Here is a 56,941-nt window from a genome sequence, read left to right as displayed (position 1 = left end):
TCCTTCCGATTGTGTCGCAGTGCCGACCCGGAAGCCTGGGGTTCCGAGTTTGGTTAGCTTTTTGCTTGTCTCGGCCATCCGCCTTCTGCCGCCGATTTCTTGACTGGAGCAGAGGCTAACCAGTAAGAGGTCTCAAGATGACGGGCTCACCCGCCAATGTGTTCTGTAATGCTGATACCGATTCGGGTGAGGTGCCTACGGCGGCTGAGGTTGATCGGAGCCATGCGCAGTGGCTGGCTGATCGGCGCTCCAGCGCGACGCGCCTTGAAATCTATCGCCAGGCACTGATCCAAAATGCTCAGCTGCATTTCTTGGTAGTGATCGTCGGCAGTCCTACGGAAGCCAGCTCCACCCTGGCATCGCTGGCTGAGCAGCATTATCCCAACTTCAGTACCGCACTGGTGGTGGCTTCGGCCAACGAGCTGTCGGACTGGCAGGAAGCGCTGGCGAGCAGTGAGGCGCACTGGTTGCTGAAGCTTCCGGCGGGTAGCCACCTAGAGCCCGAAACATTGTTGCGTTTGGCTGAGCGTATCCTTGTCTCCGGTGGCATACATGCTTGCTATTGCGACGAAGATCATCTTGCCGATAGTGGTCTCGAGTGTCCGATCTTCAGACCTGGCTTCAATCTCGATCTGCTACGCAGCTATCCCTACACCGGCTCTCTGCTGGCCATGAGTCGCGAGGCGTTGCTGGCGTCCTCATCCAGCGTCACCGCGCCTGGCGTGGCACTGGTCCAAGACGTGTTGCTGCAGGTGGTCGAGCGCCAGGGTGTCACGGCCATCGCCCATCTACCCGAAGTATTCCACCACTCGCGACAGACCTTTCCCGACTGGCTGCAACAGTGCGAGCCGGCGGCGACCCATGGCATCGTCCGCGCGCACTTGGCGCGCCTGGGTGTGCAGGCGGAGATCAGCGCTGGTGCTCTTCCATGTGTCAGCCGTATTCACTACCAGAGCGATCACCAACCGCTGGTTTCCATTTTGATTGAAGCCAGGGGTTCGCTGGAAGAGCTGGGTCGCTGCCTGGAGTCTGTCTTGGGAGGCACCGCCTATCCACGTTACGAGATCCTTGTCGGGCGGCCTTCGAACGTCGCGGTCGATACCGGCTGCTGGCTAGACGAGCTGGTGACGCTGGGCTTGGAGCATTTGCGGGTCATCCCCGCTGACGGAGCTCAGGCTCTGGCTCGGGCTGCCAAGGGCGAATACCTGCTCTGGCTCAGTGCAGGTTGTCTCAGCATCAAGGCCTCTTGGCTGGATGAGCTGGTCAATCAGGCGCGACGCCCGGAGGTCGGGGTGGTAGGCGCCAAGCTTCTGGATCGTGAGGGCAAAGTAGCCATGGCCGGGCTGGTACTCGGACTGCGTGGTCCTGCCAGCAGCCTCTTCCTGGGTGAACCCGATGACCGCGCAGGCTATCTCTACCGGCAGCAGGTGGTGCAAAACTTCAGTGCCGTGAGCGGTCGTTGTCTATTGGTGCGGGCGGAGATATTTCATGCCATCCCTGATTGCGGTTCCTTCGCCACCCAGCCGTTCGCCGATGTCGAGTTCTGTCTCAAGGTTGGTCAGGCCGGCTATCTTGTGGTCTGGACGCCCCACGCCCGTCTCGGTTGGGAGTCGGAGCAGAGCCCAGAGGTGTCGGCGTGGACGCGAGCCGAGTCGAGACTCTACGAGCAGTGGCTACCCGTCCTGGCCAATGATCCCGCCTATAACCCAAGTCTAGCTCTGGACAAGGCGGACTTCGCAGTGGAAGTCGAACCCGAAAACTTATGGCGACCACTGTCCTGGCGTCCGCTGCCGGTAATCCAGGTCATGCCCGGCGATCGCTGGGGCTGCGGTCACTACCGGTTGATCCAGCCGCAGCGAGCGATGGAAGCCACCCTGCAGATCGATTCCAACGTGCAGTTCCGCTACTTGCACGCAGCCAACCAGGGACGCATTCAGGCAGACAGCATCATCGTACAGCGCCAGCTCTCCGAGCCGCAGATCGAGGAAATGCAGGCTATCAAGCGCTATACCTCGTCCTTTCTCGTGTACGACCTGGACGATCTACTGGGTAACCTCCCGCTCAAAAGCATACATCGTGAGTCTTTTCAGCCTTCCCAGGTCGCGAGAGCCTTGCGTAACGGATTATCCATCGCGGATCGAGTGACGGTCTCCACGGAACCCCTGGCAGAGGCGATGCGCGGATTCAATGCGGACATTCGCGTTGTTCCCAATCGATTGCCTGTCCCTTGGTGGGGAGAACTACAAGGCAAGCGGCGGAAAGGTCGCCCAAGGATCGGTTGGGCAGGCGGCACCAGCCATACAGGAGATCTGCAGATCGTGGTGGATGTCATGAAGGCCTTGGCCAACGAGGTGGAGTGGGTGTTTCTTGGTATGAGCCCACCGGGTGCGCCACCCCATGAATTCCATTATGGAGTCGAAATCGAGGACTTTCCCGCGAAGCTCGCCAGTCTCGATTTGGATCTGGCCATCGCCCCGCTCGAAATCAACGCCTTCAATGAGTGCAAGAGCAATTTGCGGCTGTTGGAGCTTGGCGCCTGTGGTTTCCCGGTTGTAGCTACTGATATAGAGCCCTATAGGTGCGGTCTCCCCGTGACCCTGGTACGCAATAAATATAAAGACTGGCTAGGTGCTATTCGTGACCATCTGGCCGATATCGAGGGAGCCCACGCATTGGGAGCCAGCCTTCGCCAGCACATTCATCGTGACTGGATGCTTGAGGGAAGAAATCTCGAGTCATGGCGAGCGGCGTGGTTACCTGACTAACTGGGCGCGGCCTCATACGAGCGGGTTGCCGCTACCAAGAAGCTGTGAGGCGTGCGTGCGTAGGCGGATGCGTCCCTTGTAACCCGATCCGCTAGAGTGAACGTCGCGAAGGGGCTAAATAAATTACGGGTTCGGTCGATAACCAGTATGCACGAATCGGTATGTCACCACCTGTCAAGCTTCTGCTGAAGAAAATCGCGGAAAAATCCTAAAGGTTTGACGGAAAGTACCGATAAATATCTTGAATGCGAAACACAGGGGCGTCTGAGCAAGCAGGTCCCATTCGCATGCTCAGGCACACAAGGTTCAACTGGAGACGCCACCATGGCACTTACCGTCAATACCAACATCCCTTCCCTGAACACCCAGCGCAACCTGCAGAACGCGTCCAGCTCGCTGGCCACTTCCATGCAGCGCCTGTCCACTGGTAGCCGTATCAACAGCGCCAAGGACGATGCCGCCGGTCTGCAGATCTCCAACCGTCTGACCAATCAGATCAACGGTTTGAACCAGGCCACTCGCAACGCCAACGACGGTATCTCCCTGTCGCAGACCGCTGAAGGCGCCATGCAGCAGTCCACCAACATCCTGCAGCGTATCCGCGACCTGGCCGTGCAGTCCGCCAACGGCTCCAACAGCGACGCCGACCGCTCTGCTCTGCAGAAGGAAGTGACCGCGCAGCAGAACGAACTGACCCGTATCGCTCAGACCACTACCTTCGGCGGCCGCAAGCTGCTGGACGGTTCCTTCGGCACTACCAGCTTCCAGATCGGCGCCAACGCCTACGAAACCATCGACGTCACCCTGAAGGACACCTCGGCTACTGCGCTGGGTTCGAACCAGGTCGGCTCCGGTGCCAGCACCTCCGCAGGTAGTGCCGTTGCTGGTAGCGGCAATGCGCTGGCTTCCGGTGGCACCGTCACCTTGGTGGGTGGTGGCAAGAGCCAGGACGTAGTCTACGCCGCAGGCGACACTGCCAAGACCATCGCTGGCAAAATGAACGGCCAGATCCCCGGCCTGGCTGCCTCGGCGCGTACCGTGCTGACCGTCACTGACAGCATCTCCAGTGGTGCGGCCAACATGACCATGAACGTTGGCAGCAACTCGCTGAACCTGGTCGGCGTGGCTAGTACCAAGGACATGGCTGACCAGATCAATGCGAACGCCGCCAAGCTGGGCGTCACCGCCAACTACGATGATCAGGCTAAGAAACTGACGATTACCTCTGCCACTGGTGAAAACGTAACCTTTGGCAAGGATACCGGTAATGCTGCGGGCGCCATCAGTGTCTCCTCGCAGAAGTCCGACGGCAGCTTCAGCGGCCCTGTGGATGTCCGTGCCAATGGCGGTCAAGCGATGGGCTACATCAAGCTGGACTCGCCAACGACCTTCGCGATGACTGGTGATACCGCCCAGTTGTTCGGGGCCACCAAGTCTCAGCTCAGTCAGGTTTCCACCGTCGACATCTCCACCGCCGACGGCGCCCAGAAGGCCCTGTCCGTGATCGATCAGGCTCTGGCCAACATCGATTCCCAGCGCGCTGACCTCGGTGCGGTGCAGAACCGCTTTGACAACACCATCAGCAACCTGACCAACATCTCGGAGAACGCCACCTCCGCCCGTAGCCGCATCAAGGACACCGACTACGCCGCGGAAACCGCGAACCTGTCGAAGAACCAGGTGCTGCAACAGGCTGGTACCGCGATCCTGGCCCAGGCCAAGCAGCTGCCACAGTCGGTTCTCAGCCTGCTCCAGTAAGGGCAGAGATCGGTCTAGGCAGGGAGAAGGGGGACGCCCCTTCTCCCTTTCATGCGTTGTGAGGACATTACAATGGACATCGTCAAGACAACGGGTTTTTCAGCGGTAAGGCCCTATGGCGCTCACTCGAGCCCTGCGGCCGCCACTTCCTTCAGCGCTGCGGCGCCCACGGCGGATTCCACGGTCAAGCCGGTTTCCCAGGCCAGCAAGGCGGATGGGGACAAGGCCGAAAAGCCGGAAGACGGCAACGTGGATGGCGCCTTGTCCAAGCTGAAGTCCAAATTCCAGGAAGATCACCGCAACCTGGACTTCAGTATCGACGACTCCACCGGCGAGGTGGTGGTCAAGGTGCTGGACGGCGAATCCGGCAAGCTCATCCGGCAGATGCCCAGCGAGGAAGTGCTCAAGCTGGCCAAGCAGCTGGACGACATGCGCAGCCTGATGTTCAAGGCCGAAGCCTAGTTGGCGCGGAACTTGAATCAGACTGACTGAACGCAGGGGCGACGACGTAACGTTGGCAGGGGGATAGTGACATGGCAGGTATCAGCGGGATTGGCGGATCGGGACTGGACATCGATTCCATCGTCACCAAGATGGTGGCCGCCGAAAAGGCACCGAAGATGGATCAGTTGAACGCGACGCAAACCAAGGCGACCGCGCAACTGACCGCGATCGGTTCCCTGAAGGGCGCCATCAGCGAATTCCAGACCGCGCTGACCACGCTCAATAGCCCCACCAGCTTCCAGGCGCGGGCCGTCACCCTGTCGAAAAGCGACTATCTCACGGCAACGGCCAGTACCAGCGCCAGCGTCGGGAGCTATCAGGTCGCGGTCACGCAATTGGCGGGCAGCAGCAAGGTGGCCCTTGCGTCCGTACCAGCCACCTCCAACACGACTGCGAGCGATGGCACCAAATCTTCTTCTCCTACCACCTTCGGCAAGGGCACGCTGAGCATCAAGATCGGCGATACCAAGTTGTCGGATATCCAGGTCGATGCCACCAACAATACCCTGAGTGGCATCCGTGATGCCATCAACAAGGCCGGACAGAGCCAGGGTATCAGTGCCAGTGTCGTCAATGACGACACGGGTTCACGACTGGTATTGAGCAGCACCAAGACCGGCGACGGTAACGACATCTCGGTAGCGGTAAGCGGTGACGACGGTTCGGGCAAGCAGAGTCTGACCAAGCTGGCCTATACGCCGAGCGACACTGACTCCACTGATCCTGCGGCCGCCCACTCGCTTTCCAAAGCCAAGAGCGCCCAGATGACCATCGATGGTCTGAAGGTCACCAGTGCCTCGAACACGGTGAGCAATGCGGTCGATGGTCTGAGTTTCACCCTCAAGGCCACCACCCCGGCGGACAGTCCTATGACCGTCGGCGTCAGCCAGGACGAGTCGGGGGTCAAGGGCAACATCAAGGGCTTTGTGGATGCCTATAACAAGCTCATGGGCGTGATCAAGACCCAGACCTCGGTGACGAAGGTTGGGGACAACAGTTCGCCCATCGCGGCTGCGCTGGTGGGGGATGCGACTGCCCGCGGCCTCACGACCACCATCCGCAGCGAGCTGGGCACCATGCAGGGCACAGGTGCGGTCAAGGCGCTGGCCGACTTGGGTATCACCACCCAGAAGGATGGCACCCTGGCCATCGACGACACCAAGCTGGGCAATATGGTTAGCTCCAACTTCAGCGACCTAACCAGCTTCTTCACCGGCGACCAGGGCATAGCGGCGCGGCTCAAGGGCAAGCTCGATCCCTATACCATGACCAATGGCATTCTCGAGCAGCGTTCGAATTCCCTGAGCACCACCTTGAAGAACGTGGATGCCCAGACAGCCACGCTCAATACTCGGATGACGGCACTCTCGGACCGCCTCTACAAACAGTACAACGCCATGGACCAGCTCTACTCGTCGTTGTCGAGCACCGCGTCCTCGCTCTCCCAACAGCTGGCGGCCATGCCCTTCGCCAACAAGAGTTGAGTGGGCAGATTCGGCCAATCCGGTCGATAAAGGGGTCAAGTTTTTCGCGTCATGACCGATAAAGTACGTATCGGAAACACACAGAGGTCGTGACATGAACGCAATGACAGCCATGCGCCAGTACCAGCAGGTCGGCCTGCAGGCGCAGGTGTTCGAAGCCAGTCCCCATCAGCTGATCCAGATGCTCATGCAGGGCGCCCTGGATCGTCTGGCCAAGGCACAAGGTGCCCTGGAGCGCGGTTGGCTGCCCGAGAAGGGCGAGCTGATCGGCAAGGCGGTATCCATCATCGCCGGTCTCAAGGACGTCCTGGATTTCGAGCAGGGTGGCGAGCTGGCCACCAACCTGGATCGCTTGTATGACTACATGATCCGCCGGCTCAGCGAAGCCAACCGCAACAATGATCCTGTTATTCTTGAAGAAGTATCCGGCCTGATCCGTGAGATCAAATCCGGCTGGGATGCCATAGCCCCCTGATCTGGAGTCGACCGATGAACGTCGCCATGCAAAAGACCCCGGTGGAACGCGTCGAGCTCGTCTATGAGCAGATGGCTGCTGCGCTCAAAGCCGGAGACTGGACGCGGATCGCCGAGCTGGATCTGGATTGCCGGCTGTTCGTCGACGAAGCTATCTATGCCACAGGCGACGAGGCCGTAGCCCTGCGTGCCAGTCTCGAGCGCCTGCTGGCGCTCTATGCCTCCCTGCTGCAGGGTTGCAAGGCAGAGCGGGACGCTACTGCCCAAGAGCTGACCAAGCTCAACAAGTCGAACCAGGCCGCCAAGGTCTATCAGCTGTTCGGTTGACTGTCATCCGTTGGACGGTAATTCAAAGTTTAGATATTTCGCCGCCATAAAATTGACCCCGCATCACAATTTGTCTTAACTTGCGCAAGATGCCGACCAGTTGGCACTTGGATGCAGGCGACACCTGCGCGTAGCGAACCGACAAGCCGAATTGGGGCAGGGACATGTGGCGTGAAACCAAGATCCTTCTGATCGACGATGAAGCCGAGCGGCGCAAGGCGTTATCGGTCATTCTCGATTTTCTCGGCGAAGATCACCTCGCCTGCACCAGTTCCGATTGGCAAGCCTCCCTCGAAGCGCTCGACAGCAGTCGGCAGGTCAGCTGTGTGCTGGTCGGCCGCGTCGACAGCCGGGGCAACAGCGTCGAGCTGCTCAAGCAGGTGGTGGCCTGGGACGAGATGGTCCCGCTGCTGCTGCTCGGCGAAGCGGCGCAGCCGGAGTGGCCGGATGACGTTCGCCGCCGCGTGCTGGTCTCTCTCCAATATCCGCTGGCCTACAACAAGCTGCTGGATTCCCTGCACCGCGCCCAGGTCTATCGCGAGATGTATGACCAGGCCCGGGATCGCGGGCGCCAGCGCGAGCCCGAGTTGTTCCGTAGCCTGGTGGGGACCAGCCGCGCCATTCAGGGCGTGCGCAAGATGATGCAGCAGGTGGCCGATACCGAGGCCACGGTGCTCATCCTCGGCGAATCCGGCACCGGCAAGGAAGTGGTGGCGCGCAATCTGCATTTCCACTCCAAGCGTCGCGAGGCACCCTTCGTGCCGGTCAATTGCGGCGCCATTCCCGCCGAGTTGCTGGAAAGCGAGCTGTTCGGCCATGAGAAGGGCGCCTTCACCGGCGCCATCACCAGCCGCGCCGGTCGCTTCGAACTGGCCAACACCGGCACCCTGTTCCTTGACGAGATCGGCGACATGCCGCTGCCCATGCAGGTGAAGCTGCTGCGGGTGCTGCAGGAACGGACCTACGAGCGAGTGGGCAGCAACAAGACCCAGAGCGTGGACGTGCGCATCATCGCGGCGACCCACAAGAACCTGGAGCAGATGATCGCCGCGGGCACCTTCCGCGAAGACCTCTACTACCGTCTCAATGTCTTCCCCATCGACATGGCGCCCCTGCGCGAGCGCGGTGAAGACATCCCCCTGCTGATCAACGAACTGATCGCCCGGATGGAGCACGAGAAGCGTGGCTCCATCCGCTTCAACTCGGCCGCCATCATGTCGCTGTGCCGCCACGAGTGGCCGGGTAACGTCCGTGAACTGGCCAACCTGGTGGAACGCATGGCGATCATGCATCCCTATGGCGTCATCGGCGTGGCCGAGTTGCCGCTCAAGTTCCGCTATGTGGAAGACGAAGCCGATCCCATGGTCGAATCCCTGCGCGAGGAATTGCAGGAGCGCGAGGCCATGGCCGGGATCGGGACCCTCGAGGTGTCTTCTTCGGCACTGCTGCCCAGCGAAGGGCTGGATCTCAAGGACTACCTGGCCAACCTGGAAAAGAGCTTTATCCAGCAGGCGCTGGACGATGCCGGTGGCGTCGTGGCGCGGGCCGCCGAGCGTCTGCGCATCCGCCGGACCACCCTGGTCGAGAAGATGCGCAAGTACGGCATGGGGCGCCGCGACGACGAGTTCGACGAAGAGATCTAGTGCACCTTCAGCGATGCTGAGCGTATCGAGGTAGGGTGGATGACGGCGCAGCCTCATCCACCTTCTACTTTGTAATGCTGCAAGTGGGTGGAAAAGGCTGCGCCGTTTTCCACCCTACGGCGCTTTGGCGCCAGGGCGGCATGGGTCTTGCTCCAGCCCGGACAATGTCAATTGTCCGTCGTGAGCCCCAGCCGATGCCTGCGCAAGCCCTTTCTTCCGCTGTCCCTGCCGACGCTGTCGTGGAGGCCTCCGCCTCGGCGCAGGCCCGCGAAGCCCTGGGGCAGATGTCGCGCCAGCTGAGCGAATCCTTCCAGTTGCTCGAAGCCCGGATGAATTCGCTGCAGGGCGAACTGGAGTGGGTGTCCGCCCAGCGCCTGCAGGAGCTGGCGGAAAAGGAACGCCTGGCCAGCCGGCTGCAGAATCTGCTCGATGTGCTGCCCGCCGGCATCGTGGTGCTGGACGGCGCCGGACGCGTGCGCGACGCCAACCCGGTGGCGGAGGCCCTGCTCGGCGAACCCCTGGCCGGCGAGCTGTGGCGTACGGTGATCGCGCGGGCCTTTGCGCCGCGCCATGACGATGGCCACGAGGTGTCCCTGCGCGACGGCCGACGCCTGTCCATCGCCATCCGCTCCCTGGATGGCGAGCCGGGGCAACTGGTGCTGCTCAACGACCTTACCGAAACCCGCCACCTGCAAGGCGAGCTGGCGCGGCATGAGCGGCTTTCGGCACTGGGACGGACCATGGCCTCGCTCGCCCATCAGATCCGTACCCCGCTGACCGCGGCGCTGCTCTATGCCAGCCATCTGGAGGAGGGTGGTCTGGCGCTGGCGCAACAGCAGCGTTTCGCCAGCCGGCTCAAGGAGCGGCTGCACGAACTGGAGAACCAGGTCCGCGACATGCTGGTATTCGCCCGGGGCGAACTGCCGCTGGCGGATCGGCTGACGCCCGCCGCGCTGTTCGCTGCCCTGCGCGAGGCCGCGAACCCGCATCTCGGTGACTGCCCCGTGCGCTGGCAACTCGATGCCCAGGGTGGGCTGCTCACCTGCAACCGCGACATGCTGGTGGGCGCCGCCTTGAACCTCATCCACAACGCCCTGCAGGCCATGGCCGGCAGTGGCCGCCCGGGACGACTCAAGGTGCATCTCCATCGTCGTGACGGGGAGTTGCGCCTGGCGATCAGCGACAGCGGTCCCGGCATCCCGCAGGCGGTCCAGCAGCGTCTGGGCGAACCCTTTCTCAGCACCAAGACCACCGGCACCGGTCTCGGCCTGCCGGTCGCCCTGGCGATGGCCAAGGCCCATGGCGGGCGGCTTACCGTGCGCTCCCGATTGGGGCGCGGCACGCTGGTGACCTTCATCCTGCCGCTGCTGGCGGGCGAGGAGATCCCGGCATGACCCTGCCCATCCTGCTGGTGGAAGACGATCGCGCCCTGCGCGAAGCCCTGGCCGACACCCTGGAGCTCGGCGGCTATCGCTATCGCGCCGTGGACAGCGGCGAGGCGGCGTTGCTGGCGCTGGCCGAGGAACCCTTCGGCCTGGTGATCAGCGACGTCAACATGCCGGGTATCGATGGGCATCAATTGCTGGCCAGTATCCGCGTGCGCGATCCGGCGCTACCGGTGCTGCTGATGACCGCGTTCGGCAGCATCGAGCGCGCCGTCGAGGCCATGCGCAGCGGGGCGACGGATTATCTGGTCAAGCCCTTCGAGCCGCGCCTGTTGCTGGAGACCCTGGCGCGCTGCTGCCCACAGGGACGGCGCATGCCCGGTTCTCGCCAGCCGGTGGCGGCCGATCCCCAGAGTCGGCAACTGCTGGAGCTGGCCAGCCGGGTCGCCCGGAGCGAGGCCACGGTGCTCATCACCGGCGAGTCGGGCACCGGCAAGGAGGTGCTGGCGCGCTTCATCCACGATCAATCGGCGCGGGCGGATGGCCCCTTCGTGGCGGTCAATTGCGCGGCCATTCCTGATCACCTGCTCGAGGCCATCCTCTTCGGGCACGAGAAGGGCGCCTTCACCGGCGCCATCGCCGCCCAGCCCGGCAAGTTCGAGCTGGCCCAGGGCGGCACCCTGCTGCTGGACGAGATTTCCGAGCTGCCGCTGGGCCTGCAGGCCAAGCTGCTGCGAGTCCTGCAGGAGCGCGAGGTGGAGCGGGTCGGCGCGCGCAAGCCGTTGGCGCTGGACATCCGCGTGGTGGCCACCAGCAACCGCAAGCTGGCGGAGGAGGTGGCCGCCGGGCGCTTCCGCGAAGACCTCTTCTATCGTCTGTCGGTGTTTCCGCTGGCCTGGCTGCCGCTGCGCCAGCGACCGGCCGATATCGTGCCCCTGGCCGAACGACTGCTGGCGGTCCAGGCCGCGCGGATGAATCGTCCGGCACCGGTCCTGAGCCCTGCCGCGCGCCAGGCGTTGGCCGAGCATCCCTGGCCGGGCAACGTGCGCGAACTGGACAATGCCGTGCAGCGGGCGCTGATCCTGCAACCGGGCCACCAGCTGCAGGCCGAGGACTTCGGGCTGCACTGGTTGGCGACCGGGGTATCCCTGAAGCCTGCCGCCGCGCCTGTGCCAGCGACCGGCGTTGGTGATGACGTACGTCCCCTGGACGCCGATCTGCGCGATCGGGAATTCCAGGTGATCCTCGATACCCTCAGGGCCGAACGCGGCCGCCGCAAGGAGACCGCCGAGCGCCTCGGCATCAGTGCGCGTACCCTCAGGTACAAGCTGGCGCAGATGCGCGACGCCGGCGTGGATGTCGAGCTGGCCCTCGCCGGCGACTACTGAGCGGGCAAGTCGATAGCCGGCTATCTACCCGTGCGGAACCAACCCTCTGGCGTGCTGTTCTAGAGAAAGGATCGCGACTGCGACGTGGGGTCGCAGAGGATGCATGCCCCCGCCGCCCCGGACCCTGTCCGGCCGCTTTGCTTTCTTCTCTTAGGCGCCGCCTTTGCTGAAAACGGTTTCACGGACGGTGTTTGCCGTTTTCGCCGCGGGTGGCGCGCCTGCCAGCACGAGGACGCTTGCCATGGGTTCCACCGCACCTTCCAGCTCCAACGCCGACCAGCTTGTCATCAATACCATCCGTACCCTGTCCATGGACGCGGTGCAGAAGGCCAACTCCGGCCACCCTGGTACGCCGATGGCCCTGGCCCCGGTCGGGCACACGCTGTGGAGCCGCTTCCTCCGCTATCACCCCGAGCATCCGGACTGGCCCAACCGCGACCGCTTCGTGCTGTCGGTCGGCCATGCCTCCATGCTGCTCTATTCGCTGCTGCACCTGGCGGGCGTCAAGGAAATCGACGAGCACGGCACCGCCACCGGCAAGGAAGCAGTCAGCCTCGACGACATCAAGCAGTTCCGCCAGCTGGATTCCAAGACCCCGGGCCATCCCGAGTACCGCATGACCACCGGCATCGAGACCACCACCGGTCCGCTGGGGCAGGGCTGCGGCAACAGCGTGGGCATGGCGCTGGCGCAGAAGTGGCTGGCCGCACGCTTCAACCAGCCGGGCGTGACCCTGTTCGACTATGACGTCTACGTGCTCTGCGGCGATGGCGACATGATGGAAGGCGTCACCGGCGAGGCGGCCTCCATGGCCGGTCACCTGGGTCTGGATAACCTCTGCTGGATCTACGACAACAACACCATCAGCATCGAAGGCCACACCGAGCTGGCTTTCAGTGAAGACGTGGCCGAACGCTTCCGTGGCTATGGCTGGCACACCCTGCACGTCAAGGATGCCAATGACGCCGAGGCCCTGGCCGCTGCCCTGCATCGCTTCAAGGGCAACACCGGCAAACCGACCCTGATCGTGGTCGACAGCCTGATCGGCTACGGCGCGCCCAACAAGCAGAACACCGCGGCGGCCCACGGCGAGCCCCTGGGGGCGGACGAGATCAAGCTGGCGAAGAAGGCTTATGGCTGGCCCGAGGATGCCGACTTCCTGGTGCCCGACGACGCCCGTCACCACCTGCGCGATGCCCTGTTGGAGCGGGCCAGCGGTCTTTACGAAGACTGGAACCGTGCCTTCGATCGCCTGCGTCAGGACGATCCGACCCGCGCCGATGAACTCCAGCGCATGCGCGCCGGTGAGATGCCGGAAGGGTGGGACGCCAAGCTGCCCAGCTTTGATACCGATGCCAAGGGCGTGGCCTCCCGCGAGTCCGGTGGCAAGGCGCTCAATGCCTTTGCCCAGAATATTCCCTGGCTGGTCGGCGGCGCGGCGGACCTGGCGCCGTCCACCAAGACCAATCTCAAGTTCGATGGCGCGGGCAGCTTCTCCGCCCGTGAGCCGTCCGGGCGCAACATGCACTTCGGCATTCGCGAGCACGCCATGGGCTCCATCGCCAATGGCATGGCGCTCTGCTACCTGCGTAGCTTCACCGCCACCTTCCTGGTGTTCAGCGACTACATGAAGCCGCCGATCCGCCTGGCTTCGATCATGGAGCTGCCGGTGGTGTTCGTCTTCACTCACGACTCCATCGGTGTGGGCGAAGACGGCCCCACTCACCAGCCCATCGAGCAGCTGGCGCAGCTGCGTGCCACGCCGGGCCTGCTGACCCTGCGTCCGGGCGATGCCAACGAAGCGGTGCAGGCCTGGAAGATCGCCCTGCAGCAGACCAATCGGCCTTCGTGCATGGTGCTGTCGCGCCAGCCGCTGCCGACCCTGGATCGCAGCAAGTACGCCAGCGCCGAAGGCGTGGCCCAGGGTGCCTACGTAGTCGCCGATAGTGGTGGTGATACGCCCCAGGTGATTCTCATGGCCACCGGCAGCGAGCTGGGCCTGGCGGTCCAGGCTTATGAGCAGCTCACGAGCGAGGGTATTAAGGCGCGGGTCGTCTCTATGCCGAGCTGGGAGCTGTTCGAGGAGCAGGACGAGGCCTACAAGCAATCCGTACTACCCGACGCGGTTCTCGGCCGGGTCGCTATCGAACAGGGTGGCTCCATGGGCTGGCACCGCTTCATCGGTCGCAAGGGCGCCTCGGTCACCATGAGCACCTTTGGTGCCTCAGCGCCCATCGGCAAGCTGCAGGCGAAATATGGCTACACCGTGGAAAACGTGGTCAAGCTGGCCAAGGAACAGGCGCAACGTAAAGGGAGCGCCACATGAGCAATCCACTCAAACAGCTGACGGAGCAGGGCCAGGCGGTCTGGCTCGACTTCGTCAGCCGCGAATTCCTCGCCAAGGGTGAGCTGCAAAAGCTGATCGAGCGTGACGGCCTCACCGGTGTCACCTCCAACCCTTCGATCTTCGAGAAGGCCATGGGCCACGGCAGTGACTACGATGCCAGCCTCGAGGCCTTTCTGAAAAAGGCCGATGCCGAGCCGGTGGATGTCTATGAGCATCTGGCGATCGAGGACATCCAGCAGGCCGCCGACATCCTGCGGCCGGTCTACGATCGCCTCGAAGGCCGCGATGGCTACGTGAGCCTGGAGGTCTCGCCCTATCTGGCGCTGGATACCCGTGCCACCCTGGAAGAGGCGCGCCGCCTCTGGCAGGCGGTGGACCGGCCCAATCTCATGGTCAAGGTGCCGGGTACGCCCGAGGGTGCCGTGGCCATCCGCAAACTGATCGAAGAGGGGATCAACGTCAATGTGACCCTGCTGTTTGATCGCAACGCCTATATGGCGGTGGCGGAGGCCTATATCGCCGGTCTGGAAGCCCGCCTGCATCGCGGTGAAGACATTTCCCGTCTCGCCAGCGTGGCGAGCTTCTTTATCAGCCGGGTCGATGGCGTGCTGGACAAGCTGATCGACGAGCGCAAGGGCGAGGACGCCGAGCTGGGCGGGCTGCGTGGCAAGATCGCCATCGCCAACGCCAAGCTGGCCTATCAAGACTATCTACGGTTGATTCAGTCGCCGCGCTGGAAGGTGCTGGAAGCCAAGGGCGCTCATCCGCAGCGACTGCTATGGGCGTCTACCGGCTCCAAGAATCCCGCCTATCCCGATACGCTGTATGTCGATCAGCTGATCGGTCCCGATACCGTCAACACCATGCCGCCCAAGACCATGGACGCCTTCCGCGACCATGGCACGGCAGCCCCCATGCTGAGCACCGACATCGAAGCCGCGCAGCGTGTCGTGGATGCCACTGTCCGTTTCGGCCTGGATCTCGATGGCGTGGCCAGGCGGCTGGTCAAGGACGGCGCCCGGCAATTCGAAGATGCCGCCGATGCGCTTCTGGGTGCGGTTGGCCAGAAGCGCCTCGATTTTCTCGGCGAACGCCTGAATGCCGCGGACTATCGTCTGCCACAGGATCTGCATGAAGCCGTCGAGGCCCGGCTGGAAGAGGCGCGGCGTGAAGGCTGGTCGCGCCGGCTCTGGCAGGGCGACGCCTCGCTCTGGACCGGTCGTGACGAAGACCAGTGGGTCGGTTGGCTGGCCGCGGCCCAGGGTCGTCAGGCTGATCCCCAGGCGCTGGAAGCCCTGGCTGAAGCGGCGCGCCAAGAGGGCCTGGATACCGTGGTGCTGCTGGGCATGGGCGGTTCGAGCCTGGGTCCGGAAGTCCTGTCCAACACTCTGGGTACCGCCAAAGGCGGACTTACGCTCAAGGTACTGGATTCCACCGATCCGGCGCAGATCGCTGCACTGGAGGAACAACTGGACCTGCACAGGACGCTGTTCCTGGTATCGAGCAAATCCGGCTCGACCCTGGAGCCGGAAATCCTGCGGGCCTACTTCCACAAGGCCGTCGAGCAGGCGCTGGGTGCGGAAGAGGCCCGGCGGCGCTTCGTCGCCATCACCGATCCGGGTTCCAAGCTCGAAGCCAGTGCCACGGCTGAGGGCTATCGCGCCATCTTCCAGGGCGACCCCCATATCGGTGGGCGCTACTCAGTGCTGTCAGTGTTCGGCATGGTGCCCCTGGCGTTGCTTGGCCATTCGGTGGCCGACTTCTTCCAGGTGACCCAGCCCATGGTGCTGGCCTGCAGCCCCAGTGCGCCGCCGGCCATCAATCCCGGCATCCGCCTGGGCGTGGTCCTGGGCGAGGCGGTGCGTGCCGGACGCGACAAGGTCACGCTGATCGCGTCACCAGGTGTCGCCAGTCTGGGCGCCTGGCTGGAGCAGCTGCTCGCCGAGAGCACCGGCAAGCAGGGCAAGGGCATCATCCCGGTAGACCTTGAGCCCCTCGGAGAGCCAGCCGTCTACGGTAGGGACCGGGTGTTCGTCAGCCTGGTGCTGGCCGGCGAGGAAGACGCCGAGCGCGATAGTCGCCTGCAGGCGCTGGCCGCGGCCGGGCATCCGGTGGTGGACATCCGCCTCGCCCGTGCCCAACTGATCGGCCAGGAATTCTTCCGCTGGGAGGTGGCGACCGAGGTGGCCGGTGCCGTCATCGGCATCAATCCCTTTGATCAGCCCGACGTGGAAGCCAGCAAGATCAAGACCCGTGCCCTTACCGATGGCTACGAGCGCGAGGGTCGTCTGGCCGGCGACGAGCCGCTGCTGGAGGAGGGCACGCTGACGCTGTTCGGCGATGCCGACCTGCAGGGGCAGGACACCGCCCGCGCGGCGATCAAGGCGCACCTGGCACGCCTGCAGCCTGGCGACTATCTCGCCGTGCTGGCCTATCTCGAGCGCAACGCCGTGCACGAGGAGGCCTTGGGCGCCATGCGTGATAGCATTCGCGACAGCAAGCGCGTAGCGACCGTCGGCGGCTTCGGCCCCCGTTTCCTGCACTCCACCGGACAGGCCTACAAGGGTGGTCCCAACTCGGGTGTGTTCATCCAGATTACCGCCGATGCCCAGAACGACCTGCAGATTCCAGGGCGGAGTCTGAGCTTTGGTGTCGTCGAGGCCGCCCAGGCCAAAGGCGACCTCGAGGTGCTGGCCGAACGGGGACGGCGCTATCTGCGCGTGCATATCAAGGGCGGCGACATCGACGCCGGCCTGCAACAAATCGTCGAACTGGTCGAGGCGGCGGTCGCCTGACCTCAAGGAGTCATCAGCATGCAATTGGGAATCATCGGACTGGGCCGCATGGGCGGCAACATCGCACGGCGTTTGATGAAGCATGGGCATGAAGTCGCGGTCTACGACCGCAGTGCCGAAACCGTAGCCGGCCTCGGCAAGGAAGGCGCCATTACCGCTGACAGCCTGGATGGCGTCATTGCCGCCCTGGCACAGCCGCGGGCCATCTGGGTCATGCTGCCGGCGGGTGCGCCGACCGAACAGACCATCGCCGAGCTGGCCGACCGCCTGGCTCCCGGTGACGTCATCATCGATGGCGGCAACACCTACTACAAGGACGACATCCGTCGCGCCAAGACCCTGGCCGAGAAGGGCATCGACTATGTCGACGTCGGCACCTCCGGCGGTGTCTGGGGCCTGGAGCGTGGCTACTGCATGATGATCGGCGGCAAGTCCGAGGCCGTGGAGCGCCTGGAGCCCATCTTCGAAGCCCTGGCCCCCGGCTACGGCAGCATCGAGCGTACCCGCGGCCGCAATGCCCCGGACGAACGTGCCGAGCGTGGCTTTATCTTCACCGGTCCGGCCGGCTCGGGTCATTTCGTCAAGATGGTGCACAACGGCATCGAGTACGGCCTGATGCAGGCCTACGCCGAAGGCTTCGACATCCTCAAGATGAAGAACAGCGACAAGCTGCCGGAAGACGAGCGCTTCGACCTGGACCTGGCCGACATCGCCGAAGTCTGGCGCCGTGGCAGCGTGGTGTCTTCCTGGCTGCTGGACCTGACCGCCCAGGCCCTGGCCGGCGACGTTGAACTGGAGAAGTTCTCCGGTTCGGTAGCCGACAGCGGCGAAGGCCGCTGGACCATCGAGGCGGCCATCGAGGAAGCGGTGCCGGTCAATGTCCTGTCCGCCGCCCTCTATGCGCGCTTCCGTTCCCGCCAGCAAGCCACCTACGCCGACAAGCTGCTGTCGGCCATGCGCTTCGGCTTTGGCGGCCACGTCGAAATCCCGCAATAAAACCCCGGCCGTTCCCCTGTGGAGCGGCCACGGGCCGCGTCCCGGGGGACGGCATCAGCCGCCCTCGTGGATAAGGCCCTGTCATGACCGATTCTCCTGCCGTTACTCCCAGCACCGCCGCCCAGGAGCGCCGCTCCTGCACCAAGGCGCCCACCGCGCCGCCAGCCACGCTCTTTCTGTTCGGCGCCAATGGCGATCTGGTCAAACGACTGCTGATCCCCTCGCTGTACAACCTCCTGCGTGACGGTCTGCTCGACGACCGTACCCAGATCATCGGTGTCGACCACAACCCCAACACCGACGAAGGTTTCGCCGACCGGCTGGAAGCCTTCATCCGCGATCAGGCCGAAGCCAAGGGCAAGTCCCGGGACGAGGCGCTGGATGCCGATCTGTGGGGCCAGCTGCGCGGGCGCATCCACTATCTGCAGGGTGACTTCCTCGAAGACGCCACCTATCAGGCGGTAAGCGAGCGCATCGCCCAGGCCGACACCGACAACGCGGTCTTCTACCTGGCCACCGCCGCCCGCTTCTTTGGCGACGTGGCCGAGCGCCTCGGCAAGGCCGGGCTGCTGGAGGAGCGTGAAGACGCCTATCGCCGACTGGTGGTGGAAAAGCCCTTTGGTGCCGACCTGGCCAGTGCCCAGGCGCTCAACCAGCGCCTGCTGGCGAACATGGAAGAAAAGCAGATCTATCGGATCGACCACTACCTGGGCAAGGAGACGGTGCAGAACATCCTGGTCAGCCGTTTTTCCAATGCGCTGTTCGAGTCGTTCTGGAACAATCACTACATCGACCATGTGCAGATCACCGCGGCCGAGACCGTGGGCGTGGAGTCGCGCGGCGATTTCTACGAGAAGACCGGCACCCTGAGGGACATGGTGCCCAACCACCTGTTCCAGCTGCTGGCCATGGTCGCCATGGAGCCGCCGGCATCCTTCAATGCCACCTCGGTGCGTGACGAGAAGGCCAAGGTGGTCGGCGCCATCCGTCCCCAGACCCCCGAAGAGGCCCTGGCCAATTCGGTACGTGGCCAGTACACCGCCGGGACGATGAACGACAAGCCCGTCAAAGGCTATCGCGAGGAAGAGCGGGTCGATCCGCAGAGCCAGACCGAGACCTATGTGGCACTCAAGCTGTTCGTCGACAACTGGCGCTGGGCCGGGGTGCCCTTCTACCTGCGCACCGGCAAGCGCCTGACCGCGCGCGATACCGAGATCGCCATCTGCTTCAAGCACGCGCCCTATGCGCAATTCCGCGATACCAAGATCGACCGGATGCGGCCCAATTACCTGATCATCCAGATCCAGCCCGACGAAGGCATGTGGTTCGACTTCCACGCCAAGCGCCCGGGACCGCTGGTGGAGCTGGAGAACATCCGCATGGGCTTCGCCTACAGCGACTTCTTCGAGATGCAGCCCTCCACCGGCTACGAAACCCTGATCTACGATTCCCTGATCGGCGACCAGACCCTGTTCCAGCGCGCCGACAACATCGAGAACGGCTGGCGCGCCGTGCAACCCATCCTCGACGCCTGGCAACAGGGCGGCGCGGTGGAAAGCTACGCCGCGGGCAGTGCCGGTCCCGCCGGTGCCGATGAACTCCTGCAGAAGGACGGCCGCTCATGGCATCCGCTGACCTGATCCCCATCGACCTGCTGGTGTCGGATATCGACGGCACCCTGGTGCGTGACGACAAGAGCCTGAGCGAGGCGGTGATCGCCGCCGTCAAACGGCTACAGGCGGCCGGCAAGGCCATCACCCTGGTCAGCAGCCGCCCGCCGCGGGCGCTGCTGCCGCTGGTACGGCAACTGGGCATTCATCAGGCGGTGGCCGGTTTCAATGGCGGCAATCTGGTGGAGGCGGACGGTACCCTGATCCGCGCCCATCGCCTGGCGGAGCAGGTCACCCGTCAGGTGCTGGACCGCCTGGACCGTGAAGCCTTCGAGATCTGGCTGTTCGCCGACGACCTCTGGCTGACGCGCGATGGACAGGGCGCCTACGTTCCGCGTGAGACTCGGGCGCTGGGGTATGGGCCGACCGTGGTGGAATCCTTCGAACCCTACCTGGATCGCGTCGACAAGATCGTTGCCGCCGGTAGCGATCACGCCGGCCTCGAAGCCCTGGAGGGTGAGCTGGGCGAGCGGCTGGGGGAGGGCGCCACGGTACTGCGCTCCCAGCTCTATTACCTCGACATCACCCATCCCAAGGCCAACAAGGGCGATGCCCTCATCGAACTGGCCCAGGCTGCGGGCGTGCCCGTGGCGCGCACCGCGGCCATCGGCGATGGCAGCAACGACGTGCCCATGTTCCACCAGGCTGGTCTGGCCATCGCCATGGGCCAGGCCGGGGCGGCGGTGCGGGAGGCGGCCGACCGGGTCACCGCCAGCAACCAGGAAGACGGCCTGGCCCAGGCCATCGATCGGTGGATTCTGGAGAGCTGCTGGCAGGCAGGCGGGTGATGTTGGGCTTCGCTGCGCTCAACCCAACCTACAGGACGCGTAGGTTGGGTTGAGGCGGCTCCATCGCCGAAGCCCGACATGGCCTGCCTTCGCATCAGATGGAAAAGGCTGCGCCGTTTTCCACGCGACGGTCTGGTGGGTGATGTTGGGCTTCGCTGCGCTCAACCCAACCTACAAGACGCGTAGGTTGGGTTGAGGCGGCTCCATCGCCGAAGCCCAACATGGCTCGCTCTTGCACCAGGTGGAAAAGGCTGCGCCGTTTTCCACGCGACGGTCTGGTGGGTGATGTTGGGCTTCGCTGCGCTCAACCCAACCTACAAGACGCGTAGGTTGGGTTGAGGCGGCTCCATCGCCGAAGCCCGACATGGCCTGCCTTCACGTCAGATGGAAAAGGCTGGGCCGTTTTCCACGCGACGGTCTGGTTCGTGATGTTGGGCTTCGCTGCGCTCAACCCAACCTACAAGACGCGTAGGTTGGGTTGAGGCGGCTTCATCGCCGAAGCCCAACATGGCTTGCTCTCGCACCAGGTGGAAAAGGCTGCACCGTTTTCCACGCTACGGTCTGGTGGGTGATGTCGGGCTTCGCTGCGCTCAACCCAACCGACAAGACGCGTAGGTTGGGTTAAGGCGGCTTCATCGCCGAAGCCCAACATGGCTTGCTCTCGCACCGGGTGGAAAAGGCTGCACCGTTTTCCACGCTACGGTCTGGTGGGTGATGTCGGGCTTCGCTGCGCGCAACCCGACCTACAAGACGCGTAGGTTGGGTTGAGGCGGCTCCATCGCCGAAGCCCAACATGGCTCGCTCTCGCACCAGGTGGAAAAGGCTGCGCCGTTTTCCACCCTACGCGGGGTCAGGCGGGCGTCCCTCTCCTCCGGCCTACCCCTCGTTCTCCTCCCGATACCCCCGCACATGCTCCACCAGCGCCCGCAGCTTGGGCGCCAGGTTGTGGCGGTTCGGATAGTAGAGGTAGAAGCCGGGAAAGGGCGGCAGATAGTCTTCCAGCACCCGCTCCACTTCACCCCGCGCCAGATAGGGGCGGAAGGTGTCCTCCATGCCAAAGGTGATGCCGCCTCCGGCCAGGGCGGTGCGCACCATCAGCAGCATGTCGTTGGTGGTGATCCGTGGCGCGACGGCCACATCGAAGGCGCGACCGTTCTCGCTGAATTCCCAGCGCCAGGGCGCCACTTCCGGGGCCGGGCGCCAGCCGATGCAGCGATGATCCGCCAGTTCGCGCGGGTGCCGGGGCCGGCCATGACGGGTGAAATAGCCAGGGGTCGCCACCGCCACTTCGCGCTGCGGTCCGGTCACCGGAATGGCGATCATGTCCTGCTCTATCACCTCGCCCAGCCGTACGCCGGCATCGAAACCACGCGCGACGATATCGAATTCCTCGTCGGTGACGGTGATGTCCAGAGTCACCTCAGGATAGGCCTCGACGAAGCTGGCCAGCAGCGGCCCATCGAGAAAGCGTTCGGCGATGGACGTGACCGCGACCCGTAACAACCCTCGTGGTGGACCGGCGTGGCTGGCGTCTTCCAGGGCGCCCAGCAGACCGGCCAGGGGGCCGGCAATCTGCCGTTGCAGGCGTTCGCCAGCCTCGGTCAGGCGCACGCTGCGGGTGGTGCGCTGCACCAGCGAACTGCCCAGTTCGTCTTCCAGACGGCGGATGGCCTGGCTCACCGCAGAGCGGCTGACGCCCAGGCGATCAGCAGCCACGCGGAAATTGTCGGCGGTGGCCACCACGACGAAGACCTTGAGCAGATTCAGATCGGTGTGCATTGGTAAGTCCGGCTAACTATGGCAGTCAAGATCAGGGGAATTATCACGACAATGAGCCTTCGCTAAGGTAGTGGCAAGCCTGGAAGGGCACGCAGCCGACCAGCAGGTCGTCCAGGCAAACCACTCCCTTCAAGAGGAACACTACATGGCTATCGACAAGGTCGTACTCATCACCGGCGCCTCCAGTGGCATAGGCGCGGGCATCGCCCGCGAACTGGGCGCGGCCGGCTGCAAGCTGTTGCTCGGCGCACGCCGCAGCGAACGGCTGGAGGCCCTGGCGGCCGAGATCAACGCCGCGGGTGGCGAGGCCGCCTGCCGCCGGCTGGACGTCACCGACAGCGCCGACGTGGCCACCTTCGCCCAGGCGGCTCGCGAGCGCTGGGGGCGGGTGGACGTCATCGTCAACAACGCCGGGATCATGCCGCTGTCGCCCATGGCCTCGCTCAAGACCGAAGAGTGGATGCAGATGGTCGACGTCAACATCAAGGGCGTGCTCAACGGCATCGCCGCGGTGCTGCCGGAATTCACCGCTCGTGGCGCCGGGCACATCATCAACCTGGGCTCCATCGGTGCGCTGTCGGTGGTGCCCACGGCGGCGGTCTATTGCGCCACCAAGCACGCGGTGCGGGCGATCTCCGAGGGACTGCGCCAAGAGCGCGACGATCTGCGGGTCACCTGCATCCACCCGGGTGTGGTGGAAAGCGAATTGGCTTCCACCATCACCGATCCCGCGGCGCGGGCGATGATGGACGACTATCGCGCCATTGCCCTGCAACCCGACGCCATCGGCCGCGCGGTACGCTACGCCCTCGAGCAGCCGGACGACGTGGACGTCAACGAGATCGTCGTCCGCCCGACCCGCAGCGCCAACTAGACGGTCTCGGCCAGGGCTTCGAGAAAGCGCTCCAGCACCAGATTCGGTCGCCGGCCCTTGCGGGTAACGGCGGCCAGGGTGGTGTCGAAGTGGAAGCGCTCGGGATTCAGGGCGCGCAACTGACCCTGGGTCACCCAGGGTTGGGCGACGTGGTCGGGCAGGTAGCCGATGTAGCAGCCGGTGAGGATGAGAAAGGCCACGCCTTCGCGATCCGAGGCGCGTGCCGTGCAGTTCAGCGCGGCATGGCGCTCGTGGCCGTCCTGGTTGAGGAGGTGATTGGGGCCGACGGCGTCCTGAGCGGCCAGGAGGCCGTCGTCCAGCGCCGCGTCGGCCACCTCGAACAGTGGATGGCTGCGGCTGCAATAGAGCAGGGCGCGCTCTTCGTAGAGTGGCAGGTAGTCCAGCCCGGCCAGGGCATTGATCAGCGGCAGCACGCCCAGGTGCAGGTGGCCGTCGAGCACGCCGGTCTCGATCTCGCCGGGCAGGGTCATGCCGATGTTGACCACCACGCCCGGCGCGGCGCGCTTGAGCGCGGCCAGCGCATGGGTGATGCGCATGCGCGGCTGGGTCACCAGATTGTTGATGATGCCCAGGTTCAGCTCGCCACGCAGGTGCTGGTGCAGCTGGTTGACCTCGCTGCGAAAGCCTTCCAGGGCGGCGAACAGCGACTGGCTGGCCTTGAGCACCTCGCGGCCTTCGTCGGTCAGGGAGAAGCCGGCGCGTCCGCGCTGGCAGAGGCGCATGCCGAGGCGTTTTTCCAGGTCGTTCATGTGCAGGCTGATGGCCGAGCGGGTGATGCCCAGCCGGCCTTCGGCGGCGGTGAAGCTGCCGCATTCCACCACCGTCTTGAACAGTCGCAGCAGGCGGATCTCGAAATCGCCGACCTGGGCGAGCAGGGCCTTGCGCGTCGTCTTCATGGCTGCCACCGCAAATGCGGGACAGCATAAGGCGCCGTCGGGAGCGGCGCCAGCGACCGGTTTCAGGCGCCGATCAGGACCCGGCTGCGCTGCCGGGTGACCTGCTTGACCACCCAGACCGCGGCGATGCAGCAGAGCAGGGTGATCAGCGTCAGGCATAGGCGGGTGCCCAGGTACTGGGCGAAGTTCTGCTCACCCAGTAGGCGACCCAGCACGCGATAGGCGCCGGCGAGATAGCCGTGCAGGAAGTAGATGGCGAAGCTGTAGGCGCCCAGCAGGGCCATGCCCTTGGTCAGGCGGCTCTCGGCGTATCCCGGTGCCTTGACCTTCTGGCTGAAGACAGCGAACAGCAACAGGCACAGTGCCAGTTTCTGCAGCCCGTAGAAGGCGCTGTCGAGCACTGCCGCGCCACTCATCAGCACCAAGGCCGCCAGCAGCCAGTAACGCGCCTGGGGCCGTTGCAGTCGCTCGCGCTGTTCGCAGGCCAGCATGCCGCAGAGGTAGATCGGCAGGAAATGCAGTGCCGCCAGCAGCGGATCGGCGTCATTGGCCGGGCGATCGGATACCAGGAAATACAGCAGGCCGACCATGGTCGCCGCCGGTAGCAGGCCACGCTTGACGATCCACTCCAGGGCCGGCGCGAGCAGGAAGATCAGCGTCAGCGCCGGAATGAACCACAGCGGACCCAGGTGGGCGCCAGTGGCCAGCAGCAGGGCGGTCTGGGCGAAGGGCGGCCAGTCATGGAAGGCGTTCATGTCGATCCACTCGTGTTCCTGCTTGAGTCCGGAGACATAGAGCAGCACGGCGGGGATCGAGATCAGCAGATAGGGGAGGATGACGTTCTGCAGCTTCTTGCCCAGATAGACCTGGTAGCTGTATTTGCCGAGGTTGTAGCGAAAGAAGAAGCCCGAGAGGGCGACGAAGATGCAGGTGGTTTCCAGCGACAGCAGATTCAGGGCGATCTGCTGGTGCTCGGTGGTCTGGTAGCTGCCCACGGTCATGTGGTGAAAAACGATGAGAACGGCCGCCAGGCCGCGGATCCAGTTGAGCTGAATCAGCATGGGAGAGGTTTCCTTGAGGAATAGCTGAACCGCGCGCTCTGCCTCGGGAGAGGGGCACGGGTTGGCAAAAGCGGAAAGTGGGCTACGCGGCAGAGACGGCGGACAGGCTACCGCGCCCGGCTGGACTACGCGCCGGGAAGAGAGGTGAGGCGAGGGTGCCTCGGCGCCACGGGACTACGGTGGCAGGCGGCCAGCTTAAAGTGTTTCAAGCAAGTTACTGATTACTAATCAAATTCGTTGGTTTCAAGATGTTTCAGTAGTGCCAAGTTGGCATGGATAATCGTGTTTAGAAAGGGGCTTTCAGGCGATTCGCGACCGGATGAGGTGAAGTCGTTCTCCCTCGCCAATCGTTCTCGACCGCCGTTTAAAACGGAATGTTGGGTAAGGATTTAGATGCCTATGTGCGAGAAAAAAACCATTTAACTCACGCAAGACTGGGCGCACTCTGCAGGCTCACCGTCACCGCCCGAGGCCCCGTCATGAACCAGCCGCTGACCGTTTCCCCACCTGTCGCCGCCCAGCTCAACCTGCGTGCCCACTGGATGCCCTTCACCGCCAATCGCGCCTTCCAGAAGGATCCGCGCATCGTGGTGGCCGCCGAAGGCAGCTGGCTGATCGACGACCAGGGTCGGCGCATCTACGACAGCCTCTCCGGGCTCTGGACCTGCGGCGCCGGTCATTCGCGCAAGGAGATCCAGGAGGCCGTGGCGCGTCAGCTGGGCACCCTCGACTATTCGCCGGGCTTCCAGTACGGCCATCCGCTGTCCTTCCAGCTGGCCGAAAAGATGGCCGAGCTGACCCCGGCGGGTCTGGACCATGTCTTCTTCACCGGCTCGGGTTCCGAGAGCGCCGACACCTCGGTCAAGTTGGCGCGGGCCTACTGGCGCATCAAGGGTCAACCGGCCAAGACCAAGCTGATCGGCCGGGCTCGCGGCTACCACGGCGTCAACATCGCCGGCACCAGCCTGGGCGGCATCGGCGGCAACCGGAAGATGTATGGCTCCTTCATGGACGTCGACCATCTGCCCCATACCCTGCAACCGGGCATGGCCTTCACCAGGGGCATGGCCGAGACCGGTGGCGTCGAGCTGGCCAACGAGCTGCTCAAGCTGATCGAGCTGCACGATGCCTCCAATATCGCGGCCGTCATCGTCGAGCCCATGTCCGGTTCGGCCGGGGTGATCGTGCCGCCGGTGGGCTATCTGCAGCGCCTGCGCGAGATCTGCACCCAGCACGACATCCTGCTGATCTTCGACGAGGTCATCACCGCCTTTGGCCGCATGGGCCGTCACACCGGCGCCGAATTTTTCGGCGTGACGCCGGACATCATGAACGTGGCCAAGCAGGTCACCAACGGCGCCGTGCCCTTGGGCGCGGTGATCGCCAGCAGCGCCATCTACGACACCTTCATGAACCAGGCCACGCCTGAGCACATGGTCGAGTTTCCCCATGGCTACACCTATTCGGCCCATCCGGTGGCCTGTGCCGCGGGCCTGGCGGCGCTGGAGCTCATGGAACGTGAGAGTCTGGTGCAACAGGCCGCCGAGCTGGCGCCCAAGTTCGAAGCCTCGCTGCATGGCCTCAAGGGCGCCAAGCATGTGGTGGACATCCGCAACTGCGGCCTGGCCGGTGCCCTGCAACTCGCCCCGCGCGACGGCGATGCGGTGATCCGCCCGTTCGAGGCCGGCATCGCCCTGTGGAAGGCCGGCTTCTATGTGCGCTTCGGTGGCGACACCCTGCAGTTCGGGCCCACCTTCAATGCCAGGATCGAAGACCTGGACCGCGTCTTCGCCGCGGTCGGTGATGTCCTCAATCGCCTCGACTGATCCCCTTTCCGGCGCTCCCCGGCGGGAGCGCCCATCCCTCGTACAAGGAGTCCCTTCATGAGCCTCAAGCATCTCATCGGCGGCCAGCTGGTCGACGGTGGCAGCCGCCGCGCACCGGTCTACAACCCCTCCACGGGTGCGGTCATCCGCGAAGTGCCCCTGGCCGATGCGGCCACCCTGCAGCAGGCCATTGACGCCGCCCAGGCCGCCTTTCCGGCCTGGCGCAACACCCCGCCGGCCAAGCGCGCCCAGGTGCTGTTCCGCTTCAAGCAGCTGCTGGAAAGCAACGAAGAGCGCCTGGTGCAGCTGATCAGCGAAGAGCACGGCAAGACCCTGGAAGACGCCGCCGGCGAATTGCGCCGTGGCATCGAGAACGTCGAATACGCCACTGCCGCGCCCGAGTTGCTCAAGGGCGAATACAACCGCAACGCCGGTCCGAGCATCGACACCTGGTCCGACTTCCAGCCCCTGGGCGTGGTGGCTGGCATCACCCCCTTCAACTTCCCGGCCATGGTGCCGCTGTGGATGTATCCGCTGGCCATCGCCTGCGGCAACACCTTCATCCTCAAGCCCAGCGAGCGCGATCCCAGCTCCACCCTGGCCATCGCCCAGCTGTTCGAGGAAGCCGGTCTGCCCAAGGGCGTGTTGAACGTGGTGCATGGCGACAAGGAAGCCGTGGACGGCCTGATCGATGCTCCCGAGGTCAAGGCGCTGAGCTTCGTCGGCTCGACCCCTATCGCCGAATACATCTATGCCCGCGGCACCGCCAAGGGCAAGCGCGTCCAGGCCCTGGGTGGCGCCAAGAACCACGCGGTGGTCATGCCCGATGCCGACCTGGGCAACACCGTCAATGCCCTGATGGGCGCTGCCTACGGCTCCTGCGGCGAGCGCTGCATGGCCATCTCGGTGGCGGTCTGCGTCGGTGACCAGGTCGCCGATGCCCTGATCGCCCGACTGGTGCCGGAGATCGAGAAGCTGAAGGTCGGCCCGGGCACCCAGTGCGGCCTGGACATGGGCCCGCTGGTCACCGGCGCGCACCTGGACAAGGTCACCGGTTATGTCGTCGACGGCGTGGCTGCGGGCGCCAAGCTGGTGGTGGACGGCCGCAGTCTCAAGGTTGCCGACCACGAAGAAGGCTTCTTCCTCGGGGGCTGCCTGTTCGATCAGGTCACCCCGGAGATGCGCATCTACAAGGAAGAGATCTTCGGTCCGGTGCTCTGCGTGGTGCGGGTCAAGAGCCTGGCAGAGGGCATCGCCCTGATCAACGCCCACGAGTACGGCAACGGCACCTGCATCTTTACCCGCGACGGCGAAGCGGCGCGGCTGTTCGCCGACCAGATCGAGGTGGGCATGGTCGGCATCAACGTGCCGCTGCCGGTGCCGGTGGCCTACCACAGCTTCGGCGGCTGGAAACGCTCGCTGTTCGGCGACCTCCATGCCTACGGCCCCGACGGTGTGCGCTTCTACACCCGCCGCAAGACCATCACCCAGCGCTGGCCGCAACGCGAGGCTCAGGAGGCTTCGCAATTCGCCTTCCCCAGCAACGGCTGACCGCTAGAACGTCCATTCCTTGGCCTGCCGCACAGCAGGTCGGCCAGGGAAGGCCTTACCCTTCGGCTGCCCCCAGCCGCCGAAGTCCCCATGCCTGCCTCCACCTTCACAGCCGTCGCCCGTCTCGGGTGTGTGATCGGCCTCCTGCTCGCGAGCCTGACCGGCTGTAGCAGCCAGTCCGCCCAGGACATCGCCCGGCAATTCGGCAAGACCCGTCCCAGCGAATTCCTGCAGACCAGCTCCGACCGCATGGCTACCCTCGCCATGCAGGCCAATCTGCAGAGCCTCTATCGGCTGATGAACAAGCTCTACCTGCGCAATCCGGCCGAATGGAAGAAGACCGGCCTGCCCGATGCCGCCAGCGCCGAGCGCGAGATCCGCCTGGCCATCGAGCAGCGGCGCAGCCTCCCTGCGCTGGGCGGACGCAAGGACGTGGCGGCCCTGAGCTACGCGCTCGACGACGACTACCGCGGCGACCGCGTCGGTGCCTTCATCTATGCCATCGGCAGCATGATCATCGCGGCCCACGGCAATCGCACCGAGTTCTACATCACCGATGTGGTGAATGCGCGCTTCGTCAACAACGCGGCCCGCAACATCGAGAAGGCCACCTGGCTGCTCGGCCAGCGCAAGAACGCCGAGGGCGAACCGCTGCTGTTCGCCAACGAGATCTCGGAGGAGGGCAGCAACCTTAGCTTCGCCACCGAGTTCGGCAAGATCGTCGCCCGGCTGGACCTGCTCGCCCAGTTGCTGGACGAGCGCTACCGGCGCATCGGCGTCAACTACGCCCAGAGCCTGCTGTTCATCAATTTCCTGCCGGTGCAGTAGCGCCTTCGACCGGGTGTCCCTTAGAGTCGAGAGACCTCGACAACCATAACAAGGGGTTCTCTCATGGTCGCTGCCTTGCGCATCGCCCTCATCGGCGCCGGCAACATGGGCCGCCAGCACCTGCATCATCTTCAAGCCGTGCCGAGTGCCCGGCTGTGCGGCCTGGCCGACCCCGATCCGATGGCGGCCGAGCTGGCCGCGCAATGGGCCGTGCCGCATTTCCGCGATCATCGCCAGCTGCTGGAAACCGTGCGCCCGGAAGCGGTGATCGTCGCCAATCCCAATGCCCTGCACGTCGCCACCGCCCTGGATTGCCTGGCCCTCGGTATCCCGCTGCTGCTGGAGAAGCCAGTGGGGACCACGTCGGAAGAGGTGGCTCAGCTGCTGCACGCCCAGCGCGACCGGCGCGTGCCACTGCTGGTCGGTCATCATCGTCGTCACAATCCGCTGATCGCGCGGACCCGCGAGCTGCTGCGTCAGGGCGCCATCGGCCGCCTGGTCACCGTCACCGCACTGTGGCAACTGCAGAAGCCTGAGAGCTATTTCGAGAGTGCCTGGCGCCGCGAAGCGGGGGCCGGGATGCTGCTCATCAACCTGATCCACGACCTCGACCTGCTGCGTCATCTCTGTGGCGAGGTGCGCCAGGTCCAGGCCTTCGCCGACAACGCCCTGCGCGGCTACGCCAATGCCGACAGCGCCGTGATCAGCCTGCAATTCGAAAGCGGCGCCCTGGGCAGTCTCACCGCCAGTGACGGCGCCGTCGCGCCCTGGAGCTGGGAGCTCACCAGTGGCGAGAATCCGGTCTATCCCCACCAGCCGGACCAGCCCTGCTACCTCTTCGCCGGGACCGAAGGCGCCCTGAGCGTGCCGCAGCTGCGCCTCTGGCGCTATGCCGAGCCGGGCGCCGGCTGGCACCAGCCGCTTGCAACAGAGCTGCGGGCCGCGGCCCCGGACGAGGCCCTGCGGCTGCAGCTGGAGCACTTCGTGCGGGTCGCGCGGGGCGTGGAGGCCCCCCTGGTCAGTGCCGAGGATGCCGCCCGTACCCTGGCGCTGGTGGCCGCCGTGGAGCGCGCCGCCGCCAGCGGCACGGCGCAGCACCCGGCAGCGACCTTGCCAGACTAGCGGTCCTTACAGCGGCTTGGTCAGTTCCTTGGCGCGGTCATAGGCCTTGGAAAAGCCCTTGAGCGACAGGCTTTCGCTGGCGGTCTCGCCGTTGGCGACCGGGGTGGTCACGGTCAGGCGACCGCCGCGCTGCAACTGCTTGAAGACGTCTCCGACGAATTCCACCGGTACCACGCAGCCCTGGGGGATGCAGGTGTGGAAGGGCCGATTCTCCAGGCTGCGCTTGTCGATCTGCAGCGAGATCGGCTTGGTCACCGCCACGCCAAAGGGCAGCACCAGGATACCGTCCACGCCTTCACGATTGGGGCGCAACTCGGTGACCAGCATGCGCTGGCCCTTGGCGCTATCCTTCTGCTGGGTGATGGCGCACAGCTGCGCGGAACGGTCCGCGTTGCGGGCGATGCGGCAGATCACCTGCCAGTCGCCATACTTCTCCGTGACCGATGGCTGGGGTTCCTGGGCGTTGGCAGGCGCCAACTGGGCGAAGGCCTGGCCGGCGAGCAGCAGGGGCGCGAGGAACAGGGCCGAGCGGAGGAAGCGCTGAGACATGGAGAGTCCTTGGCAGGAGGGAAAGAGCCTCAAGGGTAGGGCATCGCTCCGCCAGGGAACACCCCGGCACGACGATCAGACCTTTTTGACGAACTCGGATTTGAGCTTCATCGCACCTATGCCATCGATCTTGCAGTCGATGTCGTGGTCGCCGTCGACCAGGCGGATGTTCTTGACCTTTGTGCCGACCTTGACCACCAGCGACGAGCCCTTGACCTTGAGATCCTTGATCACGCTGACGGTATCGCCGTCCTGCAGGGTATTGCCGACCGCATCGCGGATCACCTTGGCTTCAGCCGCGGTACCGGCGTCGCCGGGCGTCCATTCATGGGCGCATTCCGGGCAGATCAGCTGATCGCCATCGACGTAGGTGTATTCGGAAGCGCAGAGGGGGCAGGGCGGCAAAGCGGTCATGGCGGGGCACCTGGCTGGAAAAGCCGCGCATTGTATAGGGTTTTAGCCCGGCGCGGGTGGAGGCCATGCCCTAGGCTGCCAGCTGTACCTCGACCACGGTACCGTTGTCGTTGCGGTAGTGCGCCTCGCCGCCGAGCTGTTCGGCCAGGCTCTTGATGATCTTGAAGCCCAGGCGCTGGCTGGTGCGCGGATTGAATTGCTGCGGCATGCCCCGACCGTTGTCGGCGATCCGCAACAGCAGGCGCTGATCGTCGCCGCGCTGCAGGCTGATGCTGATCAGGCCACGCTGGCTGGCGTCGAAGGCGTGCTTGAGGGAATTGGTCACCACCTCCGCCACCAGCATCGACAGGGTGGTCAGGCGGGGCAGGTCGAAATTGAGCGGTTCGGCGGTGATGGCGCAGGAGACATTGGCCTGTCCCGCGGCGGCCAGCAGATCACTGGTCAGCAACTGCAGGTGATGGGCCACCGGCTGATCGGCATCGGCGGGGTCGTGCAGGCGCCGGTGGATGCGCGAGATGCTCTCCAGCCGCGAACGGGCTTCTTCCAGGGCCTGGGATGCCTGGCTGTCGCCGGGCAACTTGAGTTGCTGCAGCATGAGCAGCGAGGCGATGAACTGGATGTTGTTGGCGACCCGGTGCTGCAACTCCTGGAACATCGTCGTCTGGACGTTGTAGAGGTCGTGGATCACCTGCTGTTCGGCGCGCAGCCGGGCGCTGGCCGTGTGCATGTAATGGATCAGCACGATATCGACGCTGACGATGACCACATAGAAGGCCAGTGCCAGGGCACCCTGGGGCCCTACGTCGAAGGTCCAGCCCGGCGGAATGAAGAAATACCACGCGGCCAGTCCGGACAGCACGGCACACAGGGTGCCGGCGCGGCTGCCGCAGAAGAAGGCGGTCAGGATGACGGCGGGAAAGAAGGTCAGGTAGGGAAAGCCCTGCATCAGGACGTCCACCAGGGCGAAGCGTGCCGCCAGGGCCAGGGCGAACGCCAGCAAGGCGAGGCTGTAGGCCAGTGCCGGACGAGCGCGGATCCTGCTGCTGAGATCGCTGCTCCAGTGACGACGAGACGACGGATCCAAGGCTCTGACCTGCGGGGTAGACGGCGGCGGCGCCAGCTTAACGCAAAGCCGTCTCGCTTGGGCGGATGGTGGCACCAAAGGTGGCTCTGTCCGGCTCGACGGCGATTTCCTGTACAAGGCCTGCACCTTCCTGAGCGAAAGTGCTGGCTCTGCGCGGGACGGGGCCTTTTTCTTGTACAGGGTGCCCTTGGTCGTACAGGTCAGGACGGCAGTGAAACATTATTGTCAAAAGATTACGTCTTAACCATCACAGGATCCGCTCATGAATCGCCAGCGCGTATTGGTCGCCGAAGATGAGCCCATCCTGCTGGACCTGTTGCGGGAACTGTTCGAGGACTTGGGTTATCAGGTGCACGCCTTCGGCAGCGCCGATGCGGCCTGTGCCTTTCTGCAGGACGAGCAGCCGCAGCTGGATCTGCTCTTCACCGATGTGCGCATGCCGGGAATCCTGAGCGGCGTCGACCTGGCGCTACAGGCGCGGGGGCGGCAGGCCAATCTGCCCATCGTCATCACCTCGGGCTATTGCGACGACAATCCCGCTCGCGCCGCGCAGGTGACCTTTCTGCCCAAACCCTGGGATCTGGAGGCGCTGCACCGCAGTTGCCCGCCGCCCGGGAGGCGATCGCACTACGCCTAGGCCCTCTGCAGGGTCCCGGTAGCAGACGGATTGTGCCCATGAAAAAGCCCGTAGCGGTTACCCGCTACGGGCTTTTCAGATTTTGGCTCCGCGACCTGGACTCGAACCAGGGACCCAATGATTAACAGTCATTTGCTCTACCGACTGAGCTATCGCGGAACAACGGGGCGTATCTTACTGATAGATAACGGGAAGTCAAGCCTCGGCAGCACCTTGATAAGGCGCTGCCGGAAGCGCCGTCTTAGCCCTTCAGGACGGCGGCGATGGCCTGGACGGTCGGCGGCAGATTGCGTTCATTCAGCGCCGCCACGCAGATGCGTCCGGTGCTGACCGCATAGATGCCGAATTCGCTTTTCAGCCGCTCGACCTGTTCGGCGGTGAGGCCGGAATAGGAGAACATGCCGCGCTGGGCGTTGACGAAGGCGAAGTCGCGAGTGGCACCGGCCGCGGCCAGGCCTTCAACCAGGGCGTTGCGCATGGTGCGGATACGCTGGCGCATCTCGCCCAGCTCGGCTTCCCAGAGGGCGCGCAGCTCGGGATTGCTCAGCACGCTGGCGACGATGGTGGCGCCATGGGTCGGCGGGTTGGAGTAGTTGGTGCGGATCACGCGCTTGACCTGGGACAGCACCCGGGCGCTTTCCTCGCGGCTCTCGCTGACCAGGGTCAGGGCGCCGACCCGCTCGCCATACAGCGAGAAGGACTTGGAGAAGGAGCTGGAGACCAGGAAGGTCAGGCCGGAGTCGGCGAACAGGCGTACTGCCTGGGCGTCTTCCTCGATGCCGTCGCCAAAGCCCTGGTAGGCGATGTCGAGGAAAGGCACCAGGTTGCGCGCCTTGACCACGTCCAGCACCGCCTGCCAGTCGGCCGGCTGCAGATCCACGCCGGTGGGGTTGTGGCAGCAGGCGTGCAGCACCACCACCGAGCGCTCCGGCAACGCCTGGAGGTCGGCCAGGAAACCTGCGCGATTCAGGCCATTGCTGGCGGCGTCGTAATAGCGATAGTTCTGCACGGGGAAGCCGGCGCCCTCGAACAGCGCACGGTGGTTTTCCCAGCTCGGGTCACTGATGGCGACCACGGCATCCGGCAGCAGCCGCTTGAGGAAGTCGGCGCCGATCTTCAGCGCGCCGGTGCCGCCAACGGCCTGCACGGTGATGGCACGGCCTTCGCGCACCAGGCTCGACTCGGCGCCGAACAGCAGGTGCTGGACGGCTTGGTCGTAGGCGGCGATGCCCTCGATGGGCAGGTAGCCACGCGGCGCCTGGGCGGCCACGCGCTGCTGCTCGGCCTCGGCCACGGCGCGCAACAGCGGAATGCGGCCCTGCTCGTCGTAGTAGACCCCCACGCCCAGATTGACCTTGTGCGGACGGGCATCGGCGTTATAGGCCTCGTTCAGGCCAAGGATGGGGTCGCGGGGTGCCATTTCGACGGCGGAGAACAAACTCATGGGGCAGGGGCTCGAATGAGGGGTGAAGGGAAGGGCGGAACGCTCAGGAAGCGGAAGTATAGCCCCCTGCAGGCGCCATCGCGACCCGACCTCCGTCGGAGCTTTCCTGACGTGCGGCGGCGTAGGTGGATTGCAAAAGGGCGCTTGCGACCTCATCTGGGTGGTTCCAGCTTTTTCCTCGCCCGCATCGCCCTGGCCCCCGGCCAGCGCGGTGTCGTCCGTGCATTTCCGCGCTACTGAGGCAGCCATGTCCGCATTCCAGCTCTCCACCCGCTATACCCCGGCCGGCGACCAGCCCGAAGCCATTCGCCAGATGGTGGAAGGCCTGGAGGCGGGCCTGTCGCACCAGACCCTGCTCGGCGTGACCGGCTCCGGCAAGACCTTCAGCATCGCCAACGTCATCGCCCAGGTGCAGCGCCCGACCATGGTGCTGGCGCCGAACAAGACCCTGGCCGCCCAGCTCTATGGCGAATTCAAGGCCTTCTTCCCGAACAACTCGGTGGAGTACTTCGTCTCCTACTACGACTACTACCAGCCGGAAGCCTATGTGCCCTCGTCGGACACCTTCATCGAGAAGGACTCGTCCATCAACGACCACATCGAGCAGATGCGCCTGTCCGCCACCAAGGCGCTGCTGGAGCGCAAGGACGCCATCATCGTCGCCTCGGTGTCCTCCATCTACGGCCTGGGCAGTCCCGAGGCCTACCTGAAGATGGTCCTGCACCTGGATCGCGGCGACCGCATCGACCAGCGCACCATCCTGCGTCGCCTGGCCGAGTTGCAGTACAGCCGCAACGACATGGAATTCGCCCGCGCCACCTTCCGGGTACGCGGCGACGTCATCGACATCTTCCCCGCGGAATCCGATCTCGAAGCGGTGCGCATCGAGCTGTTCGACGACGAGGTGGAAAGCCTGTCGGCCTTCGATCCCCTCACCGGCGAGGTGATCCGCAAGCTGCCGCGCTTCACCTTCTATCCCAAGACCCACTACGCCACGCCGCGCGAGACCCTGCTGGGCGCCATCGAGAACATCAAGCTGGAGCTCGCCGATCGCCTGGAATGGCTGCGCAGCCAGAATCGCCTGCTCGAAGCCCAGCGCCTGGAGCAGCGCACGCGCTTCGACCTGGAAATGATCCTCGAGCTGGGCTATTGCAATGGTATCGAGAACTACAGCCGCTACCTGTCCGGGCGCGGTCCGGGCGAGCCGCCCCCCACCCTCTATGACTATCTGCCGAGCAACGCCCTGCTGGTGATCGACGAATCCCACGTCACCGTTCCGCAGATCGGCGCCATGTTCAAGGGCGACCGCTCGCGCAAGGAAACCCTGGTGGAGTACGGCTTCCGCCTGCCCTCGGCGCTGGACAATCGGCCCTTGAAGTTCGAGGAGTGGGAAGCCGGTGCGCCCCAGACCATCTTCGTCTCGGCTACCCCCGGTCCCTATGAGGAAGAACACGCCGGCCGCGTGGTCGAGCAGGTGGTGCGACCCACCGGCCTGGTCGATCCGATCATCGAGATCCGTCCGGCCACCACCCAGGTGGACGACCTGCTCTCCGAGATCCGCCTGCGCGTGGCCCAGGAGGAGCGGGTGCTCTGCACCACCCTGACCAAGCGCATGGCCGAAGACCTCACCGACTACCTGGCCGACCACGACGTACGGGTGCGCTACCTGCACTCCGACATCGACACCGTGGAGCGGGTGGAGATCATCCGCGACCTGCGCCTGGGCACCTTCGACGTCCTGGTGGGCATCAACCTGCTGCGCGAAGGCCTGGACATGCCGGAAGTTTCCCTGGTGGCGGTGCTCGATGCCGACAAGGAAGGCTTCCTGCGCTCAGAACGCTCGCTGATCCAGACCATCGGCCGGGCGGCGCGCAACCTCAACGGCAAGGCCATCCTCTACGCCGACAACATGACCGGCTCCATGCAGCGCGCCATCGACGAGACCGAGCGGCGGCGCAACAAGCAGCTGGCCTTCAACGAAGAGCACGGCATCGTGCCCCAGGGCATCAAGAAGGACATCCGCGACATCATGGAAGGCGCCGCGGCCCCGGGTGCCAAGGGCAAGCGCCGGATGGCCAAGGCCGCCGAGGACCAGGGCGAATACGCCGCCGAACTGCGCTCGCCGAGCGAGATCGGCAAGCGCATCCGTCAGCTCGAAGAGAAGATGCTGCAACTGGCGCGCGACCTGCAGTTCGAGTCCGCCGCCCAGCTGCGCGACGAGATCCAGGCCCTGCGCGAGCGTCTGGTTCAGGTCTAGGTCCGCTCCAACTGGCAGCGCCAGGGCTGGCGCTGCTACCATTCCGCCTTTGTCCCTTCGCGTTTTTCGAGAAAGCCGATGACCACCGTTCGCACGCGCATCGCGCCGTCGCCCACCGGCGACCCGCATGTCGGTACCGCCTATATCGCCCTGTTCAACCTCTGCTTCGCCCGTCAGCACGGCGGTCAGTTCATCTTGCGTATCGAGGATACCGACCAGGTCCGCTCCACCCGCGAATCCGAACAGCAGATCTACGACGCCCTGCGCTGGCTGGGCATCGAGTGGGACGAGGGCCCTGACGTCGGCGGCCCCCATGGCCCCTACCGGCAGAGCGAGCGTGGCGAGATCTACTGGAAGTACGCCCGGGAGCTGGTGGAGAAGGGTCATGCCTTCCTCTGCTTCGCCACCCCGGAAGAACTCGACCAGATGCGCGCCGAACAGCAGGCGCGGGGCGAGACCCCGCGCTACGACGGTCGCGGTCTGCGGCTGACCCCGGAAGAGGTGCAGCAACGCCTGGACGCCGGCCAGCCCTATGTGATCCGCATGAAGGTCCCGGAAGAGGGCGTCTGCGTCGTTCCCGACCTGCTGCGTGGCGAGGTCGAGATCCCCTGGGATCGCATGGACATGCAGGTGCTGATGAAGGCCGACGGCCTGCCCACCTACTTCCTCGCCAACGTGGTCGATGACCACCTGATGGGCATCACCCACGTCCTGCGCGGCGAAGAGTGGCTGCCCTCGGCGCCCAAGCTGATCAAGCTCTACGAATACTTCGGCTGGGAGCAGCCGCAGCTCTGCTACATGCCGCTGTTGCGCAATCCCGACAAGAGCAAGCTTTCCAAGCGCAAGAATCCCACTTCGGTCACCTTCTATCAGCGCATGGGCTATCTGCCCGAAGCCATGCTCAACTACCTCGGCCGCATGGGCTGGTCCATGCCTGACGAGCGCGAGAAATTCAGCCTGGACGAGATGGTCGAGCATTTCGACCTCCAGCGCGTCTCCCTGGGCGGTCCGATCTTCGACGTCGAGAAGCTCTCCTGGCTCAACGGCCAGTGGCTGCGCGAGCTGAGCCCCGAGCGCTTCGCCGCCGAGGTGCAGCAGTGGGCGCTCAATCCCGAGTACCTGCTCAAGATCGCCCCGCTGGTGCAACAGCGGGTCGAGACCTTCAGCCAGATCGCCCCGCTGGCCGGTTTCTTCTTCAGCGGCGCCCTGAATCTGGATCCGGCGCTGTTCCAGCACAAGAAGCTGTCCGCCGACCAGGTGCGGCTGGTCATGCAGCTGCTGCTGTGGAAGCTCGAAGCCCTGCGCCAGTGGGACAAGGAACGCATCACTGCGGTGATCCAGGCGGTCGCCGAGCACCAGCAGCTCAAGTTGCGCGACGTCATGCCGCTGCTGTTCGCCGCCATCACCGGCCAGGCCAGTTCGGTCTCGGTGCTGGATGCCATGGAGATCCTCGGTCCGGACCTCACCCGCTTCCGCCTGCGCCAGGCGGTCGAGCTGCTGGGTGCGCCTTCCAAGAAGGAAACCAAGGAGTGGGAGAAGCTGCTGGCCGAACTCGGCTGACAGTCTCTCGGCCGACCCCGACATCGGGGTCGGCTTCCCCCTCGCGCCAGGATGGCCCCATGACCTCCGTGACTCCCCAACGGCACAATCTGCTCGAAGACGTGCTGGCCTTGCTTAGCGCGACCCTGATGATCGCCCTGGCAGTCAATCTCTATCGCCAGGCCGGCCTGCTCACCGGCGGTACCGCGGGCCTGGCCTTTCTCGCCCAGTACGGCACGCGTCTCTCCTTCGGTCAGGCGTTTTTTCTCATCAACCTGCCGTTCTACTGGCTGGCCGTGCGGCGCATGGGCTGGGCCTTTACCCTGCGGACCCTGGCGGCCGTGACCCTGGTGTCGCTGCTTACCGAACTGACCCCGAGCTTCGTCGCCTTCAGTGCCTTGCAACCCCTCTATGCCGCTGTGGTTGGCGGCGTACTGATGGGCGTGGGGCTGCTGATCCTCTTCCGTCACCAGGCCAGCCTCGGCGGCATCAACATTGCCGTGCTCTATCTGCAGCAGCGCTATGGCTGGCGAGCGGGCAAGGTGCAGATGGGCATCGATTGCCTGATCGTCCTGCTGGCGCTGTTGGTCGTCGAGCCCGGCGCCATCCTCGTCTCGATCCTGGGCGCCGTGATCCTCAATCTGACCCTGGCGATCAACCATCGGCCCGGGCGTTACAGCGCCATCAGCTAGGGGCTTTCCGTCGCGCAGGCGCAACTTCGATTGGTCCGCGACCCGCCTTGGCTTTAAGATGGCGCCCATTTTCGGCGGCTCGACCGTCGTCATCGCAAGTTGAAGAGGTCTCCATGAGCTGCGATTTCCTGGCACAAGCCCTTCCCGGCGTACAGAAACTCTCGCCCTACGTGCCCGGCAAGCCCGTCGATGAACTGGCCCGCGAACTGGGCATGGCGCCGGCCAGCATCGTCAAGCTCGCCAGCAACGAGAACCCGCTCGGCCCCAGCGCCAAGGCCCTCGAAGCCATTCGTGCCGAACTGGCCGAGCTGACCCGCTATCCCGATGGCGGCGGCTTCGATCTCAAGCAGGCCCTGAGCCAGAGGTTCGGCGTGGCCACCCATGGCATCACCCTGGGCAACGGCTCCAACGACATCCTCGAACTGGTTGCCCGGGCCTATCTGGCGCCCGGCTACAACGCCGTGTTCAGCGAGCACGCCTTTGCCGTCTATCCGCTGGTGACCCTGGCCATCGGCGCCGAAGGCCGCAGCGTCCCGGCCAAGGACTACGGGCATGACCTCGACGCCATGCTCGCCGCCATCGATGCCGACACCCGGGTGGCCTTCATCGCCAATCCCAACAACCCTACCGGCACCTGGTTCGACAGCGAGGCCCTGGCACTCTTCCTTGCCCGCGTACCCGAGCACGTCCTGGTGGTGCTGGACGAGGCCTACATCGAATACGCCGAGGGCGACGAGCTGCCGGACGGCCTGGCGTTCCTCGCCCAGTACCCCAACCTCATCGTCTCGCGCACCTTCTCCAAGGCCTATGGCCTGGCCGCCCTGCGCGTCGGCTATGCCTTCTCCTCGCCGACCGTGGCCGACGTCCTCAATCGGGTGCGCCAGCCGTTCAACGTCAACAGCCTGGCCCAGGCCGCGGCCTGTGCCGCCCTGGCCGACAGCGACTACCTGGCCCGCAGCCGGGCCCTCAACGATGCCGGCATGGCCCAGCTGGAAGCCGGTTTCCGCGATCTGGACCTTAAGTGGATTCCCTCCCGTGGCAATTTCATCGCCGTGGACCTGGGGCGCGACGCCGCGCCGATCAACCAGGGGCTGCTGCAGGAGGGCGTCATCGTCCGGCCCGTCGCCGGCTATGGCATGCCGACCTTCCTGCGCGTCTCCATCGGTACCGAAGCGGAAAATGCCCGCTTCCTGGCGGCACTGGGCAAGGTCCTGGGTCGTGGCTGAAGTGGCCACCCCCCTGATCGACCGTCTCGTCGTTGTCGGCCTGGGCCTGATCGGCGGCTCCTTCGCCAAGGGCGCCCGCGCCAGTGGTCTCTGCCGTGAGGTGGTCGGGGTCGATCGCGATCCCGAGACCCGCCGGCTGGCGGTCGAGCTGGGCGTGGTCGACCGCTGCGTCGCCGAGCTGGGCGATGCCTGCCCGGGTGCCGACGTCATCCAGCTCGCCGTGCCCATCCTGGCCATGGAGCGGGTGCTGGCCGATCTCGCGGCCTTGCCGCTGCAGGGTGCCATCCTCACCGACGTCGGCAGCGCTAAGGGCAACGTGGTGCGCGCCGCTCGCCAGGCCTTCGCCGGCCAGTCGCTGCGCTTCGTGCCGGGTCATCCCATCGCCGGCTCCGAGCGCAGTGGCGTCACCGCAGCCAACGCGGCGCTGTTCAACCGGCACAAGGTCATCCTCACGCCGCTGGAAGAGACCCTGCCGGCCGATCTGGACAAGGTGGATCGGCTCTGGCGTGCCATAGGGGCCGACGTCGAGCACATGACCGTCGAGCATCACGACCAGGTCCTCGCCGCCACCAGCCACCTGCCGCACCTGCTGGCCTTCAATCTGGTGGACTCCCTGGCCAAGCGCAGCGAGAACCGCGAGATCTTCCACTACGCCGCCGGCGGCTTCCGCGACTTCACCCGCATCGCCGGCAGCGATCCGACCATGTGGCACGACATCTTCATCGCCAATCGCGAAGCCGTGCTGCAGGCCCTGGACACCTATCGCGCCGATCTCGACGAGCTGCGCGGCGCCATCCAGGCCGGCGATGGTCAGTTCCTCATGGAGGTGCTGACCCACGCCCGCGGCGCGCGCGAATATTTCGGGCGCATCCTCGCCAGTCGTACCCAGGCCGGCGCTCAGGTCGCCGTCCATCAATCCCTTACGGAGGGGCACTCATGAGCAGTACCGCACCCGTCATCACCCTCGATGGCCCCGGCGGTTCGGGGAAGGGCACCCTCGCAGCGCTGGTCGCCCGCCAGCTGGGCTGGAATCTGCTGGATTCCGGCGCGCTCTACCGCCTGCTGGCCTTCGCCGCCCGCAACCATGGCGTGGACTACACCAACGAGGAGTCGCTCAAGCTGCTGGCGGCCCACCTGGACGTCCAGTTCCTCGCCGGGCATGAGCACGGCCAGCGCATCATCCTCGAAGGCGAGGACGTCACCGACGTCATCCGTACCGAGGAAGTGGGCGCCGGCGCCTCCCAGGTGGCGACCCTGCCCGCCGTGCGCGATGCCCTGCTGCAGCGCCAGCAGGCGTTCCGCGAGGCGCCCGGTCTGGTCGCCGATGGTCGCGACATGGGCACCGTGGTGTTTCCGGACGCCGAGCTGAAGATCTTTCTGACCGCCGGTGCCGAGGAACGGGCACAGAGGCGTTATCTTCAGTTGAAGCAGAAGGGCGAAAATGTTAGCTTGCCTGCCCTCCTGGAAGAGATCCGTGAGCGGGACGCCCGCGATAGTCAGCGTAGCGTTGCTCCGCTCAAGCCGGCCGACGATGCCGTCGAGCTGGATTCCACGCATCTCTCCATACAACAGGTATTGGAACGCATCCTGACCCTGGCCGCCGAACGCGACCTGGCTGGATGAAGGCCGAGACTCATCCGAGTCGTCGGTGAAAGCTGCCGGGAACCAGTCGCATCCCGGCAGCCGGATGGTAACCACTCACCCCGCATGGGCTGGTCATGCGGTAGCCGGATACATCGGGTATCCATACAACAGGTATGAACATGAGCGAAAGCTTCGCAGAACTCTTTGAAGAAAGTCTGAAATCCCTCGACATGCAGCCGGGCGCCATCATCGTCGGCACCGTGGTGTCGATCGATGGCGACTGGGTTGTGGTCGATACCGGCCTGAAATCCGAAGGCCTGGTTCCGCTCGAGCAGTTCTACAACGAACAAGGCGAGCTGACCATCAACGTGGGTGACGAAGTCCACGTAGCCCTGGATGCCGTCGAAGACGGTTTCGGCGAAACCAAAGTGTCTCGCGAAAAGGCCAAGCGCGCCGAATCCTGGCTGGTCCTGGAAGCCGCGTTCAGCGCCGACGAAGTGGTCAAGGGTGTCATCAACGGCAAGGTCAAGGGCGGTTTCACCGTCGACGTCAGCGGCATCCGCGCGTTCCTGCCGGGCTCCCTGGTCGATGTCCGTCCGGTGCGTGACACCACTCACCTGGAAGGCAAGGAACTCGAGTTCAAGGTCATCAAGCTGGACCAGAAGCGCAACAACGTTGTCGTTTCCCGTCGTAGCGTCCTGGAAGCCGAGAACAGCGCCGAGCGTGAAGCTCTGCTGGAATCCCTGCAGGAAGGCCAGCAAGTCAAGGGTATCGTCAAGAACCTCACCGACTACGGTGCGTTCGTCGACCTGGGCGGCGTGGACGGCCTGCTGCACATCACCGACATGGCCTGGAAGCGCATCAAGCATCCGTCGGAAATCGTCAACGTCGGCGACGAGATCGACGTCAAGGTGCTGAAGTTCGACCGCGAGCGCAACCGCGTCTCCCTGGGTCTGAAGCAGCTGGGCGAAGATCCGTGGGTCGCCATCAAGGCCCGTTACCCGGAAGGCACCCGCGTTCAGGCGCGCGTCACCAACCTCACCGACTACGGCTGCTTCGCCGAGCTGGAAGAGGGCGTGGAAGGCCTGGTGCACGTGTCCGAAATGGATTGGACCAACAAGAACATCCACCCGTCCAAGGTCGTTCAGGTCGGCGACGAAGTGGAAGTCATGGTCCTGGATATCGACGAAGAGCGTCGTCGTATCTCCCTGGGCATCAAGCAGTGCCGCGCCAACCCGTGGGAAGAGTTCTCGGGTCAGTTCAACAAGGGCGACCGCATCTCCGGCACCATCAAGTCGATCACCGATTTCGGTATCTTCATTGGTCTGGAAGGCGGCATCGACGGCCTGGTACACCTGTCCGACATCTCCTGGAACGAAACCGGCGAAGAAGCCGTGCGTCGCTTCAAGAAGGGTGACGAGCTGGATACCGTGATCCTGTCCGTTGACCCGGAGCGCGAGCGCATCTCCCTGGGCATCAAGCAGATGGAAGACGATCCGTTCTCCAACTACGCCTCCCTGAACGAGAAAGGCACCATCGTGCGCGGTACCGTCAAGGAAGTCGATGCCAAGGGCGCTGTCATCACCCTGGCCAACGAGATCGAAGGCGTCCTGAAGGCGTCCGAAATCAGCCGTGACCGCGTCGAAGACGCCCGTAACGTGCTGAAGGAAGGCGACGAAGTCGAAGCCAAGATCATCAGCATCGATCGCAAGAGCCGCGTGATCAGCCTCTCCGTCAAGTCCAAGGACGTCGACGACGAGAAGGAAGCCATGAGCTCCCTGCGTAGCAAGCAAGAACCTGCTGCTGGCCCCACCACCATTGGCGACCTGATCAAGGCGCAGATGGAAAGCCAGAACTAAGTTCGAGCTTGAATAAAAGGCGACCCTTCGGGGTCGCTTTTTTTTGCCTGGCGAAAAGTGGGCAGGGTGGTCATGACCCGTAAAAAGTTGCCGGGACCAAAGTCGTCCGCTTGACTTTTCAAAAATCCGCCGGCGTGCTAAAAGTCCTTGGAGGTGATCTAGCCGCTTGATAACGAAGGAAAAATCCATGACCAAGTCGGAATTGATCGAGCGCATCGTTTCCTATCAGGGGCAGTTGTCGTCCAGGGATGTCGAGCTGGCGATCAAGACCATGCTGGAGCAGATGGCCCAGGCACTTTCCACCGGAGACCGTATCGAGATCCGGGGCTTCGGCAGCTTCTCGCTGCACTATCGCGAACCTCGTACGGGACGCAATCCCAAGACCGGCGAGTCGGTGCTGCTGGACGGCAAGTTCGTTCCGCACTTCAAGCCAGGCAAGGAGCTACGGGACAGGGTCAACGAGCTGGAGCCATAAAGCTGTCGCCCACTGGCGGTCTTTTCCCTGGCTGTCCGGCAAGAGGTTGATTTTCCTGGTTTTTTTGGCTAGCCCCAAGTCGTCAAAAAAGCGTTATCCATAAGGTTATTATCGGTATTTTGACGTTTACAAAAAAAGTCAAGCCGTTTTGATATTTTTGTAGACGGGTTCCGATTTTTGTATGAGACTTCCTTCACATAAGGTCTTGGGTGACCTCGTAGTCCACGCCGAGTGAGGAAGTTGTCATGCGCCACTATCTTTTCATCTGGATCGGTATCGCCGCCTGCTTCACCAGCATGCACCTCGGTCATCCCTTCCTCGCTGTAGCCGCTCTGGCCGGTAGCTGGATGGTTGCCCTGTTCCTGCAGCCCGCTCAGCGCGTCGAGAGCTTCTCGCGTCACTACGTTGCCCAGCCGACCGCTCGCTTCCAGGCCGTCGAAGTCCAGGCTTCCGCCAAGAGCTTCTAAGGCTCTCAAGTTTTTCGGCCCGCCGAGCTCAGGTTCGGCGGGCTTTTTTATGCCTGCGTTTTGCGTGGCTAGGCCCTCGCGGGGCAATGTCTTACCATAAGCGCCCTTCCTGGCTGACTGGCACGGCGCAACGCATTGATGGAACGCAAGATTCTGGTGACAGGGGCGGGGGGCTTCGTCGGCGCAGCTCTGGTTCGGCAAATACAGGCCAAGGGCTATCCGGTGGTCGCTGCGCAGCGCCAGCCGGCAGTTGCCTCGGTCGCGGGCGGGGTGATTCCGGTGATCCGTGAGTTGTCCGCCGATACCGACTGGTCCGCGCCCCTGGCAGGGGTGGATACCGTCATCCATCTTGCCGCCCGGGTCCATCAGCTGGGCGAGCAGCCAGGCGAGGCCAGCGAGGCTCGCTACGATGAGGTGAATCGGGCGGCAACCCTCAAGCTGGCCCGGGATGCCCTGGCTGCCGGCGTCCGTCGCTTCGTCTTTGTCAGCAGCATCAAGGTAAACGGTGACTGGACCCTTCCCGGCAAGCCCTTTCGCGCTGACGATCTTCCCGCGCCCACCGATGCCTACGCGCGTTCCAAGGCCGCTGCCGAACAGCAGCTGCTGGCGCTGATGGCCGAGACCGGGCTGGAAGTGGTCATCGTGCGTCCACCGCTGATCTACGGGCCTGGGGTAAAGGCCAATGTGGCCCGTCTGCTGGACACCCTGGCACGGGGCGTGCCGCTGCCGCTGGGGGGCGTTCGGCACAACAGGCGCAGTCTGCTTGCGCTGGAGAATCTGCTCGACCTGTTGATCCTGTGCATCGCGGCGCCCAAGGCGGCCGGTGCCATCCTGCTGGTCAGCGACGATGAAGATCTCTCCACCGCCGAGCTGCTCGAATCGTTGGCCGAAGGCCTGGGTCGGAAACCCCGGCTGATCGCCGTTCCGTCCGCCTGGCTCGAATGGGGCGCCGCATTGCTGGGGCGGGGTGAGGTCGCGCAACGTCTCTGTGGGTCGCTGCAGGTCGACATCCAGCCCACCAAGACCTTGCTGGGCTGGCAGCCCCCGCTGTCGGCGCGGGCCGCCTTGCGTGCGCTGGGTGCGCAACGGGCCGGTGCGGAGGGGCGGAAATGATGCTGCTCCTGTTGCTCCTGGCCGGCGGCTGCAGCTGGCTCGGCACGGCGGCGCTGCGCCGCTATGCCTTGTCCGGAGGCCTGCTCGACGAACCCAATGCGCGCAGTTCGCACCAGGTGGCGACGCCTCGAGGCGGCGGCTTGGCGATCGTCGTGGTGTTCGTGCTCGGCTGTGTGGTGCTGCGACTGCTGGGCCAGCTTGATCCGGCTTCCTGTGGCGTCCTGATAGGGGCGGGGCTGCTGGTGGCGGTGCTCGGCTTCGTCGACGATCATCGGCACGTGGGCGCCGGCTGGCGTCTGCTGGGTCACTTCCTGGCGGCGGTCGCTGCCCTGCTGTGGCTGGGCGGTTATGGCGCGCTTCCGGCGCAGCTGTCCGTTATTCTGGGGCTGCCCGGCTGGCTGGTGATGACCCTGGGCGTCCTCTATCTGGTCTGGCTGCTGAATCTCTACAACTTCATGGACGGCATCGATGGTATCGCCGGCGTCGAGGCGCTCGTCGTCTGTCTGGGCACGGCGCTGATCTATGCCGTGGCCGGTCACGGCGCCTTGCTGGGCGCACCGCTGCTCCTGGCGGCGGCCGTGGGTGGCTTCCTGTGCTGGAATTTTCCACCGGCGCGCATCTTCATGGGCGATGTCGGCAGTGGCTTTCTCGGTCTGATCCTCGGCATGCTGTCGTTGCAGGCGGCACTGGTGGAGCTGTCGCTGTTCTGGGCCTGGCTGATCCTGCTCGGCGTCTTCGTGGTCGATGCGACCTGGACCCTGTCGCGGCGGCTGAGCCGGGGCAAGAAGCCCTACGAGGCTCATCGCACCCACGCCTATCAGTGGGCCTCCCGTCAGCATGGCGCCCATCGCCCGGTGACCCTGGCGGTACTCGCCATCAACCTGTTCTGGTTGCTGCCTATCGCTTTGCTGGTGGGGCTGGGGCTTTTAAGTGCCATACTGGGGCTCTTGCTTGCCTATGGGCCTCTGCTTTGCCTGGCCCTTCGATACCATGCTGGGACCGATGAGGTAGCCATGGCTGCGCAGTCCACCGGATTCAGGGATTAGGGACACTGACATGTTGCGTGACCATCTGGTCAAGCTGAACCGGCGTACCAAGAGAGTCATCCAGGTCGCGGTCGACCTGTTGCTGATCTGGCTCTCGCTCTGGTTGGCCTTCTATCTGCGCCTGGGTTCCGTGCAGATGATCGAGCCCTTCAGCGGGCATGCCTGGCTGTTCATCACTGCGCCGGCCATCGCCATTCCCCTGTTCATCCGCTTCGGCATGTACCGCGCGGTCATGCGCTACCTGGGCAACGACGCCCTGATCGCCATCGCCAAGGCGGTGACGCTGTCGACGCTGCTGCTGTCGGTAGTCATCTACTGGTATCGCGATCTGCCGGAGATCGTCCCGCGTTCGATGATCTTCAACTACTGGATCGTCAGCCTGATCCTGATCGGCGGCCTGCGTCTCGCGCTGCGCCAGTATTTCCTGGGCGACTGGTATCGCGCCATCACCGTGCCCTTCATCAAACAGCCGGACGAGCTGCCACGGGTCGCCATCTACGGCGCCGGCTCGGCGGGCAATCAGCTGGTCGCGGCGCTGCGCATGGGCCGCGCCATGCGTCCGGTGGCCTTCATCGACGATGACAAGAGCATCGCCAATCGCATCATCGCCGGGCTCAAGGTCTACACCCCCAAACACATCCAGCAGATGATCGACGAGACGGGGGCCGAGGAGATCCTCCTGGCGATCCCGTCCGCTACTCGCGCGCGGCGGCGTGAGGTGCTCGGTCTGCTGGAACCCTATCCGCTGCACGTCAGAACCGTACCACGGATCAGCGACCTGGCCTGCGGCAAGGTACAGGTGGACGACCTCCAGGAGGTCGACATCGCCGATCTGCTGGGACGCGATCCGGTGACGCCCCGGCCCGAGCTGTTCGCCCGTTGCATCACCGCTCAGGTGGTGATGGTGACCGGGGCAGGGGGGTCCATCGGCTCCGAGCTGTGCCGGCAGATCATCGGCCAGAAACCGCGCACCCTGATCCTGCTCGACCACGCCGAATTCAACCTCTACAGCATCCACCGCGAGCTGGAGACCTATATCCAGCGCGAAGCCCTGCCGGTCACCCTGGTGCCGGTACTGGGCTCCATTCGCAATGCGCCGCTGCTGTTGCAGGTGATGCGGCACTGGAAGGTGGCCACCCTCTACCATGCGGCGGCCTACAAGCACGTGCCCATGGTCGAGCACAACATCGCCGAGGGTTTCGGCAACAACGTCCTGGGCACCCTCAATGCCGCCCAGGCGGCCATCCAGGCTGGCGTGACCAGTTTCGTGCTGATCTCCACCGACAAGGCGGTACGGCCCACCAACATCATGGGCAGCACCAAGCGCCTGGCCGAGATGATCCTGCAGGCCCTGAGCCGCGAGGCGGCGCCCGTGCTGCACGGGCAGACGGACGGTATCCATCAGGTCAATCGCACCCGCTTCACCATGGTGAGATTCGGCAACGTGCTGGGCTCGTCCGGTTCGGTCATCCCGCTGTTCAGGACCCAGATCCGCAAGGGTGGGCCGGTTACCGTTACCCATCCCAAGATCACGCGTTTCTTCATGACCATCACCGAGGCCGCCCAACTGGTCATCCAGGCGGGCGCCATGGGCGAGGGCGGAGACGTCTTCGTGCTCGACATGGGCGAGCCGGTGCGCATCGTCGAACTGGCCGAGCAGATGATCAAGCTGTCGGGCCTGAGCGTCCGCTCGCCGGCCAATCCCCATGGCGATGTCGCCATCGAGTTCACCGGGCTGCGACCCGGTGAAAAACTCTATGAAGAGTTGCTCATCGGTGACGACGTGAGTCCGACCTCCCACCCGAAGATCATGCGCGCCAGCGAAGACTTCCTGGCCTGGGATGCCTTCCGGGCAGCTCTTGTCGAGCTGAGCCGCGCGATCGATGCGGGTGATTACCTCCGTGTCCGGCAACTGCTGCGCGACACCGTCGCCGGCTATTCGCCAGAGGGCGACATCGTCGACTGGCTGCATGGTAAGAGATCCATCGAGTGATCCCGTCCGCGCTTTCTTTCAGCCTGGATTTGAAGCCGAGCACAGAAGCGGCAGCCGCCCAGCGCTAGGCTGAACTTTCTTTTCCTGCCACTGTTTAACTCAGGTCTTTGGGTGCATGGCCGTGGCTGTGACCCAAGCCAGGGATGGCTGCGCCGTCCTCCGATGTCTCGTCCGCAGCGCCGGGCGCGATGATGTACAAATCGATATAGGCAGGATTCAGGATGAAGGTACTGGTAACAGGTGGCGCGGGTTTCATTGGTTCCGCCGTGGTACGTTTTCTTATCAACGAGACCCAATGCAAGGTTGCCAACGTCGACAAGCTGACGTACGCCGGTAACGTGGATTCCCTGGCCGAAGTCGCCGACTCCGACCGCTACGAATTCCACCAGGTGGACATCTGCGACTTCGTCGCCCTGCAGCAGGTCTTCGCGTCCTTCCAGCCCGACGTGGTCATGCACCTGGCTGCTGAGTCCCATGTGGACCGTTCCATCGAGGGCCCTGCCGCCTTCATCCAGACCAACGTGGTCGGCACCGGCGTCATCCTCGAGGTGACCCGTGCCTACTGGAACGACCTGGCGCCGGAAGCCAAGGCAGCCTTCCGTTTCCACCACATCTCCACCGACGAGGTCTACGGCGACCTGCACGGCACCGACGACCTCTTCACCGAGACCACGCCCTATTCCCCGAGCTCGCCCTATTCGGCCAGCAAGGCCGGCAGCGACCATCTGGTACGTGCCTGGGGTCGGACCTACGGTCTGCCGGTACTGGTGACCAACTGCTCGAACAACTATGGCCCCTATCACTTCCCCGAGAAGCTGATCCCCCACGTCATTCTCAATGCCATCCATGGCAAGCCGCTGCCGATCTATGGCGATGGCTCCCAGGTGCGTGACTGGCTGTTCGTCGAAGACCATGCCCGTGCCCTCTATACCGTGGTGACCCAGGGCGAGGTCGGCGAGACCTACAACATCGGTGGCCATAACGAGAAGCGCAACCTGCAGGTCGTCGAGACCATCTGCGACCTGCTCGAAGAACTGGCTCCGCAGAAGCCCGAGGGTGTCGAGCGCTATCGCGACCTGATCACCTTCGTCAAGGATCGTCCCGGTCACGACATGAGATACGCGATCGACGCCAGCAAGATCGGCCGGGAGCTGGGCTGGACGCCGGAAGAGACCTTCGAGACCGGCATGCGCAAGACGGTAATCTGGTACCTGAACAATCGTGAGTGGTGGCAGCGGGTACTGTCCGGCGCCTACCGCCTCGAGCGCCTCGGCGAAGCCGTTTAACGATCCTATCGCGGACATGCCCGCGGGCGTGTCCGACCGACAGCAACAGTCAATTTTCAGAGGACGATTGCCATGAGCAAATACAAGGGAATTCTGCTGGCCGGTGGCTCCGGTACCCGTTTGCACCCCATTACCCTGGGCGTGTCCAAGCAGTCGCTGCCGATCTACGACAAGCCCATGATCTACTATCCGCTGTCCGTGCTGATGCTGGCCGGTATCCAGGAAGTCCTGATCATCTCGACGCCGGCCGACCTGCCCGGCTTCCAGCGCATGCTCGGCGACGGCAGCCATTTCGGCATGCAGCTGAGCTACGCCGAGCAGCCCAGCCCGGACGGTCTGGCCCAGGCCTTCATCATCGGTCGCGAATTCGTCGGCGATGACAACGTCTGCCTGGTCCTCGGCGACAACATCTTCTACGGCCAGCACTTCAGCGAGACGCTGCTCAAGGCTGCCAGCGTGGACAAGGGCGCCACCGTCTTCGGCTACTACGTCGCCGACCCCGAGCGTTTCGGTGTGGTCGAGTTCGACGAGCAGGGCAAGGCCCTGAGCATCGAAGAGAAGCCCAAGAAGCCGAAGTCCAACTATGCCGTCACCGGTCTGTATTTCTACGACAACGACGTGCTGGACATCGCTGCCAACATCAAGCCGTCGCCCCGTGGCGAGCTGGAAATCACCGACGTCAACAACGAGTACCTGCGCCGTGGCTCGCTGAACGTTTCCCTGCTGGGCCGCGGTTTCGCCTGGCTGGACACCGGTACCCACGACGCCCTGCTGGAAGCCGGTCATTTCGTCCAGACCATCGAGAAGCGCCAGGGTCTGAAGGTCGCCTGCCTCGAAGAGATCGCCTTCCAGAAAGGCTGGATCACCTGCGAGCAGATGGCCATGCAGGCCGAAGCCCTGAGCAAGACCGGTTACGGCCAGTACCTGGCGCGGCTGTGCAAGGAGCAGGACTGATGCAGGTCTTCGACACCGCGATCCCGGACGTCAAGCTGATCGAACCCAAGGTCTTCGGTGACGACCGCGGCTTCTTCCTGGAGTCCTTCCAGGCGGAGCGCTATGCCCAGCAGGCGGGGATCACCCTGCCGTTCGTGCAGGACAACCATTCTCGTTCCGCCCGCAACGTGCTGCGTGGTCTGCATTTCCAGCGCAGCAAGCCGCAAGGCAAGCTGGTGCGCGTCGTGCGCGGCGAGGTGCTGGACGTGGCCGTCGACATCCGTCGCGGTTCGTCCACCTTCGGCAACGTGGTCGCCGAGATTCTCTCGGAAGACAACAAGCGCCAGCTCTGGATACCGCCGGGCCTGGCCCACGGCTTCGTGGTGCTGTCGGAAACCGCTGATTTTGAATACAAGTGCACAGATTATTACGATCCCTCTGATGAAGGGTCTTTGATCTGGAATGATCCGGATCTGAATATCGACTGGCGGGTAACGGATCCCATCCTGTCCGCCAAAGATGCACAAGGCCTTCGATTGGCGGAGCTGTATAGATGAAGATACTGGTTACCGGAGCTAACGGTCAGGTCGGACGCTGTCTGACCGATCGTCTTCAGCGTTCAGAACTGGCATGGGAGGCCCATGGACGTGCCACTCTGGATATCGCTGACGAAGGCTCGGTAACCAGCCATCTCGAGCGGTTCGCTCCGGACGTCGTGATCAATGCGGCCGCCTACACGGCGGTCGACAAGGCCGAGCAGGAACCCGAGATCGCCGCCCGCGGCAATATCGAAGGTCCCGCGGTGCTTGCCCAGGCCTGCGGTGCCGCCGGCATCGCCCTGCTGCATCTGTCCACCGACTATGTGTTCGACGGTACCGCCACCGAACCCTATCAGGTCGAGGATCCGGTCAGCCCGTCCGGGGTCTATGGCATGACCAAGCTGGAAGGGGAGAACCGCGTGCTCTCCGCCTGTCCGCGCTCGGTGGTGCTGAGAACCGCCTGGGTGTTCAGCGAACACTGCAACAACTTTCTCAAGACCATGCTGCGGCTCGCTGCCGATCGCGGCGAACTGCGGGTGGTGAGCGACCAGGTGGGTTGCCCGACCTACGCCGGTCACATCGCCGATGCGCTGTTGCAGATCGCCGTCCACGCCGAAGCCCAGCCTGAGCAAACGGCCTATGGCCTCTATCACTTCGGCGGCGACAGCGGCCTGAGCTGGTGCGACTTCGCGCGCTACATCATCGATGCCGGCCAGGAGCTGGGCATGCTGGAGCGGGCGCCGCTCATCACCGGTATCGCCACGTCCGAGTTTCCCACCCTGGCCAAGCGCCCGGCCTATTCCATGCTGGATTCCAGCGCGCTGGAGCAGCACTTCGGCATCCCGCCGAGCGACTGGCGCCAGGGCGTTCGCCAGACCCTGCTGGCGCTCAGGACCGAGCGTGCCCAGGCAGGGTCACTGGTGAGTTGACCGCCTGAACCCTTGCGTTAAGCTCTTCGAATCAAACAGCGGAACAAGGAGGTTCCTCTATGAGATTCATCTGGATAGTGACGTTGCTGGCCCTGTTCGGTCCCTGGGCCAATGCCTGTGAGTCTGGCACGGGTGCTGCAACCAAGCCTGCCTCGAGCGCCGACCTGGCACCCCTGAACATCAACGTCGCCGACGTCACCGCGCTGCAACGTCTGCGGGGGATAGGGGCCGTCAAGGCACAGGCGATCGTCGACCATCGCCAGGCCCATGGCGCCTTTGTCTCGGTGGACGAGCTGCTCGAGGTCAAGGGCATCGGCAAGGCCCTGCTGCAACGCAACCGCGAACTGCTCAGCGTCGACTGATTTTCGGCAAACTTTAATTGTCTCTCTGCACCTTTTTCCCAAGCCATTGTTTTGGCTGGATTTTTAGGATCTGGCACAAGCATTGCTCTATCTCTGACACGAGTGGGTACGGCGTCAATTTCCCGTGCCAGAGGAGCAGAGCAAATGGTTCAAGGTGTCGAGTTCAATCGGTTGATGCTGGAAATGCGTTCCATGCAGACCGAAGCCATGGCCCGGTCGAAAGCCGTCGTAGCTCCGGCTGCCGGCGCGGAACAGGTCCAGGGCCCGAGCTTCGCCGACATGCTCAGCAAGGCCGTGGGCTCCGTCAACGAGACCCAACAGACCGCGGGTGAGATGGCCAAGGCCTTCGAGCTGGGGCAGGGCGGCGTCGACCTCACTCAAGTCATGATCGCTTCGCAGAAGGCCAGCGTCTCCGTGCAGGCCTTGACCCAGGTACGCAACAAGTTCGTTCAGGCGTACCAAGACATCATGCAAATGTCGATTTGAGGACGGTCTAGAAAATGGCTGAAGCTCTCACCAACGCACCCGTCCCGACGACCAAGCCCGAGGCTGAAGACAAGCCCAAGAAGTCGCTGCTGGGTCTCAGCTTTCTCGACAACCTGTCCGATATGCCGCTGCTGCGGCAGATGGGGCTGCTGATCGGCCTGGCCGCCAGCGTCGCCCTGGGCTTTGCCGTGGTGCTCTGGACCCAGCAGCCGGACTATCGGCCGCTGTACACCAGCATGAATGGTCTCGACGCCAATCAGGTGCTGCAGGCCCTGGGCGCGGCCGACATCGGCTACAAGGTCGATCCGAATTCCGGCGCCCTGCTGGTCAAGTCCGACGACCTCGGCCGGGCGCGCATGAAGATGGCCGCAGCCAGCATCACTCCCTCCGATGGCAATGTCGGCTTCGAGCTGCTGGACAAGGAGCAGCCGCTGGGCACCAGCCAGTTCATGGAAGCGGCCAACTATCGTCGCAGCCTGGAAGGCGAACTGGCCCGGACCATCTCCAGCCTCAACGGCATCAAGGGCGCCCGGGTACACCTGGCGATCCCGAAGAGTTCGGTGTTCGTCCGCGACGAGCGCAAGCCGAGCGCTTCTGTGCTGGTCGAGATGTATCCCGGCCGTACCCTGGATTCCGGTCAGGTCATGGCCATCATCAACCTGGTCGCCACCAGCGTGCCGGAACTGGACAAGTCCCAGGTCACCATCGTCGACCAGAAGGGGCAGCTGCTGTCCGACCAGCAGAACATGTCCGAGCTGTCGATCGCCGGCAAGCAACTGGACTACACCCACAAGATGGAAAGCTCCCTGACCCAGCGCGTGCAGAACATCATACAGCCGGTGGTGGGCAACGGTCGTTTCAAGGCGGAAGTCGCGGCGGACGTGGATTTCAACGCCGTGGAATCGACTGCCGAGCAATTCAATCCCGATCAACCGGCACTGCGCAGCGAGCAGCAGAACAGCGAGCAGCGCCAGACGTCCGGCGGCGGCGCCCAGGGCGTGCCCGGTGCCCTGTCCAACCAGCCGCCCGGTCCGTCCTCGACGCCGGAGAAGGCCGGTGCCCAGGGTGGCGGCGCCAACTACATCGCTCCCGGCCAGCCGCTGCGCGACGCCAACGACCAGTACATCTACGACAGCAAGACCAGCCTGCCGGCGACCCTGCCGTACCCGACCGACAAGCGTGAGCAGAACACCCGTAACTACGAGCTGGACCGCAGCATCAGCTATACCCGTCAGCAGCAGGGCCGTTTGCGTCGACTTTCCGTCGCGGTGGTACTGGACGATCAGGTCAAGGTCGATGCGGCCGGCAAGGTCAGCCATCAGCCCTGGACTCCCGAAGACCTGGCTCGCTTCACCCGTCTGGTGCAGGATGCCGTGGGCTTCGACGCCAGCCGTGGCGACAGCGTGAGCGTGATCAATGCGCCCTTCGCCCCGGTGCAGCAGGAAGAGATCGAGAGCATTCCCTTCTACCAGCAGCCCTGGTTCTGGGGCGTGGTCAAGCAGGCCCTCGGCGTCCTCTTCATCCTGGTGCTAGTCTTTGGGGTGCTGCGTCCGGTGCTGAAGAATCTGTCCGGTGGCAATACCAAGGACGCCGCCGCCCTGGCCGCTGCCGGTGGTGCCGGTGCCCTGGGTGCCGGCGGTCTGGATGGCCTGTCGGACGATCTGGCCGACGACAAGGTGAGCCTGGCCGGTCCGGCACCGCTGTTGCTGCCGAGCCCGAGCGAGGGCTATGACGCTCAACTGACCGCCATCAAGCAGCTGGTCAACGATGATCCGGGCCGTGTCGCCCAGGTAGTGAAGGATTGGATCAATGGCGACGAATGAAGCGCAACTTTCCAAGGTAGAGAAGGCCGCGATCTTCCTCCTGTCGCTGGGCGAGGCCGATGCCGCGCAGATACTGCGCCACATGGGGCCAAAGGAGGTACAGAAGGTCGGTACCGCCATGGCCCAGATGCGCAACGTCAACCGCGAGCAGGTCGAGCGGGTGCTGGGCGACTTCATCGAGGTGGTGGGCGACCAGACCAGTCTGGGCGTGGGCGCCGACGGCTACATCCGCAAGATGCTCACCCAGGCCCTGGGCGAGGACAAGGCCAGCGGCCTGATCGACCGCATCCTGCTGGGCGGCAACACCAGCGGCCTGGACAGCCTGAAGTGGATGGAGCCACGGGCGGTGGCGGATGTGATCCGTTACGAGCACCCGCAGATCCAGGCCATCGTGGTGGCTTACCTGGATCCCGACCAGGCAGCCGAAGTCCTTGGCCACTTCGATCACAAGGTGCGCCTGGACATCGTCCTGCGCGTCTCCTCGCTGAACACCGTGCAACCGGCGGCGCTCAAGGAACTGAACCTGATCCTCGAGAAGCAGTTCTCCGGCAGCGCCAGCACCACCCGTACCGCCCTGGGCGGCGTGAAGCGTGCCGCCGACATCATGAACTACCTGGACAGCTCGGTCGAAGGCCCGCTGATGGACGCGATCCGCGACGCGGATCAGGATCTGTCGGGACAGATCGAGGACCTGATGTTCGTCTTCGACAACCTGTCCGATGTCGACGATCGCGGCATCCAGGCGCTCCTGCGCGAGGTGTCCTCCGATGTGCTGGTGCTGGCGCTCAAGGGCGCCGACGACGGGATCAAGGAGAAATTCTTCCGCAACATGTCCAAGCGCGCGGCCGAGCTGCTGCGCGACGATCTGGAAGCCAAGGGGCCGGTGCGACTGTCCGAGGTGGAGGGGGCGCAGAAAGAGGTGCTCGCCGTGGCCCGCCGCATGGCCGACGCCGGCGAGATCGTGCTCGGTGGCAAGGGCGGCGAGGAAATGGTCTGACGCCTTGCCGGAATTGGCCTGTGCTTTGCTAAGGTCTGGTCAGTAGCGGTTTTCTGACGGACAGGTAATGAGCAAAGAAGCGGCGAGCGAGCTGATCAGGGCGCGGGATCTGGAGACCTTCGACGTCTGGCGACTGCCAGCCTTCGACAGTTTCGACGCACCTGCAGAAATTCCTGTGCCCGCGGCAGTCGAGCCCGAGCCCCAGCCGGAGCCCCAGATCGAAGAGGTCCCGGTCGAAGAGGTCCAGCCGATCACCCTCGAAGAGCTGGAGGCGATCCGCCAGGAGGCCTATAACGAGGGCTTCGGCACCGGCGAGCGCGATGGCTATCATGCCGGCCAGCTCAAGGCGCGCCAGGAAGCCGAGGCGGCCCTGACCGCCCGGCTGGCCAGCCTGGAAACCCTGATGAGCCATCTGCTCGATCCCATCGGCGAACAGGACCAGGCCCTGGAAGCCGGCATGGTGCAGCTGGTCCGGCATATCACCCGCGAGGTCATCCAGCGCGAACTCACGCTAGACTCCAGTCAGTTGGGTCAGGTGGTGCGCACGGCGCTGAAGCTGCTGCCCATGGGTGCCGAGAACATCCGCATCCAGGTCAGCCCCCAGGACTTCGAGCTGATGAAGGCCTTGCGTGACCGCCACGAGGAAAAATGGCGCATCCTTGAGGACGAGACCCTGATGCCTGGCGGTTGCCGGATCGAGACCGAGAGCAGCGTCATTGATGCCAGCATCGAGACCCGCCTGACCCAGGCGCTGACCCAGCTGGCCGAACAGCAGCGCCACCAGGCGACCCAACCCCAGGAAGCCGATCTGCACATCGACATCGAGGATGCCTCCCATGCGTCTTGAGCGTCTGAGTTTCGAACGCCGCCTCAGCGGCTACGATGAAGCCATCCGGGTCGAGCAGCAGCCGGTGATCGAAGGCCG

At 64.3% G+C, this 56,941-nt stretch carries 48 protein-coding genes, 1 tRNA gene and 1 pseudogene (1 of these 50 only partly in view); 42 read left to right on the top strand and 8 right to left on the bottom strand.

What is annotated here, in order from left to right; genetic code table 11:
* Nucleotides 1-137 precede the first annotated feature (137 nt).
* The 14 genes from QE393_RS12415 (at nt 138) to QE393_RS12350 (ending at nt 20,324) form a co-directional block, all read left to right on the top strand.
* Nucleotides 138-2,765: a hypothetical protein gene (locus QE393_RS12415; RefSeq protein ID WP_310043774.1), complete on the top strand. Its 2,628-nt coding sequence runs from the start codon at nt 138-140 to the stop codon at nt 2,763-2,765.
* A gap of 324 nt (nt 2,766-3,089) precedes the next feature.
* Complete coding sequence (locus QE393_RS12410) at nt 3,090-4,523, top strand: flagellin (protein WP_310043772.1); 1,434 nt, start codon at nt 3,090-3,092, stop codon at nt 4,521-4,523.
* Nucleotides 4,524-4,595: 72 nt separating this feature from the next.
* Complete coding sequence (locus QE393_RS12405) at nt 4,596-4,985, top strand: flagellar protein FlaG (RefSeq protein WP_310043770.1); 390 nt, start codon at nt 4,596-4,598, stop codon at nt 4,983-4,985.
* Between the two features lie 71 nt (nt 4,986-5,056).
* Nucleotides 5,057-6,511 (top strand): flagellar filament capping protein FliD, encoded by a 1,455-nt coding sequence (fliD, locus tag QE393_RS12400; protein ID WP_310043768.1) that lies wholly within the window; start codon nt 5,057-5,059, stop codon nt 6,509-6,511.
* Between the two features lie 94 nt (nt 6,512-6,605).
* Complete coding sequence (gene fliS / locus QE393_RS12395; RefSeq protein ID WP_026083956.1) at nt 6,606-6,986, top strand: flagellar export chaperone FliS; 381 nt, start codon at nt 6,606-6,608, stop codon at nt 6,984-6,986.
* Nucleotides 6,987-7,000: 14 nt separating this feature from the next.
* Nucleotides 7,001-7,312, top strand: coding sequence for a flagellar protein FliT (locus tag QE393_RS12390; protein ID WP_310043767.1), 312 nt, complete (start codon nt 7,001-7,003; stop codon nt 7,310-7,312).
* Nucleotides 7,313-7,476: 164 nt separating this feature from the next.
* Complete coding sequence (locus QE393_RS12385) at nt 7,477-8,955, top strand: sigma-54 dependent transcriptional regulator (protein WP_310043764.1); 1,479 nt, start codon at nt 7,477-7,479, stop codon at nt 8,953-8,955.
* 194 nt (nt 8,956-9,149) lie between these two features.
* The gene (locus QE393_RS12380) at nt 9,150-10,349 is read left to right on the top strand and encodes a sensor histidine kinase (protein WP_405046246.1); all 1,200 of its coding nucleotides are present in this window, start codon (nt 9,150-9,152) and stop codon (nt 10,347-10,349) included.
* Nucleotides 10,346-11,728: a sigma-54 dependent transcriptional regulator gene (locus QE393_RS12375; protein ID WP_310043763.1), complete on the top strand. Its 1,383-nt coding sequence runs from the start codon at nt 10,346-10,348 to the stop codon at nt 11,726-11,728. The genes QE393_RS12380 and QE393_RS12375 overlap by 4 nt, the downstream gene beginning before the upstream one ends.
* A 241-nt stretch (nt 11,729-11,969) precedes the next feature.
* Entirely contained in the window at nt 11,970-14,054 is a 2,085-nt protein-coding gene (gene tkt, locus QE393_RS12370) for a transketolase (RefSeq protein ID WP_310043761.1), read from the top strand.
* Nucleotides 14,051-16,870, top strand: a complete 2,820-nt coding sequence (locus tag QE393_RS12365) for a bifunctional transaldolase/phosoglucose isomerase (RefSeq protein WP_310043759.1) — start codon at nt 14,051-14,053, stop codon at nt 16,868-16,870. The genes tkt and QE393_RS12365 overlap by 4 nt, the downstream gene beginning before the upstream one ends.
* A gap of 18 nt (nt 16,871-16,888) precedes the next feature.
* Nucleotides 16,889-17,866 (top strand): phosphogluconate dehydrogenase (NAD(+)-dependent, decarboxylating), encoded by a 978-nt coding sequence (gene gnd / locus QE393_RS12360; RefSeq protein WP_273807662.1) that lies wholly within the window; start codon nt 16,889-16,891, stop codon nt 17,864-17,866.
* Nucleotides 17,867-17,949: 83 nt separating this feature from the next.
* Entirely contained in the window at nt 17,950-19,506 is a 1,557-nt protein-coding gene (gene zwf, locus QE393_RS12355; protein WP_273807661.1) for a glucose-6-phosphate dehydrogenase, read from the top strand.
* Nucleotides 19,488-20,324 carry an HAD family hydrolase gene (locus QE393_RS12350; protein ID WP_310043758.1) on the top strand — a complete coding sequence of 279 codons (837 nt, stop codon included), beginning with the start codon at nt 19,488-19,490 and terminating at the stop codon, nt 20,322-20,324. The genes zwf and QE393_RS12350 overlap by 19 nt, the downstream gene beginning before the upstream one ends.
* A gap of 876 nt (nt 20,325-21,200) precedes the next feature.
* Here the strand turns inward: QE393_RS12350 and QE393_RS12345 are convergent.
* The gene (locus tag QE393_RS12345) at nt 21,201-22,103 is read right to left on the bottom strand and encodes a LysR family transcriptional regulator (protein WP_310043757.1); all 903 of its coding nucleotides are present in this window, start codon (nt 22,101-22,103) and stop codon (nt 21,201-21,203) included.
* 145 nt (nt 22,104-22,248) lie between these two features.
* On the opposite strand from QE393_RS12345, the gene QE393_RS12340 reads away from it, so the two are divergent.
* Nucleotides 22,249-22,977: an SDR family oxidoreductase gene (locus tag QE393_RS12340; protein WP_273807658.1), complete on the top strand. Its 729-nt coding sequence runs from the start codon at nt 22,249-22,251 to the stop codon at nt 22,975-22,977.
* On the opposite strand, the gene QE393_RS12335 is transcribed toward QE393_RS12340, so the two are convergent.
* Together QE393_RS12335 and QE393_RS12330 are read right to left on the bottom strand one after the other, a co-directional pair.
* Nucleotides 22,974-23,894: a LysR family transcriptional regulator gene (locus QE393_RS12335; protein WP_273807656.1), complete on the bottom strand. Its 921-nt coding sequence runs from the start codon at nt 23,892-23,894 to the stop codon at nt 22,974-22,976. The genes QE393_RS12340 and QE393_RS12335 overlap by 4 nt on opposite strands.
* 62 nt (nt 23,895-23,956) lie before the next feature.
* Entirely contained in the window at nt 23,957-24,955 is a 999-nt protein-coding gene (locus tag QE393_RS12330; RefSeq protein WP_273807654.1) for an acyltransferase, read from the bottom strand.
* A gap of 479 nt (nt 24,956-25,434) precedes the next feature.
* Here QE393_RS12330 and QE393_RS12325 point away from each other — a divergent pair, with 479 nt between their 5' ends.
* From QE393_RS12325 to QE393_RS12310, 4 genes are all read left to right on the top strand, one after another.
* Nucleotides 25,435-26,781: an aspartate aminotransferase family protein gene (locus QE393_RS12325; RefSeq protein ID WP_273807653.1), complete on the top strand. Its 1,347-nt coding sequence runs from the start codon at nt 25,435-25,437 to the stop codon at nt 26,779-26,781.
* 57 nt (nt 26,782-26,838) lie between these two features.
* The gene (locus QE393_RS12320; RefSeq protein ID WP_310043754.1) at nt 26,839-28,332 is read left to right on the top strand and encodes a CoA-acylating methylmalonate-semialdehyde dehydrogenase; all 1,494 of its coding nucleotides are present in this window, start codon (nt 26,839-26,841) and stop codon (nt 28,330-28,332) included.
* A 90-nt stretch (nt 28,333-28,422) separates the two neighbouring features.
* Nucleotides 28,423-29,160 (top strand): hypothetical protein, encoded by a 738-nt coding sequence (locus tag QE393_RS12315; RefSeq protein ID WP_310043751.1) that lies wholly within the window; start codon nt 28,423-28,425, stop codon nt 29,158-29,160.
* 63 nt (nt 29,161-29,223) lie between these two features.
* Complete coding sequence (locus QE393_RS12310; RefSeq protein ID WP_310043748.1) at nt 29,224-30,282, top strand: Gfo/Idh/MocA family oxidoreductase; 1,059 nt, start codon at nt 29,224-29,226, stop codon at nt 30,280-30,282.
* A gap of 6 nt (nt 30,283-30,288) precedes the next feature.
* On the opposite strand, the gene QE393_RS12305 is transcribed toward QE393_RS12310, so the two are convergent.
* From QE393_RS12305 to QE393_RS12295, 3 genes are all read right to left on the bottom strand, one after another.
* Nucleotides 30,289-30,831 (bottom strand): invasion associated locus B family protein, encoded by a 543-nt coding sequence (locus QE393_RS12305; RefSeq protein WP_310043747.1) that lies wholly within the window; start codon nt 30,829-30,831, stop codon nt 30,289-30,291.
* Nucleotides 30,832-30,906: 75 nt separating this feature from the next.
* On the bottom strand, nt 30,907-31,245 hold the full coding sequence (locus tag QE393_RS12300; protein ID WP_310043745.1) for a zinc ribbon domain-containing protein YjdM: 339 nt from the start codon (nt 31,243-31,245) through the stop codon (nt 30,907-30,909).
* A 70-nt stretch (nt 31,246-31,315) separates the two neighbouring features.
* Nucleotides 31,316-32,329 carry a sensor histidine kinase gene (locus tag QE393_RS12295; RefSeq protein ID WP_273807647.1) on the bottom strand — a complete coding sequence of 338 codons (1,014 nt, stop codon included), beginning with the start codon at nt 32,327-32,329 and terminating at the stop codon, nt 31,316-31,318.
* A gap of 262 nt (nt 32,330-32,591) precedes the next feature.
* Here QE393_RS12295 and QE393_RS12290 point away from each other — a divergent pair, with 262 nt between their 5' ends.
* On the top strand, nt 32,592-32,966 hold the full coding sequence (locus QE393_RS12290; protein ID WP_310043743.1) for a response regulator: 375 nt from the start codon (nt 32,592-32,594) through the stop codon (nt 32,964-32,966).
* 83 nt (nt 32,967-33,049) lie between these two features.
* Here the strand turns inward: QE393_RS12290 and QE393_RS12285 are convergent.
* Together QE393_RS12285 and QE393_RS12280 are read right to left on the bottom strand one after the other, a co-directional pair.
* Nucleotides 33,050-33,125: transfer RNA gene (locus tag QE393_RS12285), tRNA-Asn, on the bottom strand.
* A gap of 82 nt (nt 33,126-33,207) precedes the next feature.
* On the bottom strand, nt 33,208-34,410 hold the full coding sequence (locus QE393_RS12280) for an amino acid aminotransferase (RefSeq protein ID WP_285386296.1): 1,203 nt from the start codon (nt 34,408-34,410) through the stop codon (nt 33,208-33,210).
* A gap of 247 nt (nt 34,411-34,657) precedes the next feature.
* Here QE393_RS12280 and uvrB point away from each other — a divergent pair, with 247 nt between their 5' ends.
* The 22 genes and pseudogenes from uvrB to fliI all read left to right on the top strand — a co-directional run.
* A complete protein-coding gene (gene uvrB / locus QE393_RS12275) occupies nt 34,658-36,667 on the top strand; it encodes an excinuclease ABC subunit UvrB (RefSeq protein WP_273807644.1) in 2,010 nt (669 codons plus the stop codon).
* Nucleotides 36,668-36,745: 78 nt separating this feature from the next.
* Nucleotides 36,746-38,227 carry a glutamate--tRNA ligase gene (gene gltX / locus QE393_RS12270; protein WP_310043741.1) on the top strand — a complete coding sequence of 494 codons (1,482 nt, stop codon included), beginning with the start codon at nt 36,746-36,748 and terminating at the stop codon, nt 38,225-38,227.
* Between the two features lie 59 nt (nt 38,228-38,286).
* Complete coding sequence (locus QE393_RS12265) at nt 38,287-38,898, top strand: YitT family protein (protein ID WP_310043739.1); 612 nt, start codon at nt 38,287-38,289, stop codon at nt 38,896-38,898.
* A gap of 113 nt (nt 38,899-39,011) precedes the next feature.
* Complete coding sequence (hisC, locus tag QE393_RS12260; RefSeq protein ID WP_310043738.1) at nt 39,012-40,124, top strand: histidinol-phosphate transaminase; 1,113 nt, start codon at nt 39,012-39,014, stop codon at nt 40,122-40,124.
* Nucleotides 40,078-41,037: pseudogene (locus QE393_RS12255) on the top strand (prephenate dehydrogenase/arogenate dehydrogenase family protein); the annotation flags it as partial. The gene hisC and the pseudogene QE393_RS12255, both read left to right, overlap by 47 nt.
* A 23-nt stretch (nt 41,038-41,060) precedes the next feature.
* Nucleotides 41,061-41,747 (top strand): (d)CMP kinase, encoded by a 687-nt coding sequence (gene cmk / locus QE393_RS12250; protein ID WP_007160398.1) that lies wholly within the window; start codon nt 41,061-41,063, stop codon nt 41,745-41,747.
* 140 nt (nt 41,748-41,887) lie between these two features.
* The gene (gene rpsA / locus QE393_RS12245) at nt 41,888-43,567 is read left to right on the top strand and encodes a 30S ribosomal protein S1 (RefSeq protein ID WP_310043736.1); all 1,680 of its coding nucleotides are present in this window, start codon (nt 41,888-41,890) and stop codon (nt 43,565-43,567) included.
* Between the two features lie 187 nt (nt 43,568-43,754).
* Nucleotides 43,755-44,042: an integration host factor subunit beta gene (gene ihfB / locus QE393_RS12240; protein ID WP_133862410.1), complete on the top strand. Its 288-nt coding sequence runs from the start codon at nt 43,755-43,757 to the stop codon at nt 44,040-44,042.
* A gap of 245 nt (nt 44,043-44,287) precedes the next feature.
* Nucleotides 44,288-44,509: a hypothetical protein gene (locus QE393_RS12235; protein ID WP_273807639.1), complete on the top strand. Its 222-nt coding sequence runs from the start codon at nt 44,288-44,290 to the stop codon at nt 44,507-44,509.
* 138 nt (nt 44,510-44,647) lie between these two features.
* Entirely contained in the window at nt 44,648-45,622 is a 975-nt protein-coding gene (locus QE393_RS12230; RefSeq protein ID WP_310043734.1) for an NAD-dependent epimerase/dehydratase family protein, read from the top strand.
* Nucleotides 45,622-46,668, top strand: coding sequence for a glycosyltransferase family 4 protein (locus QE393_RS12225; protein ID WP_310045632.1), 1,047 nt, complete (start codon nt 45,622-45,624; stop codon nt 46,666-46,668). The genes QE393_RS12230 and QE393_RS12225 overlap by 1 nt, the downstream gene beginning before the upstream one ends.
* 10 nt (nt 46,669-46,678) lie before the next feature.
* Complete coding sequence (locus QE393_RS12220; RefSeq protein WP_133862406.1) at nt 46,679-48,661, top strand: nucleoside-diphosphate sugar epimerase/dehydratase; 1,983 nt, start codon at nt 46,679-46,681, stop codon at nt 48,659-48,661.
* A gap of 221 nt (nt 48,662-48,882) precedes the next feature.
* Nucleotides 48,883-49,947, top strand: a complete 1,065-nt coding sequence (rfbB, locus tag QE393_RS12215) for a dTDP-glucose 4,6-dehydratase (protein WP_310043730.1) — start codon at nt 48,883-48,885, stop codon at nt 49,945-49,947.
* A gap of 72 nt (nt 49,948-50,019) precedes the next feature.
* The gene (rfbA, locus tag QE393_RS12210; RefSeq protein ID WP_133862404.1) at nt 50,020-50,901 is read left to right on the top strand and encodes a glucose-1-phosphate thymidylyltransferase RfbA; all 882 of its coding nucleotides are present in this window, start codon (nt 50,020-50,022) and stop codon (nt 50,899-50,901) included.
* The gene (gene rfbC, locus QE393_RS12205; RefSeq protein WP_273807636.1) at nt 50,901-51,437 is read left to right on the top strand and encodes a dTDP-4-dehydrorhamnose 3,5-epimerase; all 537 of its coding nucleotides are present in this window, start codon (nt 50,901-50,903) and stop codon (nt 51,435-51,437) included. The genes rfbA and rfbC overlap by 1 nt, the downstream gene beginning before the upstream one ends.
* The gene (rfbD, locus tag QE393_RS12200) at nt 51,434-52,348 is read left to right on the top strand and encodes a dTDP-4-dehydrorhamnose reductase (RefSeq protein ID WP_310043728.1); all 915 of its coding nucleotides are present in this window, start codon (nt 51,434-51,436) and stop codon (nt 52,346-52,348) included. The genes rfbC and rfbD overlap by 4 nt, the downstream gene beginning before the upstream one ends.
* 59 nt (nt 52,349-52,407) lie before the next feature.
* Nucleotides 52,408-52,710: a ComEA family DNA-binding protein gene (locus QE393_RS12195; protein ID WP_310043727.1), complete on the top strand. Its 303-nt coding sequence runs from the start codon at nt 52,408-52,410 to the stop codon at nt 52,708-52,710.
* A gap of 144 nt (nt 52,711-52,854) precedes the next feature.
* Nucleotides 52,855-53,196 (top strand): flagellar hook-basal body complex protein FliE, encoded by a 342-nt coding sequence (fliE, locus tag QE393_RS12190; RefSeq protein WP_132832054.1) that lies wholly within the window; start codon nt 52,855-52,857, stop codon nt 53,194-53,196.
* A 14-nt stretch (nt 53,197-53,210) separates the two neighbouring features.
* Nucleotides 53,211-55,019, top strand: a complete 1,809-nt coding sequence (gene fliF / locus QE393_RS12185) for a flagellar basal-body MS-ring/collar protein FliF (RefSeq protein WP_310043725.1) — start codon at nt 53,211-53,213, stop codon at nt 55,017-55,019.
* Entirely contained in the window at nt 55,006-56,016 is a 1,011-nt protein-coding gene (gene fliG, locus QE393_RS12180) for a flagellar motor switch protein FliG (RefSeq protein ID WP_133862399.1), read from the top strand. Before fliF ends, fliG begins: the two co-directional genes overlap by 14 nt.
* A gap of 67 nt (nt 56,017-56,083) precedes the next feature.
* Nucleotides 56,084-56,863 (top strand): flagellar assembly protein FliH, encoded by a 780-nt coding sequence (gene fliH / locus QE393_RS12175; protein ID WP_310043724.1) that lies wholly within the window; start codon nt 56,084-56,086, stop codon nt 56,861-56,863.
* Nucleotides 56,853-56,941, top strand: partial view of a flagellar protein export ATPase FliI gene (gene fliI, locus QE393_RS12170; RefSeq protein WP_310043722.1) — the 5' portion only. 1,258 nt of this gene lie beyond the right edge of the window; the window shows 89 of its 1,347 coding nt (coding positions 1-89); its start codon is at nt 56,853-56,855; its stop codon lies off the right edge, out of view. Before fliH ends, fliI begins: the two co-directional genes overlap by 11 nt.

Source organism: Pseudomonas sp. SORGH_AS_0211 (assembly GCF_031453455.1).
In the GTDB taxonomy this organism is placed as follows: domain Bacteria; phylum Pseudomonadota; class Gammaproteobacteria; order Pseudomonadales; family Pseudomonadaceae; genus Chryseomonas; species Chryseomonas aestiva.
The sequence above is the reverse complement of the archived record's forward strand: the minus strand, read 5'-3'. Positions and strand labels throughout refer to the sequence as shown.

What these genes read in the sequence shown, in the direction of transcription:
- QE393_RS12230 (WP_310043734.1), top strand. Translation starts at nt 44,648, where the DNA reads ATGGAACGCAAGATTCTGGTGACAGGGGCGGGGGGCTTCGTCGGCGCA.
- fliH (WP_310043724.1), top strand. Translation starts at nt 56,084, where the DNA reads ATGAGCAAAGAAGCGGCGAGCGAGCTGATCAGGGCGCGGGATCTGGAG.
- QE393_RS12220 (WP_133862406.1), top strand. Translation starts at nt 46,679, where the DNA reads ATGTTGCGTGACCATCTGGTCAAGCTGAACCGGCGTACCAAGAGAGTC.
- QE393_RS12330 (WP_273807654.1), bottom strand. Translation starts at nt 24,955, where the DNA reads ATGCTGATTCAGCTCAACTGGATCCGCGGCCTGGCGGCCGTTCTCATC.
- zwf (WP_273807661.1), top strand. Translation starts at nt 17,950, where the DNA reads ATGACCGATTCTCCTGCCGTTACTCCCAGCACCGCCGCCCAGGAGCGC.
- QE393_RS12340 (WP_273807658.1), top strand. Translation starts at nt 22,249, where the DNA reads ATGGCTATCGACAAGGTCGTACTCATCACCGGCGCCTCCAGTGGCATA.
- QE393_RS12345 (WP_310043757.1), bottom strand. Translation starts at nt 22,103, where the DNA reads ATGCACACCGATCTGAATCTGCTCAAGGTCTTCGTCGTGGTGGCCACC.
- QE393_RS12380 (WP_405046246.1), top strand. Translation starts at nt 9,150, where the DNA reads ATGCCTGCGCAAGCCCTTTCTTCCGCTGTCCCTGCCGACGCTGTCGTG.
- QE393_RS12375 (WP_310043763.1), top strand. Translation starts at nt 10,346, where the DNA reads ATGACCCTGCCCATCCTGCTGGTGGAAGACGATCGCGCCCTGCGCGAA.
- tkt (WP_310043761.1), top strand. Translation starts at nt 11,970, where the DNA reads ATGGGTTCCACCGCACCTTCCAGCTCCAACGCCGACCAGCTTGTCATC.
- fliS (WP_026083956.1), top strand. Translation starts at nt 6,606, where the DNA reads ATGAACGCAATGACAGCCATGCGCCAGTACCAGCAGGTCGGCCTGCAG.
- QE393_RS12365 (WP_310043759.1), top strand. Translation starts at nt 14,051, where the DNA reads ATGAGCAATCCACTCAAACAGCTGACGGAGCAGGGCCAGGCGGTCTGG.
- gltX (WP_310043741.1), top strand. Translation starts at nt 36,746, where the DNA reads ATGACCACCGTTCGCACGCGCATCGCGCCGTCGCCCACCGGCGACCCG.
- hisC (WP_310043738.1), top strand. Translation starts at nt 39,012, where the DNA reads ATGAGCTGCGATTTCCTGGCACAAGCCCTTCCCGGCGTACAGAAACTC.
- QE393_RS12350 (WP_310043758.1), top strand. Translation starts at nt 19,488, where the DNA reads ATGGCATCCGCTGACCTGATCCCCATCGACCTGCTGGTGTCGGATATC.
- QE393_RS12335 (WP_273807656.1), bottom strand. Translation starts at nt 23,894, where the DNA reads ATGAAGACGACGCGCAAGGCCCTGCTCGCCCAGGTCGGCGATTTCGAG.
- QE393_RS12405 (WP_310043770.1), top strand. Translation starts at nt 4,596, where the DNA reads ATGGACATCGTCAAGACAACGGGTTTTTCAGCGGTAAGGCCCTATGGC.
- QE393_RS12325 (WP_273807653.1), top strand. Translation starts at nt 25,435, where the DNA reads ATGAACCAGCCGCTGACCGTTTCCCCACCTGTCGCCGCCCAGCTCAAC.
- QE393_RS12385 (WP_310043764.1), top strand. Translation starts at nt 7,477, where the DNA reads ATGTGGCGTGAAACCAAGATCCTTCTGATCGACGATGAAGCCGAGCGG.
- QE393_RS12305 (WP_310043747.1), bottom strand. Translation starts at nt 30,831, where the DNA reads ATGTCTCAGCGCTTCCTCCGCTCGGCCCTGTTCCTCGCGCCCCTGCTG.
- QE393_RS12225 (WP_310045632.1), top strand. Translation starts at nt 45,622, where the DNA reads ATGCTGCTCCTGTTGCTCCTGGCCGGCGGCTGCAGCTGGCTCGGCACG.
- QE393_RS12310 (WP_310043748.1), top strand. Translation starts at nt 29,224, where the DNA reads ATGGTCGCTGCCTTGCGCATCGCCCTCATCGGCGCCGGCAACATGGGC.
- QE393_RS12265 (WP_310043739.1), top strand. Translation starts at nt 38,287, where the DNA reads ATGACCTCCGTGACTCCCCAACGGCACAATCTGCTCGAAGACGTGCTG.
- QE393_RS12300 (WP_310043745.1), bottom strand. Translation starts at nt 31,245, where the DNA reads ATGACCGCTTTGCCGCCCTGCCCCCTCTGCGCTTCCGAATACACCTAC.
- ihfB (WP_133862410.1), top strand. Translation starts at nt 43,755, where the DNA reads ATGACCAAGTCGGAATTGATCGAGCGCATCGTTTCCTATCAGGGGCAG.
- fliE (WP_132832054.1), top strand. Translation starts at nt 52,855, where the DNA reads ATGGTTCAAGGTGTCGAGTTCAATCGGTTGATGCTGGAAATGCGTTCC.
- fliD (WP_310043768.1), top strand. Translation starts at nt 5,057, where the DNA reads ATGGCAGGTATCAGCGGGATTGGCGGATCGGGACTGGACATCGATTCC.
- gnd (WP_273807662.1), top strand. Translation starts at nt 16,889, where the DNA reads ATGCAATTGGGAATCATCGGACTGGGCCGCATGGGCGGCAACATCGCA.
- rpsA (WP_310043736.1), top strand. Translation starts at nt 41,888, where the DNA reads ATGAGCGAAAGCTTCGCAGAACTCTTTGAAGAAAGTCTGAAATCCCTC.
- cmk (WP_007160398.1), top strand. Translation starts at nt 41,061, where the DNA reads ATGAGCAGTACCGCACCCGTCATCACCCTCGATGGCCCCGGCGGTTCG.
- QE393_RS12390 (WP_310043767.1), top strand. Translation starts at nt 7,001, where the DNA reads ATGAACGTCGCCATGCAAAAGACCCCGGTGGAACGCGTCGAGCTCGTC.
- fliF (WP_310043725.1), top strand. Translation starts at nt 53,211, where the DNA reads ATGGCTGAAGCTCTCACCAACGCACCCGTCCCGACGACCAAGCCCGAG.
- rfbA (WP_133862404.1), top strand. Translation starts at nt 50,020, where the DNA reads ATGAGCAAATACAAGGGAATTCTGCTGGCCGGTGGCTCCGGTACCCGT.
- rfbD (WP_310043728.1), top strand. Translation starts at nt 51,434, where the DNA reads ATGAAGATACTGGTTACCGGAGCTAACGGTCAGGTCGGACGCTGTCTG.
- QE393_RS12415 (WP_310043774.1), top strand. Translation starts at nt 138, where the DNA reads ATGACGGGCTCACCCGCCAATGTGTTCTGTAATGCTGATACCGATTCG.
- uvrB (WP_273807644.1), top strand. Translation starts at nt 34,658, where the DNA reads ATGTCCGCATTCCAGCTCTCCACCCGCTATACCCCGGCCGGCGACCAG.
- QE393_RS12280 (WP_285386296.1), bottom strand. Translation starts at nt 34,410, where the DNA reads ATGAGTTTGTTCTCCGCCGTCGAAATGGCACCCCGCGACCCCATCCTT.
- QE393_RS12315 (WP_310043751.1), top strand. Translation starts at nt 28,423, where the DNA reads ATGCCTGCCTCCACCTTCACAGCCGTCGCCCGTCTCGGGTGTGTGATC.
- fliG (WP_133862399.1), top strand. Translation starts at nt 55,006, where the DNA reads ATGGCGACGAATGAAGCGCAACTTTCCAAGGTAGAGAAGGCCGCGATC.
- QE393_RS12195 (WP_310043727.1), top strand. Translation starts at nt 52,408, where the DNA reads ATGAGATTCATCTGGATAGTGACGTTGCTGGCCCTGTTCGGTCCCTGG.
- QE393_RS12235 (WP_273807639.1), top strand. Translation starts at nt 44,288, where the DNA reads ATGCGCCACTATCTTTTCATCTGGATCGGTATCGCCGCCTGCTTCACC.
- QE393_RS12290 (WP_310043743.1), top strand. Translation starts at nt 32,592, where the DNA reads ATGAATCGCCAGCGCGTATTGGTCGCCGAAGATGAGCCCATCCTGCTG.
- QE393_RS12410 (WP_310043772.1), top strand. Translation starts at nt 3,090, where the DNA reads ATGGCACTTACCGTCAATACCAACATCCCTTCCCTGAACACCCAGCGC.
- rfbC (WP_273807636.1), top strand. Translation starts at nt 50,901, where the DNA reads ATGCAGGTCTTCGACACCGCGATCCCGGACGTCAAGCTGATCGAACCC.
- QE393_RS12320 (WP_310043754.1), top strand. Translation starts at nt 26,839, where the DNA reads ATGAGCCTCAAGCATCTCATCGGCGGCCAGCTGGTCGACGGTGGCAGC.
- rfbB (WP_310043730.1), top strand. Translation starts at nt 48,883, where the DNA reads ATGAAGGTACTGGTAACAGGTGGCGCGGGTTTCATTGGTTCCGCCGTG.